This window comes from Desertivirga xinjiangensis (genome assembly GCF_024436435.1).
GTDB classification, from domain to species: domain Bacteria; phylum Bacteroidota; class Bacteroidia; order Sphingobacteriales; family Sphingobacteriaceae; genus Desertivirga; species Desertivirga xinjiangensis.
In genome coordinates this window covers 461372-519042 of the sequence record NZ_JAFMZP010000002.1, presented here as the reverse complement: position 1 = coordinate 519042, position 57671 = coordinate 461372, and the positions used below count along the sequence as shown (strand labels likewise).

Genomic DNA, 57671 nt, shown 5'->3' with positions numbered 1-57671 from the left:
GCTTAAACTTTGAGGGGTTGAACGTTTCGGGTAAAGTCCTAAAAAACTTCTCCCGATAATCCCTGGAAGCACCGGCGAGTGAATGGCTGATCACTGCGCCAAGCTGAGAATCGATGCTCCAATGAATGAACATTCCGAATCCAAGACCTGAAAACCATTTTTCACGTTCCGGGAGGTTAGCTCCTTGCTGGGCAAAGGACCTCAGCCCGGTAAACAGAAAGAAAATAACGAATAGAAAATATGAAAAATATAAATGCCTTAGCTTGCTCATACTATCTCAATAATTTACCTACCAGCATGATGTATCCTGCATAACATGAATTGTTTTCATATCTCGCTTGATTGTCCATTACCTGGCTATTTCTTTGCAGGAGGATCGCCTTTTTATCCAGCTGCTTACCCGAAACCTTCAATTCCACCAGGTGTGGCTTGTTTTCTAAATCCTGTTTCAGGAAGTATTGGGGCCTGTAATAAGTGGAATAACTGTCAAACCGGGAAACGATGTCGGCCTCCTGCATATCTACGGTCACTTCATACTGACCGCATCCCGGCCCCACCACGTCATAGAGGCCTGCAATCTGCCCCCTAAACCGGAAAGAAAGGCTTGCACCTGGCTGATCAGACTTAATAAATTCGGTGAAAGGCTTTTTGAATACTTTGAGTAATTCCTGATCATTTGCGGGAACCTTCTCCCACAGGCCATCTTGAACCGCTTCTGAAACACTTATCATTTGCGCTTTTTCCCAATTATCCCGAGTATAAGGCTTCACAAGCCTTTTGCTTTTTCTAAAAACCGATCGGTTGAATATCGTATCCAGTGCAGATAAGAGAGCCTCCGCATACAATCTCTGCCCGGTTTCCGGAAAAGGGTGTACATTGTCTCCTGAAAACACAATCTTATCCGGGTATTGCTCTTTTGTACCTTTATACACAAGCTTTCCCTGGCTGGCGAGCTCTACCACTTTAAGGCCCATACTCACACTGGCTATGCCGTAATGCTCAGCAATGACCTCCATTGCTAAAGTTGAAGCTGGGATCTTTCCATTCTGAAGACCGGTTCCCATATCCCCTGTTATGGTGTACACAAAACAAATATCTGTTTCACTGCTTTCCCTCCAGATCTGTCTCACAATACCCTCCATCGTTTTGTAAATGAGAGAAGCCGGCTTTGCGATATCGTTCACCGCAAACTCGACAAAGATCAGATCAGGTTTTTGACTAAGTACCTGTGAACGCAAACGAAACACTCCCAGATCTGATCCTGTCCCTCCTATACCTGCATTGATGGTATTAATCTTGGCAGCCGGAAATTTTTGCCTGAGTTTATCGGCCGATTGATCTCTCCAGCCCCTGGCTGCTTCAGTGATGCTGCCTCCCAGGTATGCTATGGTTACTTCCTTACCTGTACTCAGCTTCTTGTAAATGTTAGGCAAGCCTTTCCTTGCCGAATAAAGGGGCATTGGCAGCCCTTGACGGTCAGTCAAATCATAATCATTCCCAGCAAAGGCATTGATTGAAAACATGCATAACATACCGATGGCTAATACGCTTAATTTGAATGACATATTTATTGATTTTGATATTTTAAATAAGGTTAAAGGGGCATGGTTAATGTCATTGCTTAACGAATGGGATGGAAGTACCTGTCTTGCCTCCGTCAATCACAGAAAGAACATAGTAACCTGCCGCAAGAGTCGAGGTGTCAAGATCTAACATATTTTTTCCCTTTTGTACCGGGATGCTCCTGCGCAGGATAGCTTGCCCGCTGGCACTGAAAATAGTATAACTTATCATCCCCGGATCGCTTGTGTTGTAATGCAGCACCCCGGTACCTTTAACCGGATTGGGATAAAACATTGGCTTATCCTGGTTGCAAATTGTGGCTACATGGTAACATTGCTGTATACGCTGCTGCCATCTTCATCCACTATCTTCAAGCGGTAGTATACATCCTTCTGCATCTGGCCGGTTGTATATTTATAAGATCCAGATTTGTTACCGGAAATGAGATGTATCTGCTGAAATCTCTTCCCGTCAATACTACTTTCCACTTCGAAACCTTTAACGGCTTTCGCATCACGAATATTCCACTGCAGGCTGGCCTTGCATCCCTCTGCAAACCCATAGAAATTAATGAGTTTCAAAGGAAGTACACCATCATTTTTCATCAGTATAACTGAAGAATACGCTGGCAACGTAAAAGAGCCGCTATAGATGTTCCCTTTAACGTCTTTGTAAACTCCTGGACCCGGATCAAAAGACTTGCTTGTACTATTGTCGTTCACAGCAAAAAACAAGTAATCGTCAGGATTTGTATTTGTTGTGGTTAACGGTTTAAACTGCACATTATCTATCCAGACCTGGTTTCCGGGATCATTCAGCGTCAACTGAAGAGAGATATTGTTTATGCTGGCCACAGGACTAAAGATCAGGCTTACTTCCTTCCTCTGGGTGCTTGTCTTCACGTAACGGTACTTGGCTACAGGATGACCGCCAAAAAGAACGACTTTTAACCTGGCCGTGTCTGTCATGCCTTTCATGGAGAATGTAACCTGGTAAAATTTGCCAAACTGGAGGCTTCCTACAGTTGCAGCAGCCCTTGATGTTGTGGCGCCCGTAGCAGTCAGGGTCGAGAGTTTAATGGTCCCCCCATCCAAAACCCCTGTGTTATCCCAGATCGCTGCCATGCTGCCGCTTGCCGGTGTAAGGGTCCAACCTGATATTCCTGTATTGAATGTTCCGTTAGTAATGGAGTTCGCCCCTTCCGCAGTAAGGATATACGGGGCAACTTTATAACCTGATAATAAAGAGTTGTGATCGTAACCCAGTCTGCTCCAGTCGTAAAGCGAATAAACTTTATTGATACGAGTTGAATAATTCTCATTAGTTTGTATCAAGGCACTGTCCGGTTCAAAAGGCTGTGCAAAATAATTGCTGTCCACCGATCCGAAGTTCTTCATGTAGTTTAAATTAGTTGCCTGAGACATTCCGGCTATCTGGGATGGATGCTTACTAAACCAAATGTTGTTCTTCACCGTAAAATTCTTAGCTCCTGTAACCGTCGGAAAGTAAGCGAAACCGAACATGTTGTTGTAAAACACATTGTCCCTGACGATATGACTGTTTGCGCCTTCGTTGATCATAAACCCAGCACTGTTGCAGTTATAGACCGTATTTTTGCTGATGGTGTTATTCACCGTATTCTGATCCATGTAGATACCTACAGCATAATTAGTATTTACCGGGATTGCCCTTGTACCGAAAAGGTTTGGAACGCCATTACTGATGATGTTTCCGATTATGTGGTTGTTTCCATAGCCATAGCTTGCGGGTGCAAAACCTTTAAAAGAATAAATACCACCCACATCAGACTTTGTCAATGCAAATTCATTGATCACATTGTTCTTCACATTCAGCCTGCTGCCTTCAAAGCGGATCCCGCAATACCCCACTTTGTTAATCCGGTTACCCATCACCGTTGCGTCAGCGCCTACCATATTTATTGCGTTATACTGATTATTATTTGGTTCTCCCATTCCTGGGCGAAGCGCTGTATTATTAATAATATTGTAATTGCAATTGTAAAAGGTACCGGCCAGCCAGATAGCGTTATTGTTTGTATTATTAATCGTATTGTGATTTACCTCTGCATTGTGGATAAGATTAAGATAGATCGCATTATGCGAGTTATCAAAGTCACAGTTCTCAATCTTAATGCTATTTGAGTTCTCAATCCTCAAGCCATAGCTATTGGCATTAATGAATTTAAGATCGGTGATGCTGATGTTACTGATATTGCTGGCGCTTAATGTATTGCTTTTAAAAGGGGCTTCAATTTGTAAAGAATTCGGGTTGGTTTCAGAATAAAGATAGATCTTTTTTGTAACGGCATCGTAGCACCATTCACCTTGCTGGTCGAGCGTGGAAACATGGTTTTGAATAAAGTATCCATCACCTACAGTCATATCGTAATTTGTACCATTAGGTGCGAAAGAGAGCGTACTTCCCGAATGAGCGGTAATGATTGGTTTATTGAGAATAAACAGCCTTACCCTTACAATTGCGGTTCCCCCGGTAAAATTGCGGTCCGAAAGTGCGGCATCGGTGAGCTGAGAATTACCCGTAAATGCATCCACAGAGTTATAACCTGTAGCGGCAGCATTAAAGTTGGGCCAGCGGCCTATCTGTTGACTTTCTGTACCGACGAAAAAGTTGTTCAAGCTGCTCATCTCTCCGGTATAATCTGCCGCCCAAATATTTACAGATTCCTGCTTCCAGGACTCAACTACCATGGCACCATTGATAACGGGCTTGTTTCCCGCGCCGTAGCACGCGAAATTAAGAGTACTACCTGCACTTCCTGAAGCTGTGATGTTCAACTCCCCCCTGAACTCTTCTCCCCTTTTGAAAAGGATAGAGTCTCCTGGATGGAAATTGCCCATCATACTATTTACCTTACCGATACTTTTCCATGGTGAATTAACAGAAGTACCGTTGTTGTTTTCGTCATCTCCCGAGGAGGATATGTAGTAGTTAGTCTGAGCATGCCCCGAAAGGATATATAGAAAAGACGTGAGCAAAAAGCAGTATTTCATAATGGTTTAAAATGATTTATATTGGTTTACAGTAAGTAAAAACAGAAGCTTAAGATTACAACCCGGATTTTAATAATCCGGGTTTTGTTCCAGTTTCGGAGAGCGGTTCAATTCATTTTGCGAAATAGGATACAGATAATTCTTAGGTTCAAACACCCGGTTTTCAACAGTGATCCTCTGATAGGTATATGAGTTGTTAGCCACTTTCTTGATCTTCATGCCGCTTACCGGTTTATTAAAAACCTGTTCAGCTAACTTCCATCTTCGTACGTCAAAAAACCGGTGTTCTTCAAAGCATAATTCTACCTGGCGCTCTTTCCTTATTCTGGTTGTTCTTTCCAGTTTACCCAGGCCTGCCAGTAACGGAAAGGAAGGATTTGCTCTTCTACGAACGGCATTAATGGCTGAATATATTGCTGTAACATCTCCATCCGACTCGTTTAAAGCTTCAGCATAATTCAGAAGTATTTCGGCATAACGGAATAAGACCCAGGGACGTCGTTGAGATACAAGACCTGTCGAACCTGCAAATGTCACGGCATCACTGGTAAATTTACGGAGATAATACCCCGTTTTAGTAGCAAATATCTTATCGGTAGGTTTGTCAATTTTATCCAGCCCCCCTTCGAAAGTCTCCACCGTACGTGTTAAACTGCCTGTTTTATACTGGGATCCGTTAGTCACAATAAAAAGTGCAAGTCTGGCGTCACGGTTGGCATAGGGATTATTGTCTGAATAATTCGAAGTGAGATCCAGTCTTTCCTTTCCATTGCTCATGTCAAATGCATCGACGAGTTCCTGAGTCGGATTTGTGCGACCTTTCCCTCCATTGAACCCAACCGGTGCATTATTACTTTCAATGGCATTCGTGTTGACAGCAGTTGTTGCAAAGATCACTTCCGAATTATATAAGGTGGCAGCATTACTATAATTGAACAGCCGGGGGTAATTTGCAGTGCTAACCAGCGAATGTTTATTCAAGTCTATCACAGCTTTTGCCGCCTCGGCAGCGTCTTTCCATCTCTGAACATCCTGAAGTGGATTATATTGCGGACTGGCGTAATATAGCAGGACCCTCGATTTTAAAGCCAGGGCAGCAGCTTTCGTTGCCCTGCCCCTGTTTCCGGTATCCCAGTTTTCACCGTTAGAAGTGGTAGTTCCGGTACCGTTCCAGATCGCCGGAATATAAGCAGCTGCTGAATCACAGTCATTTTTGATGAGACTGACAACCTCATCCACAGAATTCCTTGGCAGGTCAAGGTCTTCATCTTTGTCAAAAACCTTTGTTGCCAGAACAATTCGTCCATACCGTTTCATTAACTCAAAATGATAAAAAGCTCGCAGAAAAAAGGCCTGCCCTCTAAGAGGATTAATATCAGACACCGGTAAAATGGCACTCTTAGGTGCCTTTTCTAGGAAGAGGTTTGTTGTACGTAAAGCTGTATATAGCGCGGTATACCGGTCATCAAACACATTTCCAGCACCCCATGTGCCATTGGTCATGGTGAGTACAGGGTTGTTAGGCTGGGATATCACTGCTTCATCGGTAGCATCGGCCAGCAATGCTCCCTCACCAAGATCATAACGGTACTGCAAGCCATTGTAGGCAACATTTAATACAGATCTTGCAAAACGATCATTTTCCCAAATATCATCTTCATCCACTACACCTTCGTAGACATCAAACGTAAGATAATCTTTTTTGCAAGCCGAAAAGCAGGTCAGTACCATGCAAGCACAGGCCGCATATTTGTATATTTTATTGTTTAGTATCCTTTTCATAATTTCTATTATCTTATGCTCTGTTTCAATTAAAACTGCACGTTTAACCCTAAAGAATAAGTTCTCAGGTTTGGATAATCATTACCATACCCAGCATAATTCATTTCCGGATCTATGTCGAAATCTTTTTGAATTTTAGAGAATGACAACACATTAAATCCGCTTACAAATACCCTGGCACGCTGAAGCCTTACCCTCCTTAGAACATCTTTCGGCAAGGACACACCCAACTCGACCGTTTTAAGTTTTAAAAAGTCCGCAGATCTTAGCCAGAAATCAGAGGCAGCCTCATTGTTTCCCCTGTCAGCAGCAGCCAGACGCGGCCATCTCGCCGAGGAGGCAGTTTCCGGTGTCCAACGATCAAGGCTATACGTATTCAAACGGTCTGGACCTGAATTAATCAATGAGTATACGCTCATCGTGCGACCCTGAATTCCCTGGAACTGGGCGTTAAGGGCAAATATGCCGTAACCCAGATTAAAGCCGAAACCGTAATAACTGTGAGGGATGTCGGTATAGTTGGTTTCTACCCGGTCATTTACATCTATCACTCCGTCCATATTTATATCGCGGTATTTGATGTCACCCGGATAGACGTTTTCTGAAAGCGTTTGTCGGGGACTGTTATCAATTTCATCCTGGTTTTTGAAGAGCCCATCAGAAAGGTAAAACCGCTTTCCTCCTCCTGTCCCTGTTACTCCTCCAACATTATGTCCTACGGTTGATTGGTAAGGCAGCGTTCCCGAAAGCTCGTTCCGGGCGATAATCTTATTAGAAGCGTAAGTATAATTACCGTTCAGGGCAAGATCTAACTTACCAAGGGTTTTAGTAAACATCAAAGAAGTTTCAAATCCCTTGTTACTTACTACCCCGCCGTTTACACTTACTAAGGAAATGCCCAAAATCCCTGGCCTGAAATCCTCAGTTAATATATCCGATCGCCTTTCGTTAAAATAATCTGCACTTAGGCTGAGCGCGTTGTTCAGGAACCTTATATCCGAGCCGATATTAAACCTTCTGATTCTTTCGGCATGGATATCAGCATTGCCCATAGGATTTTGTTCTCCGGCGCTGGTTGTAGCAGTGAACGAGGTACCAAAAGCATAACCGCCACCTCCACCGTTCCTGTTATACAAGGTCCTGAAAGGTAAACGGGTCCCACCTATTCCGCCATTCGCTGTGAGCCCGTAAGAGGTTCTCAACTTTAAATAATTAACACTTTTACTTGCTTTTAAGAAGCCTTCATCAGAAACGATCCAACCAATAGCAGCTGCAGGATAGAAATCATAGCGTTGTTCGGGTGCAAAGTTCTCAGAACCGGCATAACTACCAGTCAGGTCGATGAAGTAGCGGCTTTTGTATCCGTAACTAAGTCTTGCGGCAAGTTGCTGGTCGCGATACTCCAGGCGTGAAGCGTCATTATCGACAGAGCGCTGTCCCCTGAAACCCGCGTCAATGGAATGCAGACCAAAGCTTCGGTCATAATCCAGACCTATCCAGATCTCATTTTTCCTGTTATTTCCGCTGAAAGATGAAGCCCTGTAACCTACGTTCGGATTTGTAACCGGGCTGATTATACGAACCGGGCTCTGAGAAAAATCATATAGTTCATAATCTTGAACAAAACCAGAGGTATAAGTTCCGCTGGCATCGTAGCCAAAAAGCACATTAGCCGAAAGCCCCTTGGTAACAAAGTCCAGTTTTTGTTTAGCCGTTATAGTAGCAAAAGAACCTCTGAGTATATCTCTCCGGCTCCCCGACCTCGTTAACCTTGCTAATGGATTGTTATCATAAGTATTGGTTCCGCCAAAAGTACCATCTTCATTAAGCAAAGGAAATGCATTCGGTGGCAGATTGTAAATGTCGTTAATTAACGCATCGGTTTCGTTGTCTCCCGGATTGTTACGGTTTTCAACCCTGACTGCTGCATATAAGCCAAAACTTAAAGTTTTAGTCACGTTCACATCCAGATTTGTTCTGAAATTAAGACGATTAAAGCGTACTTGCGAATTAAAACCGTCTCCTTTAGCATTTTTAAAAAGACCATCCTGGTCAAAATAACTGGTATGAACAAAATACCGGATAGCTTCCGTTCCCCCGGATGCCGACAACACATAGCGCTGTACGGGAGCTGAACTGCGCATCAGCTCGTTTTTATAGTCATTATTTGGATAGAGAAACGGGTTCGATCCGGAACGATAAGCATCCAGTTGTTCCTGTGAGAAACCTCCGGCCTGCCCGCTATTGGAAAGCGCTTCGTTATAAAGCGTAGCATACGTGTAGGAATCGAGTGATGGAATATGCCTATCCATCTGCTGAAATCCATACTGTGAGCTAAAATTGATTAAATTGCGTGATGGTTTACCCGATTTAGTCTTTACGAGTATAACCCCATTTCCTCCATTAAGACCATACCAGCTTAAAGAAGCCGCATCCTTCAACACTGTAAAACTCTCAATTTCATTCAGATCAATATTTTGCAGGCTTCTGGAGATACCATCAACCAAAACAAGAGGGTTGTTTCCCGAGTTGTAGGTTGAAGTTCCGCGGATGCGGAAGGTCGCAGATTCAGCACCAGGTTTGGTTCCTGTCTGTTGTACATACAAGCCGGGAACCCTGCCGGCTAAGATATTATTCAAACCGCCTAATGGTATCTGGGGAAGGTCTTTTGTTGCCAGGGTTGAGACCGCCGCCCCGGTTTCTTTGTTTTTCTTTGAGTAAAAAGGTGAATAAATGATCTCCTCTTCAGACAAAAATATTGTACGCCCAATGGAATCAGGATCTTGTGCGTCGGCCCGGGTCCAGGAAAACGCCAGCATTACCAAAAAGGCTGTCCTATAGTATTTTAAAAAATTCATTTTAATGCTTTTTAGAATTAGAAACTAAACCAATATTCTATTTCCATTCAGGACTTTGCTCTAAAGCTCCTGTAGACTTTCGTATTTCGGCCAGCGGAATGGGATACCAATGCCAGCGTTCCTGGAATCCAGGGCGTTGATGAGCTGACTCCAAAGGCACTTCCTGGTAAGTAAGAGTGTTTCCCACCTTATCTATCTTCATGCCGTAAAGCGTTTGGTCGACAATTTCAGCCCCTGCTTTCCAGCGAAGCACATCCCACCAGCGCATTTCTTCAAAGGCGAATTCGACTGCGCGTTCATCCCGGATCCTTTCACGCATCTTATCTTTGTCGAGGTTCTCCAGATCGGGCATACCCGCCCTGTTTCTTACCTCATTGATTGCGTCATATACTTCCTGGTCGGGGGCTGAAAGCTGTTCGTTCCTGGCTTCTGCAAGGTTTAAAAGTATCTCAGCGTACCTGAAGAAAATAAAGTTGACCCGTCCCTGCGAATTTGACACTGTACTCCGCACAGACTCAGGCCAAAGTCTCTTTACGTAATAACTTGTTTTGGTAACGTTATCTCCGCGAACATCGCGGCCGCCAATAAAAGTTTCCACGGCACGCCCCTGCCAGGACGATCCGTTATAAAGTATATTCACATAAAATCTCGGATCCCTGCCCACATAAGGATTGTTTTCGTCGTACCCCGAAAGAGGATCACCTATTGGCAAACCTGTGGCCTGCATACCATATAAGTTGACATGGTTTTGGGTAGGAGAAATGGTACTTTGTGCCCCCCCGTAACTTGCAGGCATAATGAAGTCCTTAAGATACCCTTGCAATACGCGCGGAGCCCTGGGTTTTATCATAATGTATTCTTCGGAGGCCGGCAGAACAAGGACGTCGGCGTAACTGTCTTCCAGTTTGTATTTGTTGATTAATTTAACAGCAGCAGCAGCTTCAGCAGCAACACGCCATTTGTCAGTGTTATTCTCCGGATTCCTCAGGGGACTGGCATCAAGTAACAACAATCGTGATTTCAGTGCCATGGCCGCTCCCTTGGTTGCCCTCCCACTATACCGTTTGTCAAGATATTCATCAGGCAGAAGCTCAATGGCATTATTCAGATCCTTTAAAATGAATGCTACTGTCTCTTCATAGCTGTTCCTGGGAAGGTCTGTCGTAGCTTCGCTAACAGGCTGAGGTTTATCGATGATCACCACACCTCCAAATCGCTTTACTAACTCGAAATAATAGAAGGCCCGCAAAAATAGCTGCTCGCCTCTTATTCTTGATCGTTTCCACCAGTTACCCTCGTAGTCGTCCAGCCGGGCTAAAGTAGTATTGGCATTTCTGATCCCTTTGTACATCTGACCGTAAATCGTAACGATCTCCGTAGCCTGGGTGCTCAGATAATTTCCTGCGGTCATCGAGGATACGAAAGACTCGTTATTATTTGAGATGCTTTCGTCAGTAAACTGGCCGGTCATTCCCTTGTTACTTCCGTTCAGTCTTGCGTAATCGTCAATTAAAAACGCATAGCTGTTGGTTGCGAAATTTTCCGCAAGCAAGGTGTCCTGAAAAACAGCGTTCTCATCCACTACAACGGAAAGATCGCGCTGCAGGAAGTCTTTTTTGCATGAGAAAGACAAAAAGGTCAAACCACCTGTTAAAAGGTATAAGTATTTATTTAGTAATCTCATAATTGTATGTTTAAGCCGAAGTTCAACACCCGGGTACTTGGGTATATGGTCATTTTGTTACCGTACGTGCCGGAAAGGGAATAAGCGTTTTCCGGATCATAGCCATAGAATTTAGTCCATGTTTTTAAGTTTTGGCCCGTTACAAAAACGCTGAGACCATTCACATGAAGTTTTTTGGTTACTGATTTACCAAACTGATAGCGAACCTGAACGTTTCTAAGTTTCAGATAACTGGCATCGGTTTGATAGAAGTCGCTTACCTGTTCATTGGGGTTTCCCTGCTTAACACCTTCACGGATCACCGGCCAGGTAGCGTTGTTTTTGGTATCAGGAGTCCATCTTCCCATCATGGGCTCGTAATATTGGTTACGGGCATTGCTGAAGAACAGGGCATCAGAGCTTACATTTTCTGCTCCCTGTAATAGAGCTGATATGCTGAATCCCCTGTAATTAAATCCCAGGTCTATTCCAAAGGTATACTCAGGGATGGTAGAAAATCCAAAAGGCGAGCGGTCGTCAGTATTAATGATACCATCTCCGTTGAGATCCGCATACTTCAGATCTCCCGGAATAAACGGGATGTTGGTTATCCCATTTTTGGCCCATGTATCCACCTCAGCCTGGTCATTGAAGAAGCCTAAAGTCCGGTAGCCTCTCATCTGGCCTATAGGAAGGCCGGTATTTTTAAGGTTATCCGGAGTACCAGGCGCTTCATCAGCAATTACAACTTTGTTCTTTGAATAAGTAAGCTGTCCTCCAATATTGTATCCAAAATCTCCGATCGTACTCCGGTATTTCAACTCCAGCTCATAGCCTCTGTTGTAGTTCTCACCATAATTCACTTTCGGAAGCGTTTCACCATAGGTTGCAAAGCTGCTGTTGTTTCTTTCGAGAAGAATGTCGTACCGTTTATCGTCGAAGAGGTCCGCATTGAACGCAATCTTTCCTCTTAGAAAGGAACTCTCAAGACCGATGTTACGTTTCACCGATTTCTCCCAGGTTACTTCAGGATTTCCAACAAGGTTGTGAATTATAGTAGGAGCATTGATCAGGGGATCCTCGCCAAATGGCATGGAGGTTCCCGGGCCATAATTGTTATTATAGTAAAACCTTCCCGTTCCGGCACTCGGTATACCCACTAAGCCCCATGAGCCTCTGAATTTAATCTGCTGAATCCAGGAAATATCTTTTAAGAAAGGCTCATTTGAGACCGTATAACCTAGTGAGAAAGAAGGAAAAAGGCCGTATCTTTCAGACTTGGCATAATTTTCAGAGCCCATGTAAGATCCGTTGGCCTGTAGAAAATACTTCTCGTCGAAATTATAAGATAAATTATAAATAACACCCTGGTTAGTAAAGGGAGCAGGTGCCGTAGAGTAATTAGCTCCCGTACCTGAAGCCCTGAATTCACGCTGACCCAGTAAAAGAGCTGAAACGCTATGTTTGTCGAACTTGTTATTATAATTTAGGGAAAGCTGAAGGTTGGTTTTGAAGTAACCACTCCTTGAAGACGTAATGGTGCTAAGCGGATCGTTGTTTCCACTTACATATACAATATCTTTCAGGGTACGGTCTACCCTGTAAACAGCTCTGTTACCATACTGTCTTTTGCCGCTCGACACATAGGCATCATATCCTAATAAAGCTTTGCCCGACAGACCTTTCAGTACGCTGTTTAAGCTTTGATTTAAAGTAAAAATTGTCTCAATAGCATTATTATCAGTTTGAAGATATCCACCACGTACTAGCAAAGAGTACGGGTTATGGGTGTTAACTCCTAAATTATCATCCTGAACATGATTATAGCGGTCAGAAAGTCTTATGAGACTCGGGTCGGTCGTATTCGTATACTCGGGGAAGTAAGGTAATCCCCATGAAGGAATAGCGATCACGCGGCTCAAAAACCCTTCCAGGCCGTTTGCATAAATATCATCCGGCTCAGCAGAAGGAGAAAATCCCTGAATAGAGTATCGATTTTCAAGACGTCCGCCAATATTTACACCTACCGTAGTCCCTTTGGTAAGCTTAAGATCTATATTCGACCGAAAGTTAGTTCTATTATAGTCAGGCGTAGTTTTATAATTTAGCGGGCTTTTAAAGTCCTCTAACATGCCGTCTTCAAAAGTGTGCCCGATCGAGACAAAGTAATTTGCAATCTTACCTCCACCAGAGATATTGAGGTTCTGCTGATTTTGCGACCACTGGTCCCTGGTAACTGTTTCAAACCAGTTAACATTCGGATAAAGTAAAGGATCACCTGTCCCATTTCTGAAAATTTCCAGATCCTCATCTGAAAACGTCCGGGCAGAGCCACTGTTGATCTGACCTTCAGTATGGAGGAGTGCAGATTCGTAAGCATCCAGAACCTTTGGAACACCTGTATAGCCAACGATGCCATAATTTGCTGACAACGAAATTCTTGCTTTGCCATCCCGGCCCTTTTTGGTGGTTACCACAATCACGCCGTTCGCCCCTTTAATACCGTACATGGCTGCAGAGGATGCATCCTTAAGGATATTAATACTCTCAATTTCTGAAGGGTCAATATCACCGAAGGACTGGCGTTCCACTCCGTCAACTATGATGAGAGCGGTAGAATTATTGGAAACCCTTCCCCGAATGTATAAGTTGGCTGCATTTGCTCCCGGTTTCCCGCTTGTTTGCTGAGCCACAACGCCTGGTACCTTTCCAACAAGGGCATTGGTAACATTCGTAACAGGAGATTTCAGTATCTCCTGACCGGAGATAGTACTTATTGCTCCGGTGACGTCCGACCTTTTCTGCTGGGTATATCCAGTTATAACAACCTCGTTAAGATCGTTAGCCGCAGGTTTCAGCCGGACGGTCACATTTTCATTATTATCGATCTTTATGCGCTGCTCGGTATAGCCGAGAAACTTAAAGATCACCCTCGCCCCAGGTGTAATACTGAGCCGGAAATTACCGTTCTGATCCGTAGATGTTCCTGTAGCTGCACCCTCCTGAATAACGGAAGCACCAGGAATTGCCAAACCGTCATCCGAAGAAACCACGGTTCCAGTGACAATTTGCTTTTGCTGGGCCGCTACGTATTGCGGATCTAGTATCAATATACTTATGAGACCGAACAGCTTAAAGAAGGAAAATCTGAGTAATAATCCTCTATCCATAAAAATTTAGATTTTAATAATTGAACTGTAATTAAAATTCTTCTTAACCTTAATTAAGGACCGCAAATAAAGCGATTTTAAAATGGGATGTTAATACCGGAGACTGCCCCGAAGAGTTTTGCTTAAACATGGTTATTCTAATTAGTTGGTTAGTAACATGAAAAGGTTTCTCCTTTTCGACCGCTAAATTGGAGCATTTTGGCCTTAGGGTGTTTATGCATACGTTGCATAAGTAGCATGAGATGTTACAAAAAGCAGCATTTCAACGGAGATAAAGCTGCCTGCTGAGCAGGTGTTCCATATAAAAGGCTTTGGCGATCAGCAACTGGGGGGAAGCAGGTGATATTCCCCTTCCTGCCGAATACACAGGGGAAGGCATTGCTGATTTAGCTTTTTGGAGACCGTCAAACGCTACCTGGTACATCAAAGTTCAGGAACCCCGAAAAACATGGGTGGGCGGAATCTGTTCCGTACCGGCAGGTAGAAAACTGGGACAAGCAGGTGACATCCCTGTTCCTGGCGATTACACTGGCAGCGGGAAAGTTGAACCAGCTGTACAGGCCTTCCACGGCTTTAATTGTCTTCTAGTGGGAGACAACTTAAATTCTCTGCAAAAGGGTGCGATAATTAACCTGCCTTATCGTATAAAGAGTAATTTGCTTAAAGACAGGCAGGCCTGCAAACTTAAACTTGCTCGTATTTATAAGCTTGTAAGAATAAATACCTGGCCCGATGCTTATAGGCGGTGTACAGCAACTCAATATCGTAAACAATATAAGCTGTCAACTTGTACCAAATAAAGATTTTAAGCTCATCCCTGATGAGCCCAAAATCTTTATCCATTTAACCAGGAGCCAAAGATTTCAGTACCTCTGTATTATTTTCTCAATGAAGCCATATCTATCACAAAGCGATACTTAACATCTCCCTTTAGTAATCTTTCATAAGCCTCATTTATCTGCTGGATATCAATTATCTCAATATCAGAAACTATTCTATGCTCTGCACAGAAATCAAGCATTTCCTGTGTTTCAGCAATGCCGCCGATCATTGAACCCGCAAAGCTCCTGCGCGATGGTATCAGACTAAATGCAGCCACGGGAAGAGGCAATTCGGGAGCTCCCACCAGGGCTAAAGAACCATCTACCCTAAGCAAATTCAAATAAGCGTTAATGTCGTGCTGAGCTGAAACAGCATCCAACACAAAATGCAGCTTTCCGGCATATCGGCTCATCTGCTCCTCGTCTTTTGACAACACCACATCATCAGCACCCAGGCGTTTCGCATCTTCAAACTTCGACGGCGAAGTTGTAAATACAATTACCTCGGCACCCATAGCTTTGGCAATTTTAACAGCCATATGTCCGAGGCCTCCAATGCCAACAACACCAACTTTCTGACCTGGAAGGACGTTCCAGTGTTTCAGAGGCGAATAGGTAGTGATCCCTGCGCATAATAATGGCGCGGCAGCTGCCAGATCCAGACTTTCAGGTATTCGCAACACGAAGGCTTCATCAACCACCACACGTTCTGAATAGCCTCCAAAGGTCTGGATACCCGAGTGTTTATCAATCGAATTATACGTTTGTGTTGCACCGGGCTCGCAATACTGTTCCAATCCCTCCTTGCAGTACTCGCATTCGCGGCAGCTATCTACCATACAACCCACCCCGGCAATATCACCAACCTGGAATTTGCTGACATGACTACCGATGCGAACAATCTTACCAATTATTTCATGCCCGGGAACGCAGGGATACATTGTTCCATGCCATTCATTTCTTGCGGTATGGAGGTCCGAATGACAAACGCCACAAAACAATATTTCGATCTCAACGTCGTGAGGTGTTGGGTTTCTGCGATGGATGTTTAACTGATCTAAGGGTGCATCAGAAGCCTCAGTTCCGAATGCTTTAATATTTTTCTCTTCCATAATATATTATAATCGTTATTTTTTTCGATCAACAGCCTGTTGAATCAATGAGTCTCATTATCAAGCCATGTCTCACAAGCCTCTTTATCTTCACCATCTAAATAACATCCTTCCTATCGATTGTTTGCCTTGCCTGCACTTTTATCACTGAAATCTAAATTTATCTGTAAGAAACCATGCCCTGCCTTAATTGTTATATTAATAAATACACAAAAAGCCCCGAAAGGGGCTTTGTCGTCTCCGGGGAAAAATGAAAATAGCAACTTATAATATCAACGGAATCAATGGCCGGCTTGAAATTCTGCTTCGCTGGCTGAAAGAAGCGCAGCCTGATATTGTTTGTTTGCAGGAGCTGAAATCGGAAAACAATAAATTTCCGGAATACTCTATCCGCGGTGCGGGCTATCATGCCATATGGCACGGCCAGAAAAGCTGGAATGGCGTTGCCATTTTATCTAAAACGGAGATCCGGGAACTTCGTAATGACTTGCCCGGTCAGGACGATGAATTTACACATAGCCGGTACATCGAAGCTTTCATCAACGACATCGTAATCGGCTGTATCTACCTTCCCAACGGCAACCCCTACCCAGGGCCGAAATTTGATTATAAGATGCGCTGGATGGAACGCCTGGCCCTCCATGCCCAAAACTTGGTTGATCTCGACCTGCCCGTGATCTTGCTTGGTGATTATAATGTGATGCCCACAGAAATGGATACCTACAAACCGGAAAAGTATCTTAAGAACGCCCTTTTTAGAATTGAACCGCGTGAAGCATATAAAGAACTTGAAGACCAGGGCTGGACTGATGCGATCAGGGCACTTTACCCGCATGAACGTATCTACACTTTTTGGGACTACCTTCGTGACGCTTATGGCAGAAATGCAGGGTTAAGGCTGGATCACTTTCTCCTCAACAAAAAAATTGCCGGCCGACTTAAAACCGCTCAAGTTGATAAACATGTACGCGGCTGGAAAGGAGCCAGCGATCATGCACCTGTATGGATCGAACTTGCCGAGGAAAATTTCCCGGAATCGAAAGCATCAACCACAATAGCAGGCACTTTGGAAGAAAAAATAGAGATCGCTGAAACGGGAAAAGAGCTAGGCAAAGCCGCAAGCTCCTCCCCTGCTGCCTACCTGGAGACCTTGTTAAAAGATGCCCCTGTAGCAAAGATCCCGTCCCAAATCAAACCCATGAAAGCCACATTGGTCGACACTCCCTTTGACGACCCGGGATGGATCTATGAGATTAAATGGGATGGTTATCGCGCTGTAGCGCTCGTAACAAATGGACGCGCAGAACTTATCTCCCGGAACAACCTGCCTTTCGATCAGTTCAAACCAATTAATGAGCTATTGGAGAACTGGAAAGCAAATGCTGTTCTTGACGGCGAGATCGTGACACTAGATGAAGAAGGCAACGCAGATTTCGGAGCATTACAAAACTGGCGTAATACTAAAACTACAAACCTGGTTTATTTCGTTTTTGATATTCTTTGGTACGAAGGCAAATCATTAACAGAATTACCTTTGTACCAACGCAGGGAAATACTTAAAGCCGTTTTGCCTTCAGACAATAAACAGATCCGTCTGAGCCAGGCATTCGAAGTAAATGGCATTGAGTTCTTCGAAGCTGCCAGGAAGATGAAACTGGAAGGTATCATTGCCAAACGCGCTGACAGTTTGTATACTTCTGATGCTCGTTCACGCGAATGGCTAAAGATTAAGGTGAAACGCAGGCAGGAAGTGGTTATAGCCGGATTTACAAAAAATGAAGGAACCGTTAAGTACTTCAGCGCACTCGCTATCGGCGTGTACGATAACAAAGGCATACTTCGCTATATCGGCAAAGTGGGTACCGGTTTCAATACGGCAAAGCAAAAAGAAATGATGGCGCTGTTCAAACCTTTGATCACCAATGAAAGCGCGTTCGACGTAGAACCCGACGTGGATGAACCATCGCAATTCCGGCCAAGAAGATTAGGCGCAAAAGCTACCTGGTTAAAACCAGAACTTGTTTGCGAAATAGAGTTTGCGGAAATCACCAGTGATGGTAAAGTCCGGCAGGCCTCATTCAAAGGCTTGCGAACCGATAAAAATCCAAAGGAGGTGGTGCTGGAGTTAGAAGCGGATACAGAAACCATCGTTGAAGAAGTTGAGCAGGATGCAGAAACTAACCCTTCAAAGAACAGTAATAGTATTAATAGTAATTTATTACTCTCTTCCCAAAAAGATACAGAAGCAAAAGAAGTTGACGGTCACATCCTAAAATTCACTCACCTGAACAAGCTCTACTGGCCGGAAGATCGAATAAGCAAACGCGAAATGTTCAACTACTATCACCAGGTAGCGCCTTTCATGCTCCCTTATCTCAAAGACCGCCCGATGTCTTTAAACCGCTTTCCCGGTGGCATTCACGGTGAAAGTTTTTATCAAAAAAACGTGCGTGATAAGGCTCCCGATTGGGCCAGGACCATGCCGCACACCAACGGCGAAGGAATTGAAAAGGACTACTTACTTGGAAATGATGAAGCTACCTTACTCTGGATGGCATCGCTGGGCTGCATCGAGATGAATCCCTGGTTTAGCCGTTCCCAGTTTCCAGACAACCCGGACTATTGTGTGATCGACCTCGACCCCGACAAACAGACCTTCGACCAGGTGATACAGGCAGCCCGGGAGGTAAAGCAAGTTCTGGACGCCATAGATGTGCCTAGCTTTCCAAAAACATCGGGCTCTACCGGCATTCATATCTATATCCCACTCGGCGCGAAGTACAGCTATGATCAGAGCCAGATATTCGCCAACATTATTGCCAAACTGGTACATAAGCAGATCCCTGACTTTACTACCCTCGAAAGGATGATCGCCAACCGCAAAGGAAAAATGTATCTCGACTACTTGCAGAACCGTCCGGGAGCTACCATTGCCGGGGTATATTCCCTCAGGCCAAAGCCCGGAGCTACGGTTTCCATGCCGGTAACATGGGACGAGGTAAAACCAGGATTAACTATGCGTGATTTTACGATCCACAATGCCATTGACCGGCTGAAAGAGACCGGAGATCTGTTTACAGGTATTCTTGGTGAGGGAATTGACCTGTCAACTACCGTTAGAAAAGCCCAAAGTGTTTTTGGGTGATGTAGCCTCATTTATCGTCGCTGCGATTTACCTATGGATTATCTTTCGCGAGAATCTAATGCTTCTGGCATTCTATCAATACAATCCATTTACGCAAAAAGGCGGCAATTTGAGCCATCCTTTTTGCGTGTCGTTCCATCATTATCAGTTGCCTCGAGTTGGAAATAGAGCTCGACGGATGGTTACAACCAGCTCATTTAGTTTTCCAGGTCATTCATCCACCAAAGTGTTACTTTCGTCGATTTACAAGATCCATCGGCTATGGATTTTTATATTTGACGGAAAAATCCATCGTTCTCTCCTATGAAAGAATCCTTCCTCCGGCATTTTGGCTTCTGGTTACTGGCCATTCTTGTGCTGACCTGGATCTATGGTACTGCATTCGATAATTTTGCGCTAGGATTCTTGGTAATCCTGATGCTCATTCCGGTGCACATGCTTTACTTTTATACTGTAGCGTACTGGGTGGTCCCTCGTATCCTTTTCAGGCAAAAGTATCTCCTAACCTTCTTTGCCTGCCTGCTAAGTGCAGTCCTTGCCGCTGTCCTTTACCGGCTCAATGAAATTCTGGTTTCAGATCCTTATATCTACAACGTCTTAAGTGCAACCGAACCCAACTTTACCTGGTCAAAGCTCGACGGAAGTTTCAGCGAACAATTCCTGAATCCTCATGACTTTGTTAATGCGGTAGAAAGGAGCAATGTTATCGTTTGGGCTGGCGTGTCCCTTAAGTTCATAAAAATGTGGTACGAAAGAAGGCAGGCGGCCATGCAGGCTGAACTTAATTTTCTGAAAGCTCAGATACATCCGCATTTCCTCTTCAATACCTTAAATAACCTCTACGCGCTCTCGCTTAATCAATCCACGCAAGTTCCCGAGATTGTTATGGGACTATCTAATATCTTACGGTATATTCTCTATGAAGGCAATATGGAAGAAGTGTTGCTGAAGCGGGATATCGAAATCCTGGAAAATTACATTGCATTGGAAAAGATCCGGTATGAAGAGCGATTGGAGCTTAATTTTAATCTTATCGGCAGCGTTGACGGGCAGAAGATAGTCCCTCTGCTAATGTTGCCGTTGGTTGAAAATGCGTTTAAACATGGCGTCAGTGAAACCGTAGAGGCGCCCTGGATAAATATCGAATTACTGATAGACGGGAAAGATCTATCTTTTAAAGTCAGCAACAGTAAGCCGGCTGGAAACAGCAATGCAGTAAACAGAGACTTTGAAAAAGTGGGACTTAGCAATGTTAAGAAGCGACTTGAGTTGTTATACCCCGGTAGATATTCCCTGGAGCTGCTTGATGAAGAAGAGGTGTATATTGCGATTCTTAAACTTGAGCTTGATAAGCCTGCCTATATCGTGTGATCTATGCCGTTACGAACTTTAATTGTAGATGATGAACCTCACGCCATTGAGGTAATTGAGAAGTACCTAACGAACTTCCCTGAGGTGGAAATTTCCGGCAGATGTCATAATGCCATTCGGGCTGCAGAAATTATACGGTCTGCAAAAATTGATCTTCTATTTCTCGATATCAAGATGCCTGCACTGATGGGGACAGATTTCATTAAAGGTCTCACTAATCCTCCCAAAGTGATCTTTACCACAGCCTACCAGGAATATGCTTTGGATGGGTTTGATCTTGGTGCTGTAGACTATCTTTTAAAGCCAATTCCTTACTCACGTTTTTCAAAAGCGATGGACCGGGTGCGGGAGATCTTTGACCCGCGCTTTCGACCATCAGCAGAGAAAAGTCCTGATCTGGAAGTAGTTGTAAACAAAGAGCAGTTTTTATATCTGCGGATCAAGCGGGAAAACACGAAAGTAAAAACTTCAGATATTTTATGGATCGAAAGTGTGAAAGACTATATTAAAGTTGTGCTGAAAGACCGGGTGCTGACGACTAAATACAAAATTAGCGTGGTTGAAAAACTGCTTCCAAGCAAAGACTTCATCCGTATTCACAGGTCTTTTATTGTTTCGCTGGATAATATAGAATCCTTTCACCCAAACTATGTTAAGATAGCGGGAAAAGAACTACCGATTGGCCGAAATTACAAACAGGATTGCTATAAACGTTTCCTACAATCCTGAGCCTGCCACGGCAACCCGGTTAAAGTACATCCTTTCGGATATCTATCTAATATTTTTTTGATATCTTTTTCTAAGCGTTTCTCAACCCTTGCTAACCAGCTTTGAACCTTGTCTTCTATCGACAAATCCTGCCCTTTGTCGACAGAACTTGATTGCTATTTGCAGTGATCTAAATTCGCATCCCATAATTATCCATCTTAATTCCTGATCAAAATCTCAATACGTGAACACAACCGAAGTCTACCTGCCCCAAGCTTCTCTGGCTCAATACATCGATCATTACATGATCGTTGATATAGACTGGAAAACGAATTCTTTCATGTCTGATGTTTGGAGACTTATTCCTTTCGGACAAATTTCTATGTTATTCCTTTACGGAGACCTACATGAATACAGTCTGAAAAATGCTGAGGAAGAGATGAAGACCACCCCGCGCTCCTTTATTGTCGGACAACTGAGAAACCCTATCTGGTTAAAATTCCATGGTCATACGCGTCTGACAAAGGTGCAGTTTAAACCTGCCGGTATCCAGCGTATAATGGCTTACCAGATGGATGAATTTACTGATCTGCCATGCATCGCTTTGGAAAATATCTGGGGAAACCAGGCCAATGAAGTACTCGAAAGCCTGTTTGAAGCCAGGGATGATCTGTCGCGGGTAGAGGTACTCAACAAATTTTTCAGCCAGAAACTATTGCCAGAGACGGCTCAGGAAGCTTATGTAGAACATACCTTGTCGCAGCTTTACCAAAGTACCGGCAGTTACCGTCTTGCCCACCTTGAGCAGCAGCTTGGAATTACCGGGCGACAACTGGAACGTATCTTTCGGGCAAAAGTAGGGCTCTCGCCAAAAGAGCTCGGCCGCTTTATTCGTCTGAATGCTGCCTTTACTCGTCTTAACAAGAACCCGGATCAGTCGCTCTCAAACCTTGCCTATGAATTGGGATACTTTGACCCGGCTCATTTCTCCAGGGATTTTACCCGTCTCACCGGCCTCCGCGCTTCGCGTCTTAAAAAGAACGCAACAGGTGAGTTCTATGTCACTCATGGTAAATGCTTCACTAACCTCTATGGATGATTGTAGCTTGCCTCACATCTGAGCATGTCGGTTTTTTACAAAACATTGTCCCTCCGGCAAGCCATTTTTGCAGGAAAAATACAGCAGAAATATTTATGAAAGAGAGCATTGAGACAGCTTTAGAAGCAAACAGTATTTACAGGAATTATCAGGGAGGCTATTTCAAAACCCTTATTTCACCGGAAGAAAGCTCGGGTGAAATGGCCGTAATTGAAATGGTTTTACCGGAGGGTGCAGAACCACCCCTTCACTTACATGAAAACGAAGATGAGACGTTTTATGTGTTGGAAGGTGAAATGGCTTTTAACATAGATGGGGAACAACGAACAGCAAAGCCAGGAGATGCAGTATTTGCTCCGCGAAAGGTTCCTCATACATTCAAGATAATGAGCAAGCAGGCTACTTTTATCACCGTAATAACACCGGGCGCCTTGTGGAATTACTTTATCGAGTTTAGTACCCCCGCAACCGGCGAGCTGCAGGTTTTCCCTCCTATGGGACCTCCGCCCTTAGAGCTTGTTGCCCAGCTTACATCGCGGCTGTCAGAGGCTTATGGCGTCACATTCTTATAAGATCGGAAAAACTACTATTATGAAAATGAAATACTTATCTGCGCCGGTACTTGCGCTTACACTATTGGTGTCTTGTCAGAAAGATGAGGAAAGAACAAGCACCTACATTGTTAAGGCGGACGCTTCTAAGGTTGAATGGAAAGGAAGTGCAACCGATCACTTTCATGAAGGTTCATTTGACGTAGAGGGAGAACTGAAGATGAACAGTAAAGGAGTGATCAGCGGGGGCGAATTTAATATTCCTATAAGCAGCATTAAAAACTATGACTTGCCTGAGGGCCCGAGAGAAGACCTGCTTGCCCATTTGAAAAGCCCTGATTTTTTTAACCTTGCACTGCATCCTGATGCTAAATTTCATATTACTTCAGTATCACCATACTTGAGAGGAACAAGTTCGGCAGTTGAAGGTGCAAATTATGTAGTGACGGGGGATTTCTCCATGATTGGTCAAACCCATCAAATAAGTTTCCCGGCAAAAATTACCAGCGAGGGAACCACAGTGCATACAGATGCCTATTTCAAAATAAACAGGTTGAATTGGGGAATGAACAGTTATAACGATCCGGAGGAGTCCCTGTATCTGTTACCTGAGGTTGAAATAACGCTGAACATTACTTCCATCCGTGACTAAACACGTAGCCGGCCGATCCGGCCGGTTTTTTTAAACTATAAGTAGACTATAAAAAGATATCTTAGCATGACTTTTTTAGTCGCTTTAAAGGCGCCGATAGAATCTATTCGCTTATCACACCTTCTACCTCGAAGGATCCGTTATGCTGTCTCTAACTTTCATGCGATTTCTGATTTGAGTGGCTTAATACCTCCTGCAGAAGCGCCAATGCCTACTTTATAAGAGGGCGGGGTGAAACTCATTCGTTGATTAGGGAGAAAAGTACTAACCCTTGCTAATAATAACGTTGTGGTCGATTTCTAAAGAACGTACAACGGGAAAAATCTTCGATTTTCATTCCGACGATATCTCCATTGTCTACCTTTATGTATACTTTGTTATTTTCGATATCCACAGAGGAAACAACAGAAAGGTTGTCGCTATAATGCATCATGTCTCCTTCCTGAACAAGTTGAATGTCTTTTATCCTTTCCATAAGTGTTCTCAAATATATAACATCTGTTACAATTCGCCAAAGTGAATGGTTTCTTCTCTACGACACTTTGTACAACAGCCTCGAGTTTTTTAAGGGATAAAGAAATAAGAATGATGTTTCTTATCTTTTCAGTATCTCTTTGCATTATAATTGCTAGCTTGTCCAATAACTATCTTACATGTACCGTATCTCAAACGAAATTCAGCAATCACTGCTCTCGGCGCCTCCTACTATAGTTCTCAAGCCAGATACGCCGTCTTTTACCATTATATATGGTAATCCCGCATATTTAAAAGTAACCGGCACTAACCCTGGGGATATTGTTGGCCTAGGCCTCTTTGAAGCTTTTCCAGAAAATCCCGATGATTTGGAAACGGGAAGTGTTCAGGCTTTAAAAAACAGCCTGATCGAATGTGTACTAAAAAAATCTGAAACATCTCTGCCTACGCAGCGATATGATATCCCGGTCAGAGGAACAAATTCCTTTGAGACCAGGTACTGGAGGGCATTCAATAACCCGGTAATAGATGCCGATGGAAATATAAAGTATATTATCCACACAACAGTTGACATTACCGATGCATTTGAGCTGGCAAGAAAAGAGCGGATTGCAACTGAAGTGGCAGAATTGAAAACGAAAGAATTGCACTCTCTTTTTATGGAGGCACCCGGAGCGATTTGTATTGTTAAGGGTGCTGATTTCGTTTTTGAACTTGTTAATCCTACCTATCAAATTATATTTCCGGGCCGTTCTCTTCTTGGAAAATCTATTCTGGAAGCCTTACCGGAGATGGACGGGCACCCTCTTATGGATATCCTTTCCAAGGTTTATCTTAAGGGAGAGACATTCGAGGGGAAAGAGGTATTAACCGTACTGGCAAGACATGAAGGCAGTGAGCCTGAAGATATTTATTGGAATTTTATTTATAAACCCAGGTATAACGGAGATGGCGTAATTGATGGCATTCTGGTTTTTGCCTATGAGGTAACTGAACAGGTTAAAGCACGAAAACGTGCAGAAGAAGACGTTGATAAATTCAATGCTATTCTGGAGGCTATGCCTCAAATTTCATGGACAATTACGGATGAAGGATTAGCCACCTTTTTCAATAAGCAGTGGTATTCATACACGGGGCTCGATTTCAAGCAATCCAGTGGATATGGATGGCAGCAGGTGCTCCATCGAGATGACTTGCAATCTGCACTGGAAATCTGTCAAAAAATAAGGGAAACCGGAATTGAGGAAGACATAGAAACCCGTTATAAGCAGGCTGATGGAAATTTCAGGTGGCATTTAACTCGCATCAGACCTATCTTAAAAAGAAATGGAAAAGTCGATTTCTGGATAGGCACTTCCACAGATATTCATGAACTTAAAATGCTGCAACAGCAAAAGGATGATTTTATAAGTATTGCCAGCCACGAACTAAAAACACCAATAACCAGCTTAAAGGCTTCCCTCCAATTACTTGGTAGAATGAAAGGTCGGTTGCCCGATAACACAACGGTTAAATTAGTTGAACAAAGCAATATTAGCATCGCAAAGGTAACTGCACTCATAGATGACCTGTTAAATGCCAGCAAATCAAACCAAGGACAGATTCATCTTCGCAGGGCATGGTTTAGACCGGGCGAACTTGTGAACAATTGTTGCCATCATATTCGTGAGGCAGGTGAATATTCAATAATACTTCGGGGGGACAAAGAACTGGAAGTATATGCAGATCCCGATCGAATTGAGCAGGTATTGTTAAATTTTATTAATAACGCAATAAAATATGCGGCTCGATCAAAAGAAATTTTCGTTGACCTGGCTAAAGAAGAGCAATCAGTAAAAATCTCTGTCACAGATAATGGTCCTGGTGTCTCGAAGGACAAGATCCCGTACCTTTTCGACAGATATTACAGGGCAGACAGCAGTGGAATGCAATATTCAGGTCTAGGGTTAGGACTATACATCTGCGCAGAGATCATTAAAAAACATGGCGGTAAAATAGGAGTAAATAGTGATGATGGAAAAGGAAGTTCGTTTTGGTTTACGATTCCAATTAATCCTTTTTCTTAGAGTATAAAAAGAATACATCCTGCTATTATTTGAAACTCAATGGAGAATGCTTCGGCATATTATTTGTATTTTTTCTAAGAACTCCGGCGTCTTGAGCCGGAGATGTAAAGCCCCGAAAAATTCCCCTATGTTTCTGATAGCACGAAAATTGCTTATATTCAGCCGTCATAAATGAATGAAGGAAAGTAGCTCTTTGTTTGTCTTTTCACCTATGTTTTCGGTGGAAAAGAATACCGGTAAGGAAATGAAATTAAGCTTTCCTCTAATCCTCTTATTACTTTTAATTTGTCTAGGCTGTAACAAAAAGTCCGGCGAACAACAGCGTACGGTGCTGGCAATACCGGTTTACGGGCAAAGTCTGGCATTAGGTGAAGAGGCTGTCAGGGTTACGGATTTTGATTCTTTATCGAAAAAGACCTTAAATCATGTAGTAACCGAGAACCTTGATGGAGAGTTTGGATATCTGTCTGACACCCATTTTAAACAACGGATGAAAAAGATTCTGGGTGATAAAAGGCGCGCTTTTGAGCTCTCGATATATGGGATGTCAGAAGTTGTAGCTGCCTATTTGCAGAAAAAAGGAGCTCTCGATAGTATAATGATCTGTACATTTCCCGGCGGGCAGGGCGCAACAAGTATTGTCGATCTTGGCAGGGGAAGCAAGCCATATGTGAAATTTCTTGATGAAATAAAAAAGGCGCATAATAAAGCCAGGGAAAAAGGCTGGAAATTTATCGTTCCTGCTTTTTGCTGGATGCAGGGAGAAAATGATATTGTGTGGAAAAAGTCGACCAACTATAAGAAAGACCTGAAAATGTTCCAGCTGAACCTGTCTGAAGACATTAAAGCAATTACCGGACAGCCCCAGGACGTTGCCTGCATCTCCTACCAGACCAATTGCCTCACATTGTCTAAAAGCTTCAACGAGGCGACTTTTAATGCTAAGGAAGTTTTCGTACCGCAGGGGCAATTAGAGTTGATACAGGAAGATTCTTTATTTTTTGGAAGTGGCCCCACCTATCCCTACAGCTTCGTCGATGAACGTGTGCACCTTGATGGAATATCACAAAAAAGACTCGGTTACATGGCCGGGCTCTCAGTCGTCAGGATGCTTGAGTCGAAGCCAATCGGGGGGTTGTTTCCCCGAAATACCACTATTTCCGGCGACACTGTTTTAATTGATTTTGCCGTACCCCATTCACCACTTGTCCTGGATACTGTGGCTGTATTGAAAGCTGCTAACTATGGATTTAGTGTAGTATCCCCTAAAAACGTCAACATCCTTCGAAATGTACTCCTGAAGGATAATACAATAAAGCTTTTTTGTAAGAGATCCCCCGCAGGCTGTAAAGTGAGGTATGCCGTCAATGGTCTGCGTGGGAAAAACGGTTATAAACATGGTCCAAGAGGAAATCTAAGAGACTCGCAGGGAAATGAGTTGAAAATGAAAATACTTAATAAGGTCTACCCTTTGCACAATTGGTGCTATCAGTTTAGTTACCAGTTGTGAGAACCGATATACATGAACTTGAAAATGATGATTAACTTGAACAAAACAGTATGAGAAAGATCATTGCAGCAATCAATATGACCCTTGATGGGTTTTGTAACCATACCTCAATTGTCCCTGACGAAGAAATACATCAGCATTACGCTGACCTGGTGAGAAGTGCTGATGCCCTCTTGTATGGCAGGATAACTTACCAGCTAATGGAATTTTGGCGAACCGTGCTGGAAAAGCCTACAGGCGATAAGGCCATGGACGATTTTGCAGTCGCAATGGACAACGCTCCAAAGATTGTTTTTTCCCGCACAATGAAAAGTGTGGATTGGAAAAGTGCGAAATTAGCAAGTCAAGACCTTGAGAAAGAAGTTCTGGACCTCAAACAACAATCGGGTAATGACGTCTTTGTTTGCAGTCCGGGCTTGATTGTAGCTTTGACGAAACTTAAGTTAATAGACGAATATCAAATTTGTGTTCATCCTGTTATCGCAGGAAGTGGTTTGCCCCTATTTAAAAACATCAGCGAAAAAATTCTTCTCAAACTCATAAAGACCAAAACCTTTAGCGGCGGTGCTGTGACTCTTTACTATGAACCGGTAAACTAATTTATCAGCGAAAGCATTAATTTCGACATTCTCTTGCTCCACATCTTTTACCCAGGTCAGGTTTTAACATAAATCGACATGCTTGGTTTACTGCTATGCAGACAGGCCTATATCTGTTTGTCCCTGGTAATCAGTTAAACGCCTGTCGAAATTCCAGCGGCGATAAATTCGTCTTTTTTTTGAAGAGCGTGCTGAAGGATTGCGCGTGCTCAAAGCCCAGGGCATAGGCGATCTCGCTGACCGAAAGACTTGTTGTGGAGAGCTTTTCTTTGGCTTTCGCAATTAGTTTTTCATGAATATGCTGCTGTGTGTTCTGCCCGGTATGAACCCGAAGCAGGTCACTCAGGTAGTTCGGCGACAGGTTCATCTGCCCGGCAATATATTGTACCGTGAGCAAGCCCCGTACCTCACTTTTAAAGTAATCATCGATCAACTGCTCGAACCTGGTGAGGAGATCTAAACTATTATTTTTGCGGGTTAAAAACTGCCGCTCATAAAAGCGGTTGGAGTATTTTAGCAGGCTCTCAATTTGCGTCAGAATGATCTCCTGGGTATGCTTATCGATATGCTGGCACTCCTTATCAATTTTATGGAGGATGGTGATCAGGTCATCTTCTTCCTCGGCCGACAGGTGCAGCGCTTCATTAACGGCATAATCGAAAAAACCGTAGTGATGAATGCTGGTCGCCAGAGCATGCTGTAACAGGAAGTCCGGGTGAAAGATCAGGAGATAACCGGACCCGCATTCCATATTTTGCAGGTCCAGTTGCTGCACCTGGTTAGGCGCGGTAAAACTTAATACTCCTTTATCGTAATCATAATGCTGCTGTCCGTACCTGATCTTGCCTTTGGCTTCGCGTTTGAGCGCCACGCAATAAAAGCGGTTAACAAAACCTTTCCAGACCTCGTCTTCCAGAAAAACACTTTCCGCCAGATTGATCACGCTCACCAGCGGGTGGCGAGGCTCTGGCAATGACAGCAAGCGGTGAAATTCCGAGATAGAGTTAATTGAATTAATGGAGTGCATACTCAAAATTAATCAATTAAGCCCATACTGAACTCATCATAAGGTGCGCCCGTGTCAGTACCCAAAGGCACAATGCTCTCCAGTTGTGAAAGATCTGCTTGCGTCAACTCGATGGTAGTCGCGGCAAGGTTTTGCTCCAGGTACTTTCTGCGTTTCGTCCCCGGGATCGGTACAATCCCCTTGCTCATGATCCAGGCCAAAGCCAGCTGCGAAGAAGTGACGTTCTTTGCTTCGGCCATGGCTTCAATTGCCTTAACCAATTCAATATTCTTATTAAACATTTCTCCCTGGAAACGCGGGATTGCTCTGCGGAAATCATTCTCCGGCAGGTCATCGATGCTTTTGATCTGTCCCGATAAAAAACCACGGCCCAAGGGTGAGTAAGCTACAAACCCAATACCCAGTTCCTTTAAGGTCGTCAAAACCCCGCGTTCTTCCACGGTCCGCTCAAACAAAGAGTACTCGCTTTGTACAGCAGTAATTGGATGCACGGCATGCGCCCGCTTAACCGTTTCAGACGAAACTTCGGACAAACCGATATAACCTACTTTACCTTCCTTAACCAGCTCCGCCATCGCTCCAATCGTTTCCTCGACCGGCGTATTTTTATCCAGACGGTGCAAATAATACAGATCGATGTAATCGGTATTGAGATTCTTTAGCGAACGCTCTATAGACTTCTTTACATAGTCCCTTTTACCATTAATGGCCCAGGTTACTTTATTGTTGTCATCGATCTCCCAGCCAAACTTAGTGGCCAAAATAAACTGATCACGTTTACCACTGATTGCTTTAGCGATCAACTGCTCATTTTTCAGCGGCCCATACAGATCGGCAGTATCCAAAAAATTGCCGCCCAACTCCAGCGAACGATTGATGGTTGCGACGGCTTCCTGCTCATCCGCAGGACCATACATATTCCCTTCTTCAAAACCTGTCATGCCCATACAGCCCAGGCCGATCACTGGTACAACCAAGCCCTGGCTGCCCAATGCTATTTGTTTTATTTCCATGATTCAAAGATCAGTAAGCCAAATGGAACGCATGTATGCAAACCCCTGAAGCTTGTAAGCAAATTACCTATTATTGATTCTGTTCCTCTTACGTCTACTGCCGTCCCTTCCTGCCCAATGTCGTTATTTAAGCTTTTGTCTGTCCTTAGGAGTTCCGGAGGAGCTTCAAGGATTAAAAAGGAGTAATTATGTAAGAAAAGCATAAGCGCAGTGTATGCGGTCATCCTCCAGAAGGAGGGCCGAAATTAATTTTGCAAAGCGGTAACTTTATGTTCCGCAAGGTTTTAACAAATTAATAACTGCACTTATGCCTAGTACAAATTTGCAAAATTTCATTGACTTTAAGGGTCAGAATTTTTATGTTGGACTGGACGTCCACAAAAAATCGTGGGCTGTAACCATCCGTAGCCTTGGTATTGAGGTAGCTCGTTTTACTCAACCGCCAGGAGGGGAATCGCTAAACAACTATCTACAAAGGAATTTTCCGGGAGGCCGTTATCATTCAGCGTATGAAGCTGGCTTTTGCGGCACAGGCATTCATGAAGAATTATGTAAACAGGGAATAGACAATATCCTGGTACATGCCGCTGATATACCTTCTACGGATAAACAGAAGAAGAATAAAACAGACCTGCACGACAGTCGTTCCATTGCCGAACACCTTGAAAGAGGCAACCTGCATGGAATTCACGTTTTAACGCAGGAGCAACAAGAATTGCGGAGCTTATTTCGCTTTAGGGAAGCAAAAGTTAAGGACGTGACCCGGGTCAATAACAGACTAAAAAGCTTCCTGATATATTATAGCATACACCTGCCTGAATCAGTCTCTAAAAAGGAATACCTGTCCAAAAGAGCATTGAATTGGTTAAACCTTGAACTGGAGTCTCCTGCAGGTACCATTGCTTTACAGCAGTATATTGCATAATCTAAAAATGTATCTATTTCCTTTAAAGCAACTAAGGCATTTTTTTACCGAATATGAAAAGTCAAAGAACATTTTTATTGAAATACCGTATAATTTTACACAAAAGAACAACAATTTGTAAAAGATGAAAAAACAATTTAACAAGACCTTAGCACTATTTACACTGTTACTGACAGCTACTTTCGCAGCGAAATCACAGACGAGTACCGAACCGTTCGAGACAGAGTCCCACGGTTCCACAAGTTTTACGGACAATGGCGTAATTTTTAACATTCTATCTCACAATGGATTATTTGACATTCAGGCCAATTATCCAGGCGCGGGCTGGAATGGTATAGCAAACGACAATCGCTTCATAGACAATACTGGCACAGCCAATCAACCTGAAAACCCTTCGTTCAGCATCAAGACGACCTCCAACCTTTTTAAAGTACCCAGATTTTGGGTTTATGCGTCTGCGGCAAATTTGAATCTCAACGTAACTGGCACATTGACCGTTACAGGTAAGCTAAGTGGTGTCACCAAGTTCACCCAAACTAAAACCACAGGCTTTGCGACGAGCCTTGGAACAACAAATGGTTATACATTGATTGATCTAACCAACCTTAATGGACAAAACTACTCGAATATCATAATCGACCAATTGCAGATTACTGGGGGTGGTAATTACAGGTATCTTGGACTAGACGCATTTACCTGGGTTAAGGATAGCAATGTATTACCTGTTTCGCTGACCAATTTTTCCGCGAGCCTTTCTAACTCAGGCATTTTAAATGCAAAGTGGAAAACTGCATCGGAAAGCAACAATAGTCACTTTATCTTGCAAAGTTCAAAAGACGGAAAGTCATGGAAAGACCTTGTGCGCCAGGATGCTGCAATCAACGGTGCCTCCGGAGCATCTTACGAGGTAGAGATTAACATAGCAAATATGAGCCTTGCCGGCTTTACGTTATTAGGGTTCCTCCTGCTTCCTTTCTCCAGAAGACGTTACCGCTTGGCGGCTTTACTGGCAGTGATGACCATAATTGCTGGCTCTTGCGCGAAAGAAAAAGACCTCAACTGGATTGACCAACAAGGCGATAAATCTACTAGTGTCAATACCATTTACTTAAGATTGGCGCAGGTAGATCACGACGGGACTACCACTTACAGCGAACCAGTGGCCGTAAAAGCCAAGTAGTTCTTCCTTTAAACTTCGAAAGGGCGACTTGACGATCATCAACTCGCCCTTTCTCTTACTTTCTCCTGGTTGTTTCCCCAACAGGGAACGCTTGAAAGCCTTCTCACTGCTTCAAATCTTCGTTCATACTTTCACTTCTGTCAGAATTGATTTTCTTAACTTTGCCGAAATGGTAAACCAAGAGAGCACGGAAATACCGGGACTAAACCTGGCCGACCTAAGACTAAAGGGCTTTAAAGTTCACGCCATTCCCGCGCAAGAGCCATTACCGGTGATCTGCGTGAACCGGCCACCTTGCCACCCGTAACCGGTATGGATGCCGTGATCCACCTTGCCGCACTGTTCCGTACTTTTACCGATAACGAAGGTATTGTCAAAACCAACCGCGAAGGGAGTACAGCATTAGCGCAGGCTGCATACGAAGCCGGCGTCAAACGCTTCGTTTTTACTAGCACCTCCAATGTATACGGTTCAGGATACCACCGCCCTGCAAGAGAAGATGAACAAGTAGATATCAACGATCCCCGTGCCTACTCTTCCAGCAAGATTGCTGCAGAAATGGAATTGATCAACATGCAGCAAAACAGGGATTCGACGTCCGTATATTGCGCCTTGGCTCGTTTATGGTGACAAAGACCCGCACATCGCCGAAGTTATTCCATATATTAAAGCGTTGAATATGCACTCAGGCTCGCGTATGCATATGGTGCATCACCTCGATGTCGCCCAGGCACTGATACTGCTGCTCACAACCGAGGGGTTGGGCGGAGAGATCTTTAACGTGGCCGACGATTCCCCGATCACATTGTATGAACTCGCTAATTCTGTCGGAAAAGCGGCAGAAACTTTTGACGAAACAGAAGGCCCGCCGAACGATCCTTTCAAGGGCGTGCAGTATATTTCCAAACTGCGCAGCAAAACTGGCTTCCGGCCCTTGGTGCCAAGCTACTATGTAGCAAGCGATCTTGACAATTTGTAACTACGGGTACAGCCTGTTGAGCTTTAACGAGCATTCAACCGCTGGTCAGTCTAAATGATTAAGTGGTTAGAAATCGCGGAACACCCTCCTACCTAACCTGTTTTCACACAAGTGACAACAGGTTAGGATTGACAGGAATCCTTATTATCAAGACCGGAGTGAATAATACTAACAAGGACCAATTAAAGAGTCACCGACCCCCGTTTTTTGTAAACGAGATTGTAAACAATTTTTCAAAAGCACTTTAATAACTTAGTTAAAAAACTATGAAAACGCTATTTACTATCTTGGTTGGAGTCGCGGCCCTTACTCAATTGTCTTCCTGCAACAAGAAAGATGATCCTGAATCGCCAGCCACCACACTTGAAATCACGGTTAAAGATGGCAACAGCTGGAGTCCATCAAACACCGCATTAAGTAACTCAAGTGGTGTAACCATTAACCTCTATGCAACGCAAACTGATGTGACAAACAAAACACCCCAATATACTGCAACTACAAATCAGGCAGGAGTAGCTTCAATTCCGGTTGAGTTCAAAAACCAGTATTTATTGACTGCGCAAAAAGGTAATGCCAAAAACACGATCAATGGTTTATTAATTATCGGCATCTTCCAAACGCAAACAGAAATAAACTCTGCTCCCTTCCAAACACCTGTTCCCTCTGTAGGGTCACCAAAATTTTTAGACACTAACCAGGATGGTAGAATTGATGCCGGAGATAGAGTAATTGCAGATATAGTCAACCCTATCCTGAATCAAAATGTGGCAAAAACTATAATTATCTACCAATAAAGCCAGACAGCCCAAGTTAAATTATGCACCTGCAAAGATGAGTAGACTGAGCCCTGCGATAAAGAAAAAGAACATTGCAATTAACAAGCCATGCGTACGTGTCTGCGAATCTCGGAATTCTTTCCAGATAAAAACGCCCCACAAGGCTGCTACCAGCGTGGCACCCTGACCTAATCCATACGAAATAGCTGGCCCCGCCTTTCCAGCGGCGATCAAATTCAGTGAATTTCCCAAGCCCCAGATCAGACCACCTAATACACCGGTAAGATGAGTGCCCAAACCTCCATTGAAATAGGCCTTATAACTCGTTCGTTCACCAACAATAGGCCTTCTTATAAGGATCGTATTGAAAACAAAATTGCTTAACAAGATACCTGTCGAGAAAATAAATACAGCAGTATAAGGGGTCATCTTTCCGGCTGCTGGCGAAACAAAGTTTTCCAGGTCCATAGATGCTGCAATAAAACGATAAAAGAAAGCCATGAGTACACCTGCAGTTATGCAGATTGCGATACCTTTAGCTGATACCTTTTCTTGCAGCCCTATGCTTTTCCTTTTATAAGCTATTGCATTTAGCACTATGGCCACAACAATTAATGCCACACCTGAGAATAACATAAAAGGATCTCCTATTTGTGCTCCGTTATAGTTGATCAGGACTCCTAAAACCAGGGCCAATCCTATAGCTAAAGGAAAGGCAACAGACATCCCTGCTATGGCGATTGCGGCAGACAATAAAATATTCGCAGCGTTAAAAATTACACCGCCCAAAATCGCGCTTAAGATATTTGCACCCTCCGCCTGTTTTATATCTGTCAGAAAATCACGTCCCTGGTTGCCAACACTACCCATAGTAAATGCAGAAACTATTGAAAAAAGTAAGATCCCGATAACGTAATCCCAATAGAACAATTCAAAACGCCAGGTTTTGCCAGCCATTTTCTGTGTGTTAGCCCATGAGCCCCAGCATAACATAGTGATTATGCAGAATATTACTGCAAGAGAATAACTTTCAATGATAAACATATCTTTCGTTCAATTTGGTTCGTAATAATGGTTAGTATTAACTCTGTTTTGAAATCAGGCTTTCTGCGATTTCGGTTCTGAGTGGGGCTGATGATTGAGCCCCTAGCCTGGTTACCGAAATGGCAGAGGCTTGACAGGCGAAGTTCACTGCGTCCTGAAGACTTCTGTCTTCAGCCAGGGCAACCGCAAGAGCTCCGTTAAAAACGTCACCCGCAGCAGTAGTATCCACAGCATCTACTTTGGATGCTGCTACATGAGTAAATTCATTCTCTTGTAATAGCAAAGCTCCTTCCTTTCCCAAAGTAATGATCACAGTTTTCACTCCCCTGCCCTGGATAACCATGGCAGCTTCTTTTGCACCATGTATATCCTTTATGACAACACCAGATAACATTTCAGCCTCTGTTCTATTGGGTGTTATAATCGACACATTACCTAATAATGTCTCCGTCAACTTAGCCGCGGGCGCAGGGTTCAAAATAACTTCTACGCCATTTGACGCAGCTACCTCTGCTACATGAGCTACGGTTTCCAGCGGTATTTCCAATTGCATCAGCACTATCCTCGCCTGCCCGATTAACTCCTCCGATTTTTTGAGATCATCTACGCTCAGTGTAGCGTTCGCTCCCGACGCAACAACGATACAATTTTCCGCATTTTGATCCACCGTAATTAACGCGACACCAGAAGGATGATCAGGATCGGATAAGAGATGAGCGGTATTAATTCCCTCATTTTCAAAGATCTTTACCGACTGCTCGCCAAAGATGTCCTTTCCTGTTTTACATATTAAAGTGACATCCCCGCCTAGCCTCGCAGCTGCAACGGCCTGATTGGCCCCTTTTCCGCCCGGGTTCATAAAAAAAACGCCGCCAAGAGTCGTTTCACCCGCCGCAGGCAGATGCTCTGTTTTAACAACCATATCCGTGTTGGAACTACCAACCACTAAAATTTTATTACTGTTCTTTATCATTTAATTGCAGGTTTAGCAATGGTTAAATATTCTGTTCGATGTTTAAATTATTAATAGCGAATCTTCATCAGAGTTACCGGGCCCGTTAAACCTGACACCTCGTAATTACTATCTGTAGAAAAATTTGTTATCTCAGTATGGCTGAGCCTCTCTTTCGCATTAAGTTTGCTGTCTTTCAACAAGCGGTTTGTCCATGTATTTACTACCTCTACTTCTACAATATTGCTCCCCTTTTTTATAGCCTTTGAAACATCAAGCTGCCAGGGTGCAGTCCATACTGTTCCGGTTTCCTGCCCGTTAACTTTGATCTTAGCCATTCCGTTTATTCGACCTGTATTGAGAAGTATGGTTTCGTTGGGATACGTATTCTCCAGGTAAAAGCTTGTCCTATATACTGCAGAGCCTGAAAATCCCTTAATACGCTCATCGGGATGGTCAGACCAGCTAATCAGCTGATTGAACACAACAGGTTTTTCCGGACCTCCGGGTAATGGGGAATTGACAAAGTTTACCTCCCACGGTGCGGTTAATGTAAGCAAGTGATCAGCAGCTTTAAAGTTTTCTCGTCTACTACCATCGGTCTTCAATACGCCTTTATTAAAAACAACAAAACCGCTTTGATCCGTATCAAGTTTAAAGGGAATGGATGTTTTACCTTCATCATTTTTAAAGCCTGGCAGATCCCTTATGACTCCAGTAACCGGATCCCACCAATAAGGTGATGCATTTGTCACTCTGAATACAGCTGAAAATTCAATTGGGCTTCCAGACTGATTGGTAACAAAATACAGCTCCTTCTCATTCGTGGTCCGGTGTGTATACAATACCTTGTTGCCCACATTCGTTTTCAGATCCGGGGCCAGGTTGATATAATCCAAAGCATCCTGCATGGAAATACCCTCCATCACTAAGCCGTTACCATATTTTCTTACGCCTTTCTTCATAATCGCCCCTCCCCATAAAGCCGCCGCAAGTGCTCTGACACGTTTGTCGGCCTGAGGATAATCCTGTAAACTAGGAGAACTTTCCGGAGCGCTGCCCAAGATCACGGCACCTTCGCGTACGAGTGACTCAATTTTTTCCAGCAAGGCAGGCCGCATGGTTTTGAGAGGAGGAAGAACCAGTATCCTGTACTGTACTCCATCCGGCAGCAAAAGTCTGCCGTCCTTAACACTCAGTCTATTTAAAATTACTTCTGCATTTATATAATCATACGAGTAGCCTTCCGCCAATTCAGGACTTCTTATCCCGGTCATTTTGGGCGCATCTTCTCCAATGAAATAAGCGACGTCATTCACAGGTGTACCTTGCTGAAGCATATAATTACATCTTCTCAGGTAGTCAATAAACGCCTTACCCTGATAAAACCACGTATTTTTCCTATTAAACTCTGTACTAAACCATGTATTTAAACCAGGGTAATCCGACTCATCCGGCTGGTGAACATACAGGTGCAGTAAGGTTTGGTTCACCCCTTCCGTGAACGACCAGTCACCTCTTCGTTTTAGTAAAGCTGGATACCTTGTGTACGCCCCGCCCCCCGCAGTGAATGATTCTGACCACACCCTGCGCTTTCCATAGATATGTGCAGCCGATGAGGCAGATTTGTTTTCGATATTGCCGAGCTCACCTTCATTCCAAAATTCACCGGCTACCTCGTCTGATGCACCGCCGTATTTCAAAAATTCCGAAGGAAAGCCCCAGTGTCCATAATTCTCCAACCAAAGTTTAAGCCCTTGCTTGTTACCAAGCCTCTTCAAACCTCCCACATATTCCGTAGCAACCAGGTCGGCAACCAGTCTTCTGAGATCCCATAAAAACCTGTCCGACTGACCGGCACTTCCTACAATATTGCCGGCCAGCACCGGCAGCCAGGGTAAGGGGTCGTAACCATAAACCCGTTCAAAAGTATACTGCAAACTGTCAGTCCAGTTTTGCGAGCCCATTTCGTAACTATCTGCTACCAAATACTTGAAAGTTGTTCGTTTCTCCGCGGGTATCCGTTCAAGCACTTTTCCAATGAAGGAATCAAAATGGGAGTTCAACTTCTTATGATCCATCTTATCCACTTCCAAACCCCTGCCCTCAGCTGAGGCCGGACTGTTTGTTACCCCAGTGGTGCTCAGACCATAATTTAGAATGAGCCATTTTCCTGGAGGCACATTCCACTTCAGCACGCCCTGCGGATTTACAAACGACTTTAAATTAACTACCTTTTTCGGGTCGATCACCAGTCGTGAATCTGGGATTTCACTTTGTGTCTGCCACTGATACTCACTCCACAGCGGTAAAGGTGTTGCATACATTTTTGCAAGTTGCTTTTCCATGTAACGCTCCAGGTATACTGCCGGAGACAAATTAATCTCTTTAAAGCCAGGGGTTCCTTCAATGTGGCGTAACACAATCCGGAATTCCTTCGAACTAACCGCATCAAAAGCAATCGATACAGGTGCATAAGGGACAAAACCTACCTGTTTACTGGGGTTAATCCTGTTTATGTTAAATGTTCGAATCGTCTCCATTCTCCCGTTACGTAATACCTGCAGCTCTGCGTCGGCAGAGAAGGGAACTTCTGCCGGATACAAAATCAGGCTCCTGACCGTTAAAGACTTAGAAAGCCTCACATGAATAGTACAGCTCTTATCAACTGGCTTAAGGATACAAACTGTTGAAAGATTGGCGTCCGCCAGATTAGACAGCTTGCTAGCAGCTGCGTCTGTCGAGAAATCCGGAGCATAAGTGCTCAATTGAAAACTACTATGTTCGGGAGCAGGCATCGCTAGCGTATATAGATAAGTGGTATCAGTAGTTCGGGGCATTACGTTCATAAGAACCTGCTGCCCGCCTTTTACCAGTAAACTGCTGCTTGTTACGTAACGCATAGAAGACGCAGGCTCTACCCACGGACCACCACTTTGGCTCCATCCCGGGCTGTTAAACATGCCTAAAGTAATTCCATTCTTTGCTGCCGTTTCCATAGCAGTCCCGGTCGCCTTCCACCATCCCTCAGAAAACAGTTTAATATCTCCAAAAGAAGTACCTTCCTCTTTACTAAGTCCAATATTGCCGATAAAAGCCCCGCCGATGCCTACTTTTTTCATGGCATCCAGATCCTTTATAATGCCGGAAGGAGAAATATGATCATTGATCCAATACCAGTACACATAAGGTCTCACAGAGTCTGGCGGACTTAAAAAGCCCTGTGAAAGCACTGAACTTTCTGCTTTAAACTGTGCTTTAACATCGACAAAGCCGGTCATCAAAGCCCATAAAGCCAATGCTGTACGCATATAATTTTTTATGTTATTCATTTAAATATCAGGTTGTTTATAAAAGCCTGCCCACAAGGCAAATCTTCAGGATGTCAAGGCGTCACAGCCCTGATTAATTCTACATAACGGTCTTTGATTTTAGCTCCTTCAGGTCTGCTTGGAGTATGTAAAAAATAGTGCCTGCCATTAATGTCCTCATTAAACTGAGTATAGCCGTCCTCATCAACCACCAATTTGCCCGGTTTACTTACTTGAAAATAATGCACTTCCGGCTCTACAGCAAACAAAACAGAACTGAGGTCCCAGGTTTCCCTATTATAGGGCATGGGAATATACTCCTTATAAGCAGTTACCAGGGGATGGTGCCCCTTATAGCCCAGATTAGCCTCAATAACGGTAGCAGGGAAATGTATACTTGCGCCTACCTCAAAAGGACTAATGTAAATAGGCCCTGGCCAGTCTCTGAATACCTTCCTGGAAGCCGGCAGATCACTGATTATGTTAAATTCCTTTTGTTTCGAACTGCTAAAATTCCCAGCCATGGTACTCAGAAACTTCACCTTTCGTGCTATCAATTCACGCCCATTTAATATCGAATACCGATCTGGCTTAGATTCAAGAACAGCGGCGAGGTTTGATGAGAATCCTACCGAAATAATCACGACAGAGGTATCTTTTGCATTGGCAAGCATACGGCGATAAAAATGAACAGCACTTTCTACATGCTTATAGTTTTTTACCCTACTGGAATATACCAGACGGCCATCTTCCTTATAATCCATTACCTTCCTTGCAAAACTTTTAGCTTCATTTTCCCCCTGCACACCATTCTGCACGGTTGCTATGGGCAACTGCGGGTAACCATACTTGCGCCGCATTAAATCTATAAATTGCAGGGAACTCAAACTTTGCTTATTGTTACTGATACCCAGCAAATTGATTACACCATCGTCCGCATACCTGAAAAGCATCGCCAGCGCCAGTCCATCGTCGACATCATTCCCCATATCTGTCTCAAAGATCACCGGAACATGACTTTCTTTTTGCGCAGAGGCAGGGATGGCATTGGCCATCCCCAGCGCAAGAAGCAAGCAGATTATATTTACTGACTTAAAATTTAAAATCTCCATAAAAAGCCTTCTCAAGATCTTAACTAACTACCCGACTAACTTTACATACTGAATCTGGAAATATCCGTTAACGGGCGTTCCAGGGGTAGCATTGGAAGGATCGATACGTAATTGCTTTAATGTACCCGTCCATCCGGGAACGGTACTCATGTCAATAGTATAGGTGGTAAAATCAGAATACGGGTTCAGGGCGAAAGACACCTGTTTTGCATTATTCCATGCCAGATCAGTGCTTGTTGTGAAATAAATTTGACCAATGGTCTGAGGCGAGGAATTCTTGATCCGAAGCACCACATACCGACAGTTAGAAAGCCCAACATTCAGGTTATTGTCAGACAGCATAAACGCATCAGCCCCTGTAATCTTTCCCGCAATAGAATTTCCCGGGGAGGCAGACCAGCCAAAACTATTGACCTGTTGTCCGGCTGTCCAACCTTCCGGATCAGACATAAAGTTCCAGCCCTGGCTACCGACATGGATATAGTCCATGCTAAAGTTACCTGCAGTCGTGCTGCCGGGAACCGCATTAGAGGGATCTATTCTCAACTGTTTAAGCGTTCCCTGCCATGTTGGAATATCAGCCATGTTTACCGTATAATTGGAAAGCGAGCTGTTTGGAAGTATCGTAAAATCCTTCCTCTTATCCTCAGACCAGCCGGGACTTGCTGTGGTTGTAAAATAAACCTGCCCTACCGTGTTGGCTGAAGCGTTTGTCATACCAATCCGGATCAGCTTTTCTGCACCCATATTGTATCCAACTGAGTTTGCAGAAAGTAAAAAAGCGTCATTTCCCGTCAGTGTACCACGTATTTTGCCTGCATTGTTCCATCCAAAACCAGTGATATCATTGCCTGGCGTCCAGCCTTCGGCACCTGCCGTAAATGACCAGACTTTTACCTCGTTGCTCAGCCATTTTTTAGCGGCCTGAACAAAGGGGCTTGTTACACTATGAGACACTGCAAATGCAGAACTGGCGGGCTCTCTTCCCCAGCCAAATACGGCAACCATAGAGGCCCCATGACCAAACATGTCACCAAAATAGGCGTCCGCTTGTGCGAAAGAACCGTCCGCCCCTATGCTGTATCCTTCGGCATTGGCAAAGTTAGTCTGCTGAGGATCCGCCAGATTGATCTCCGCTTTTAAAGTATTCAGGTTATAGGGGCAACTTACCGGCGACAGCGTGAAACCGGGTATTGAATAATCGTTGACAGCAGTCCAGATCGGTGGAGCGAAGGTAGTTGACAATCCCGGTTGGCTTGATTTTACACCAACAATATGAGAGAAGATCTTTTCCCTTGGAATACCAGAGTCGTAAGCAGTTTTTGCTAAAAATTCTGAATAATCATGGATAACCTGGTACAAGTGGTCCTTGTTGTAAGAGGTAAGCCCTAAGGTGTGCAGGGCGGCATATCCAAATTTATTCGCTTCCCAGCTCTGCATCTGGTCACCTAATACTGCATTTATCGGTAAAGACGAGGGATTCACATTATACAGCGTATTATCAGCCGAGTAGTCTGGAATGTGCGTTTCCCAACCAATAGCCATTCCCGCAAACAAGTATCCTTTCCCGGCTGCCTTTAATTGGTTGTAGCGGGTATTCAGCACAGACAACACGCCGTTTTCCAGCTGATTTTTTACAAATGCTCTGAAGCCGGGAGATTGTAGGTTAGGGAACGCCTGGGCATGCATCCAGGCGCCCCAGTTAAACCAAAAATAAGGCAGGCGTCCATTAGATTGCCCGCCCCAGGTCTCAGCGCCTGAGGGGAACGATACCCATTCACACCACGAGGGATCATTATAAAACTTTGGCGTTGCGCCCCCGCCGAACTCAGTGGTATAATTGTTAATATCATCCAACTGGAAATAAACCGGAACATTGTATTTTTCCGCAATATCGAAGGCTTTGTTAACCTGGTACTGCATTTGCTGAACAGATTGGGTAAGCAGCATCGGCCCGGGTAAACCAAACGCATACTTATAAGGAGACTGCGGGTTCACTGCTCCAAAGATCTGCGGCAGTTCCCCTACAAACGTAAAGGCCGAATTGGCATCTTTACCCGTGTTTTCGCTGTCCGCCTGATCAACACTGGTATTTGTTAGAAAAAAAACAATATAACGTTCCTGTGCAGCGGTCAGGGATGTTGTGCTGTTATTGGGAATATCAATCGCTCTTCCGTCATTCTTTTCCGCTTCAGGTTTTTTACAGGCAAAAACAGTGGCAACTAAGAGTGTTAAGTTGAGATATATTTTTAGGGCTAGCATAGCTTTCTAAATTAGGTTTGCATTCTGTCAGATGATGTTTACCAACCCGGATTTTGATTGAGGTCAAAATCCGGAATAATAGCAGTTTCCCTGATCGGTATAGGCATAATCAGGAACTTATCACTCCAGGCACTTCTCCGCTCTGTTACAAAGCGAGCATAGGAGAAGCTGTTGTTTGGCTGCTTTGTAATTTCCATACCAGTTACCAGTTTGTCCGTCTCATCCAATATTTTCCATCTTCGGACATCCCAGAACCTGTGTTCTTCAAAAGCGAGTTCTACCCTGCGTTCTTTGCGGATACGATCGCGAAAATCCTTTTCCGACAGATCATCCGGAAAGTCAGGCATATTTGCTCTGAACCGTACTTTATTCACCGCATTATGAGCAATGGAGGTGGGCCCATGTGCCTCGTTTTCCGCCTCCGCCAAGTTAAGGTATAGTTCCGCCAGGCGATATTTTTTCCAGCGTGCATCCTCCGGTTGCCCCGATTGTAAGCGAGGATCGATGAACTTACGTAAATAATAACCTGTCCTGGTAAATGCCCAACCTATCGGCGCCTTTAACAGCTGATCTGCCCCGCCAACGTAGGTTTCCATGATATGGGTACTTCCGGCGATGTTATCATATACAGCTCCATTATGCCAAACGGTTGCGTAGAATCTTGGATCGCGTCCCTGGTAAGGTTCCAAGGGATTGTATCCCGATCCAGGATTATAGATTGGCTGGGTATGATCGGCGTCCTGGTATCCGGTAATTACCGGTTCTCCTGTTGCCTGCATATCATAACTATCCACCAGTTCCTGACTTGGAGTTGCCCCCACTTTAAACATTCCGGGCTTGCTTGGTATGCTGTTAATGATACTGAACACAGGATCTGTTTGTGGCTCAAATATTTCGTAAATGGTCTCCTTATCCCTTGGCGAGCTGCTGATATCTGTTTTGCTCAAAAAGTAATCACCATAATTGTCAACCAATGTATATCCTTGGCTAGTTAATGCATTTATGGCCTCCTGTGCCGCCAGGGACGCTGCTTCCCATTTACTTTTGTCGTTACCAGTATTCCATAAGGGGCTTGCATTGTACAACAAAGCCTGAGATTTTACGGCATAAGCCACAGCCTTAGTAAATCTTCCGCGCTCTGCTTCAGTGCTTATCCGCATGGGCATACTGCTGTTCGCAATAACCTCGTCACACTCCTTTGCAATAAAATTAACGCAATCCTGGAAAGCCGGACGTTTGAGGGTAGTATAGTCAAAATCATTAGCGAAAGGTTCTGTCACCACAGGCATCGGACCATATTCCTTAATGAGTTCCCAGAAATAAAAAGCCCGTAACATTTGTGCTTCTCCGCGAAAACGTTCCCTGTTGGCTGCACTTGGGATATTGGCAGTTTCGATATTTTGCAGGAACACGTTGGCATCCCTGATACCCGCCCAAAAAGTTCCAAAATGATAAGAACCCTTACCTCTTTCCTGGTGAATGTGCAAAGGATTTCCACTGGCATTCAGACTGCCTGCCGACCATGCCATTACAGCACCACTGTAAGCGTAAGCTTCATCCGAATAAGGTGCCAGGAAATCAAAAAAGCCATACTTCCAAAAAAAGCTCGGTATGTGTCCGTAAACCCGGTTCAGGTAAGCCTCTGTTCGTTTTTCATCCTTAAATATATCATCAAGTGTGGTTCTGCCATCCGGTGTGATGTTCAGATAATCTTTCGTGCAACCTGTTGCCACTAAAGAAAGCAAGAGGAAAATTCTTAAAATATTTTTCATCTTAAACAGATTAAAAAGTAAAGTTTACACCTAAATTGTATAGCCTTGTGATAGGATAATCCCGGCTGTTCGTCAACTCCGGATCGAACTCCGTAGTAGGTAATTTATCCCATGTAAAGAGGTTCAAACCGTTAGCATAAATCCGCAAACGCTTTGTCCCAATCACGCTGGTCCATTTGGAAGGCAGGGTATAGCCGATTTCCATATTTTTCAATCTCAGATAACTTGCGTCGAGTATAAAAAAGGAATTTGGCCTTTCGTTGGGATTTGACTGCGTAGATAGTCGAGGATAGTTAATGGGCATCCCGCCTGCTGCACGTTCTTCCGTCCAGCTTTCCAGGTGCCTGGCTATATAATTCTTATCACCAAAAACGCCCTGGTCACTATAGTAGTTAGAAACATTTGATATCCCCTGAAACAACACACTGAAATCCAGGTTTTTATAAGTTACGTTAAATGCCGCCCCATACTGGTACTCCGGAACTGTTGAATAACCAATTGGAGCTATATCTCGTTCATTAACCAGGTTATCGTTGTTCAGATCTCTATATTTGAAATCTCCAGGTCTTGATTCATGCCCGCCTACAATTTGCACGGGAGAATTTGCAATATCATTCTGATCAGTAAAATACCCATCAACCACATATCCGAACATCTGACCTATCCGGTAACCTGTTTCCCTGTAACGGTATGCATAATCTACCGGCAACAGTGGTTCGTCGGCATAAATCTGCCTGTTGGTTGCATAATTTACATTAACACGGGCAAGCATCGAAAGATCCCTGTTGAAAGACTTCTTATAGTTCAGCTCAACTTCAAACCCTTTGTTTTCAACCACACCAATGTTTACTGGTGGTAATACAGAGATGGGAAGCCCGTTGAGATCGGGAATTGTCCCCCTGTTACGCAGGATGTTGTCTCTTTCTTCATAAAACACATCTGCTACCAGATTAAACTGGTTGAATAAACCTATTTCCAATCCCAGGTTGTATTTTTTTGCGACCTCCCATTGTAACTGCGAATTTTTCAACAGGTTATAATTAATGGTTTGCGCATTGCCGAGGCTCCCGGAAAAGCCACCGCCGACAACCTGTATATCGTCCAGGTATAAAAATCGTCTGCTGCCGATGCGATCATTACCTACTTTACCTACCGAACCTCTCAGTTTCAGCAAATTGACGACAGTATTATTTTGTAAGAAGGATTCATTAGAGATAACCCAGCTGGCAGAAACTGCCGGAAAAAAACCAAACCTCTGCCCCTCAGCAAACTGTTCGGAGCCGTTGTATCCTGCATTAAATTCCAGGAAGTACCGTGAGCCGTAACCATAAGTGAACCTGGAAGCCAGCCCCATTAACTTGAATGGCAGCTCGTTATTGATCACATTGTTTTGTTGCTGATAAAGCAACATGCCTGAGAAGTCATGTTTCCCAAGATTTCTTGCATAATTTATAAAGCCCTGAAAATTCGACAAAGTCTCAAAATTGCGGCCTCCCCCAATGGCTAAAGGTGTATTCTGATCACTGTTAAACGGCCTGTAGTACACACTGTCGCGCCCATCTGCCCCCTTTAAATTAGGATTTATGATCTGTACATATTTTTCATACTTCCTTGTGGCCTCCAGATTATTGATAGTTCGGGCGTCGAAGGAAACGACAGCCCTCGCTGACAAACCTTTGGAGATAAAGTCAAGATTTTGCTCCATCCCATAGGTTGCTAATACATTACTTCGTTTCTGCTGTGTATAACCCGAGCGGTTAATCAGTCCGTAGGCAGGGTGGTCAATGTCTGAATAAGTAATCACCTGGCCATCGGGAGTGAGCGGTCCCGGTACCACTGCAGGCATCCGGTTCATAAAGTAGATGATCCAGTCTGTTGGGTTGTCGCCACCCAAAGCATAGGGACTATTACGCTGCTCCAGGTAACCCGCTACGTTCAAAAATGCCTTTAAGTTCTTATTGAGGCGGATATCAATATTTGATCTGAAATTATACCGGTTAAGCTTAAAAGCAGGATCATAGCTCAGATCTTCTTCAGTATTGAACTGCCCGCCCTGACTTAAGTAACCGGCATTTACAAAGTACTTGGTCGATTTACTAGCGCCCGAAACATTCAGGTTATACCGTTGCTGAAAAGAATAGTCTTTCACCAGCAGGTTGCGCCAGTCAGTATTGGCGAAACGCAAAGGGTCTTCCTGACTTTTATAATAATCCAGCGATTGGGCAGAATATTCTGCAGGTAATCCGTCGTTAGTAAGCGCCAGGTTTTTTAAGGTTGCGAAATCATAGGCATTAACAGGGCTGATAAAACGAGGAAAGTCCTGCGCGCCGATCTCGGTTACGAAATTGATCTCCGGTGTTTCAGAGGTTCCTCTTTTGGTGGTCACCAAAATGACACCATTGGCTCCTCTCACTCCGAAAATAGCCGTAGATGAGGCATCCTTTAAAATTGTCACCGATTCCACCTCGTTAGGATCAATATAAGTCAAGTCACGTTCTATACCGTCCACCAGGACTATCGGACTTTGTGCATTTACGGTTCCCTGTCCCCGGATAAACAGCTGTGTAATGTCCCTTCCTGGCTGACCGCTGCGCTGAATAGCCGTTAAACCCGGCAACCTTCCAGCTAGCGTAACCGCCAGGTTTGCTGCAGGACTCTGTTTAATTTCCGTGGTCTTAATAGAAGCAATTGCCCCCGTAACCGTTTCCTTTTTCCTCGTACCGTAGGCAACGACAACCACCTCATCCAGGCCACCCGCCACAGCCTTCAGCGACACATCAATACTAAGATTCGTTCCTACCGTAACCTCCTGTGTCTGGTAACCGATATAACTGAAAACCAATACTGATCCAGGCTCGGCCTGAATGGTATAAACCCCTTCGGAATTGGTAACAGTGGCCGTTTTAGTGCCCTTTATCAATACAGACACCCCAATGAGTGTTTCTCCGTTTTCATCTCGGACCGTTCCGGTGACAGGAATTTTCTGGACCTCGGCTGCAGGCTTATCCGGCCTAGGTTTGATGATTACCGTTTTATCCTTAATTTGATAGATCAAGGGCTGTGCGGTAAATATCTTATTCAGTGCCTCTTCAATGCTAAGATCCTTGAATTGTACAGTAACAGGTTTCGCCCTGCTGATTATATCTTTGATATACAAAAAATTGTAGCCGCTTTGTTTTCTCAGCTGCTCTATCACCTCCTGCAAATCTGCATTCTTCGACGAAAGATTTATTTTCTGAGCGAAGCTTGACGCGCTTACCTGCATCAAGCCCATGAGTAATATGATAACAGTTATTCTGATAACTAATAGTGTTTTTCTATACCGGAAAGCTATAGACATAGCAGTCCCGATAAAAGCATTAAAATTCATACTTTCGGTTGTTTGGGTTTATTCAAGATTTCTTTTCGATTATTTATCCGTTTGGTCCAGATATTGAATAGCCCAGGCGTCAACCTAAAAGTGGTGAGACACTTTCAGGTTTTTTCGCTCTAAGCTTCCCTAACAAGAATTCAGGTTGGTCTTATTTTCATATCTTGTTTGTTACTTGGTTAATATTTGGTTAATTCTAGCTAATACTAGCTAACTGCTTAAATAACACATTCAATATCACATTACTATCCTGCGCTATTGTCAGATCAGGTAACACGGCACGGAGCCTTGATAAAAGCATTAAAATTCATACTTTTGATTGTTTGGGTTTATTCAAGATTTCTTTTCGATTATTTATCCGGACATGGTCCAGGTATTGAATAGCCCATGCATGTAACGTGGAAGTGGTGAGACACTTTCACGTTTTTTATTACTCCGGACTTCCTTTACCCATTTTAGGTTGGTCTAATTTTCATAGATTTATTATTTTGGTTAAATACTTGGTTATTTGCTCACTATGATCTTGTTATTCCTGATCTTAAATTTAACCAGGCCCGTAGATTCTAACAGATCCAGCAGCTGATTGATATCGTCATAACGGGACACAGATCCCTCTATACCGCTGGTCGGGATTTCTCCAACGTATACCACCTCCACATTATACCAGCGCGAGACCTTGCGCATAATGCTCTGTATGTTTTCATCTCTGAATTTAAAGAATCCCATTTTCCAGGCAACCGACTCTTCTATATCAGCTTGCCTTACTTTAATCCCCTGTTCAGACAAAAGCGACTGTTCTCCAGGTTTTAATATTTGGGGCTCGGTTTCTATGGTCGATTTTCCGGTATTTACGCGTTGTACACGAACACTTCCTTCCACCAAAGTTGTTTTTATGTAGTGTTCGTTTTCATAAGCGTTTACGTTAAAATGTGTTCCCAGAACATGAACTACCTGATCTTTCGTGTGTACAATAAAAGGACGACTTTTATCTTTTGCGACCTCAAAATAGGCTTCTCCGGTCAGTTCCACCTTTCGTGTTGCCTGCTTTGCAAAGTTTACCGGATATTTGATTGACGAAGCGGCATTAAGCCAGATCTCACTATGATCAGGCAAACGGACCCGGTACGTTTCTCCATTTGTCGTCGAAAGTGTATTCCAGTTATCCGAACCTGAGCCAGAATCATTATCAGGATTGCCTCCTACAATTTCATAAGTAATTTCCCCATCCTCAGACTTTGTAATTTTCACTCCGGCCTCATTCGCCAGTTCGCCGTTGGCAGCATCAGATAGTTTTATCTTTTTACCATTAGCCAGGGTAAGTGTGGCCGTATTTCTTCCCGGAACAATATTAACAATCTTAGACTGCTTCGGTGATGCCGTACGTTCCTGATTGAGGAAAAACAAGCCAGCCGCCATTACGATTAATATACTGGCAGCAGCGGCCATAAATCTGTAATTAAGCGATTTTTTCGACTTACTATTTCTATGGGATAGAATACGGTTCAGGATCTCCTGTTCTTTCGGGATTTGCCATGAGGATTTATCCTCAGCAAGGACTTCCCTCCACTGCTGATCCCAATACGTTTTCAAAGCCTGCTCCGCCAGCTTATCCTGTAAAAGCTCATCAAACTCCTGTTGTTCTTCGGCAGTAGCTGCTTTTTGCTGAATCTTATTGAATAGAATTATGATTCTATGATCTTCCATTAACGTAAAGACACCGCTCGAGCAATGGCCGGGGGTATGGAAGATAAAAAAAATTTTATAAGGTTATTTATAAATTAAAGCAAGCAGTATCACCACCGCTCCGGTATGATTAAGAAATATAAATTTTTTTTATAATTTATCTATAAATTAACGTAAGCAGTATTACCACCGCGCCAGTATGATTACGCATATTTGCCCTAATGGAGCGCAAAGCTATTTTCATATAAGATTGAACGGTTAGAACAGAAATATCAAGCTGCCTGGCAGCCTCTTCATATTTAAGGCCCTGAACCTGGCACAAATTATAAACTTTACGCTGTTGGGCAGGTAACTTTGCGATAGCCTCTTCAAGAAGGCCTTTTGCTTCATTTAACAATATCGTCTCTTCGGTCACATTGCTTTCATCTTTCCAGTCGTCTGTAGCAGCCCTGTTTTTAGAAGCCTCTCTTCTCAATTGCCGTAGTTTGTTGTAACAACGATTGCGACACATAGTCCTCAAGTAATCTTCCAGATGATTCACTCCCAGTAATTCATCCCCCAACATCCAGATCTTTAGCATAACTTCCTGCATCAATTCCTCGGCATGTAAGTCAGAGTCAAGGATGCGGTATGCATAAAGGTAAACGGTCTTATTATACTTATAATAGAATAATTTGAAGGCATGTTCATCTCCTGCTGCTATCTTTTGCAACAGCTCAAAATCACTATATAGCGGTTTTAGAACCATACAGGATAATGTTTAAAATCAATAAGCAGAAAGCCATATTAATCCCCTTCCGAGTGTTAGTCTGCATCTTACAGTATAAATGGTTATTGCGTCAGATATCGCTGAAAAACAAATCTAATATTTTTAAACAATGATACGTAAAGTAAAATATTTTGACAGAAACTCTAATTAATAATCTCTCCCTGGTTATCAGCGAGTTTTTTCCGCCATTGTTGTAATTGCTCAGGCGTTAGCCTTGACCATTCCGTTGCCTCACCAATGACCTTCAAAGGTTCCCGGGTTCGATAAGAACGGGTTGGATTGCCCGGAAATTTTTTGTTGGTCACATTGGGATCATCCTCAAAATCGCCTGTGGGCTCAACTGTATAAACTCGCTCCGCCCCTTCGCCCTTTGCTAAGGCAGCGGCCAGACCTGCTCCGTTAACGAGGGCGGTAAAATAAATATGGTTCATCGTGAGTTCCGTTTGGTAGTTTGAATTGCGACCGGCGGTCAGCAGATCACCCACCTGGAGGTCTGCTCTGGTCCCATGATAAAAGGGACCTTTGTCGGAGGGTTGGCTCGCCGGTGCTGAGGCTAAATGGTGATACTTTTTTGCGCTATCGAAGTCGCCGAGCTCCTCGTAACTTTTTGCCAAATTGGAATACAGCGCAGGAAACGCCCCCTTAACAGCGTCATTATTAACCTCCAGGATTAATTCTAATGTGGTTTCGTACCACTTCGCCCTGTCAGAAACATCTGGCTGAACCCTGGCCACATACCAAGCGGCAATAAACTTTTCAAAGTCGTTTTTCGCTTCGTTCCAGGCCCGAAGGAAAAGACCGGCTGCTTCTACCGGTTGCCCTTTGTCTTCCAGGGCCATTCCCTGCATGCAAAGTTGAATAACTAGGTTGTGGGGGTTAAATTCCATGCTTATTCTCCTGAAAAATGTTGTTCTTTTTCCAAAAATAAACGACGGAATCGGTAAAAAAACAGCTTTTAAAGTATATTTTTTTTAACGTACCAAGCGATAAATTTTAACGTTATGTTAACAACGCACAACTAATGCCGCAACAACCAAAGCCGAACTATCGAGTGTAAGATCCAAGTCTTAAAAACACTACCGGTACAGGCACAGGTACAACTAAAAGATTTACGGCCGTTTCCTCCGCTTTTTGGCCCTTGAACTGCTCCTCGGTCTTCTTCCTGAAGCTTTCCCAACTGCCTCTGAAGCTTATCGATCTGGGATTCCAGTACGCCGATTTTATTAAGTATTGCGGATTTCTGATTGATGATCAGCACGATCACCAGCAGGATAAGGATGATACTAATGAATTCCATTGTCGTGAACTCAACTAATACCCTGCAGCCTTGACCGGCAAGTAACTGCGGGGGTTGCAACCGCTACGTTACAGTTCTTTATCCTCTAACATTTTAGCGTCGCGGGTATTCTTCTGTACTGCAATGGCCGAAAACATATTCAGACAGAATGCCATTGCGTAAAATCCTTTTTCACTTCGGGCGAGGTCTGCATTCCAGAGGCCCACAGTCAGGAGTACCATGGCGGCGATAGTGACAAACCAACTTATACCATAATAAAGATCTGTAACGGCAATTCCTTCTGCCCTGCCGCGCACGCTTTTTTGTACCGAGATCACGGCGAACAAGCCAAATAATAAAATCGTAAAATAATATCCTTTTTCGTTCAACAGCATACCGGCATTCCACAAGGCGATGCAATATCCCAGCTCACCTGCAAGTAAGGCAAACCAGGAGGCCCTGACTATGTTTCTGGCGCTGCGAAATGACAAGCGAAGTTTGAAAGAGTTAAGCCTGCTGACCTGCAGTGATGCCTGGTATGAAAAGAGGATGGGCATGTTATGGACCATCCGAAAGAATGTCATGGAAATTTTAATCCAGGCACAGTTCTCTAATATTGAGCTTGCCATGTCCCGGCTGAACAGCTTCCGGCGCAGGTATAAGAAGTATTTACTGAAAACATCGGAAGACCGTGTATTAGTGTTTCTGAAATTGGTTGAAAAGCACCTGCTCAAACCTGATCTGCAGTTCGATCCTGCGTACAGGAATGAGGTTCTAGAACTACTAAAATTAACAGGAAACAACGACATCTTTAGCCTGAGCTTTATTGCATGGTTAATAGCAAAATGGGAGAAGAAAACACCGTATGAAGTTGTTTTGAGAGTGATTGGATAAGGATGTCACGAATTAAAGAGTCGATAGAAGAATTGAAGCAATATTTACTTGATACGAATATTTGCATTTACCTTTTTAAGGGGCCAATTTAGCTTAGCAGACCGTATAGAGGCTGTTGGCATTGATAAAAACAGAAAATGAAGACCGGCTAGTAAGCGTTATCGACTGTACTCCTTACTCTATCAGGTCTTATAATAAAATGATAAGATCTGAAAGGATTTTCTGTAATCTTAAAATTTTCATTCCCTTTTCCCGTTCATTAATGTTACAAAGGTAGTGTTCTGATACTTAGCTGTTTCGAAATCGCTCCCCTTGGATTTTATTTTTTATTTTCTGTCTCGTCAGCGCTTGCTGGCTTCAATTTTGTTCAATGTATTTATATGAAAAGCGTGATTTTATCCCTTTTGACCTTCCTGCTGATGAAGAGCACGATACAGGCACAACAAAACAAGCACAGGCTGGATATACAACTGAATAAGAACGTATTACAGCCTGGCGATTCGTTAATAGTAAAGGTGGATTATAAAGATAGTAGCGGTCGGATAATAAATCAGTCACTGGCAACACTGGAGTTGATTATTGAAAACGAACAAGGACTGCGTACGCAGCTCCGCTGGCCCATGATCAACGGACAGGCCTCTGGTGCCTTGTATCTACCTGATTCGCTGGCAAGAGGCAAATACACGTTGCTGGCAGGTTTGCAACAACGCTTCTTCGAAGTGAGAGGCAAAATACAGGATGCAAAGAACATTGGTAGTATACAAGCTATGCTACTCACCAAAACGGGCGATTGGGCCGACCAGGAAGTTCCCGTATCACAGAACGGCACGTTTTCCATCAATAACTGGCTATTTGAAGACAATGCACTGATGGCCTTTTCCGATGCAGGAAACACTAAGCGGCCGCTCAACATCCGTATCAGTACTCTACTCGATTCCACTTATAAACCCTTAGCGGTGGCGGGCAAGGTATTTTATCTCGGCAAGCCTTCATCAGCTATGCGGTTAAGCCTGGACCAGCCCGTCAAAGCCCCGGAAGCTAGTTTTGCAGGCCAGGGTATTGAACTGCAGGCAGTAGTAGTAACGGGTACCACCAAAAGTCCTGCCCAGCAGTTTGATGAAGAATATGTTAGCGGATTATTTCAGTCGGGCAACGAACGACTGATCAGTATTATGGATGACCCTCATGCATTAGGCTTTTCAGATATTTTCACTTTCTGCAGGGTAGAATTGCAGGTCTGCAAATAGCACCTGGAGGCTTTAATGGTGGGACTGCCAGGTGGCGGGGTTCACCTATGACGTTTTTTATAAATGAAATGAGGGTGTCCGCACAGGATGTCGCCAATATACCGGTAAGTGATATAGCAATCGTAAAAGCATATCCCCCACCCTTCATGGGCGCTCCCGGAAGTGGAGGCGGTCTGGCAATTTATACCCGGCGCGGCGGCGAAGTTAATCCACAGGCTGAACAAGCTTTATTGAGTTGGTATGAAGAAACTTCGGCAGCATTCTGGCACAGCCCGAACGAACTAAAGGCGCAGTATCGAAACGCGTCCATTCTTACGAACAAGAGAGTTGTCTTCTATATTCATGGTAATTTTATCGCTTAATTGTTGACATTGAGTATAGACTAAAAATCGTATTTGTCGTTTGGTTCGGTACGCACGAACAGTATGATCAAATAGATGCAAAAACAATAGGTTATGTTAAAGCCAATTAAAACAGAAGAACAATATAATAACGCTTTGGCCCGTGTTTATGAGTTGATGCAAGCTGACATAAAAGAAGGGTCTACTGCTTCAGATGAGTTAGAGATTTTGAGTATTTTGATCAAAGAATATGAATTGATACATTTTCCTATACCTTCTCCAAATCCATTAGAAGCTATTAAGTTTAGACTTGATCAGATGGGGATTTCCGAAAAAGAACTGGGTGACATCCTGGGTTATCGTTCCCGGAAGTCTGAAATACTTTCCGGAAAAAGAAAATTGAGTCTGGCCATGATTCGTAAACTCAATGAAATTTTGCATATTCCTGCAAAAGTGTTGATTAAAGAGTACTGATTAGCCAATTACAAAATATTTTGAGGACACGACAAAGAGGATGGGCATGTTATGGACCATCCGAAAGAATGTCATGGAAATTTTGACTCAGGCACAATTTTCCAATATTGAGCTTGCCATGTCCCGGCTGAACAGCTTCGGCGAAGGTATAAGAAGTATTTACTGAAAACATCGGAAGACCGTGTATTAGTGTTTCTGAAATTGGTTGAGAAGCACCTGCTCAAACCTGATCTGCAGTTCGAGCCTGCGTACAGGAACGAGGTTTTAGAACTACTAAAATTAGCAGGAAACAGCGACATCTTTAGCCTGAGCTTTATTGCATGGTTAATAGCAAAATGGGAGAAGAAAACGCCGTATGAGGTTGTTTTGAGGCTTATTGAGGATAAGGATGTCACAAATTGAAGAGTCTATAGAATAATATAACTGCAGGTTTGTGCCTTCTTAAAACGGAAGTCAAAGTAATCCAAAAATTCAAATGTAAATTGAGAGTTAAACAAAACGACATTTGAATAAATCCCTGCATGGTTATTGTATACGAATTATTGTATTTTTGCTAAGATAGAAAGGAAGATTATGCAAACGGTTGATATTAATAAAAGATTAGTAGATAGTTATCTTGAACTTCTTAAAACATTAAGCCCTAATAGTAAACTTGATTTAATATCGGGATTATCTGCCTCATTGAAGACTTCAAAAAAGACTAAAAACCTCTCTCTTAAAGCCTTAGAAGGTGATTTCATAAATGAGAAATCGGCAGATGAGATTATTTCAGATTTAAAACAGGCACGTTCTTTTACACGCTCTATTGAATCGTTTTGAAGCAATATTTACTTGATACAAATATTTGCATTTACCTTTTTAAGGGCCAATTTGGCTTAGCAGACCGTATAGAGGCTGTTGGCATTAATAAGTGTTTTCTTTCCGAAATAACTATAGCAGAATTGAAATACGGTGCAGCAAATAGTAATACTCCAGAAAAAAACATGTTAAAGATCTTTGAGCTTCAGCAAAGATTTACCGTAGTACCCATTTTTAATTCTCTAGATGTTTATGCTTCTGAGAAAGCAAGATTGAGAAAAACTGGAAATATACTCGATGATTTTGATTTATTAATTGGTGCTACAGCCATATCCAACAATTTAGTACTCGTTACAAGAAATGTCTCAGATTTTGAACGACTTAATGATATTCAAATTGAAAATTGGGTTGAGTAACATTTAAGACTTAAGTTCTCCTTCGCTTCGTTCCAGGCCTGAAATGATAAGATCCGAAAGGTTTTTTCTGTAATTCTTAAAATTTCCATTCACTTTTCCCGTTCATCAATGTAACAAAGGTAGTGTTCTGATACTTAACCGTTTCGAAATCGCTCCCCTTGCATTTTATTTTTTCTTTTCTGTCTCGTCAGCAATTGCTGGCTTCAATTTTGTTCAATTTATTTATATGAAAAGCGTGGTTTTATCCCTTTTTGCCTGCCTGCTGATGACGAGCACCGTACAGGCACAACAAAACAAGCACAGGCTGGATATACAACTGAATAAGAACATATTACAACCTGGTGATTCGTTAATTGTAAAGGTGGATTACAAAGATAGTAGCGGTCGGATAATAAATCAGTCCCTGGCGACGCTGGAGCTGACCATTGAAAACGAACAAGGACTGCGTACGCAGCTCCGCTGGCCCATGATCAACGGACAGGCCTCCGGTGCGTTGTATCTACCTGATTCGCTGGCAAGAGGCAAATACACGTTGCTGGCAGGTTTGCAACAACGCTTCTTCGAAGTGAGAGGTAAAATACAGGATGCAAAGAACATTGGCAGTATACAAGCTATGCTACTCACAAAAACGGGCGATTGGGCCGACCAGGAAGTTCCCGTATCACAGAACGGCACTTTTTCCATCAATAACTGGCTATTTGAAGACAATGCACTGATGGCCTTTTCCGATGCAGGAAACACTAAGCAGCCGCTCAACATCCGTATCAGTACTCTACTCGATTCCACTTATAAACCCTTAGCGGTGGCGGGCAAGGTATTTTATCTCGGCAAGCCTTCATCAGCTATGCGATTAAGCCTGGACCAGCCCGTCAAAGCCGCGGAAGCTAGTTTTGCAGGCCCGGGGATTGAACTGCAGGCAGTAGTAGTAACGGGTACCACCAAAAGTCCTGCCCAGCAGTTTGATGAAGAATATGTTAGCGGATTATTTCAGTCGGGCAACGAACGACTGATCAGTATTATGGATGACCCTCATGCATTAGGGTTTTCAGATATTTTCACTTTTCTGCAAGGCAGGATTGCAGGTCTGCAAATAGCACCGGGAGGCTTTTATGGGGGGACTGCAAGGTGGCGGGGTTCACCTGTAACGTTTTTCATAAATGAAATGAGGGTATCCGCACAGGATGTCGCCAATATACCGGTAAGTGATATAGCAATCGTAAAAGCATATCCCCCACCCTTCTTGGGCGCTCCCGGAAGTGGAGGCGGTCTGGCAATTTATACCCGGCGCGGCGGCGAAGTTAATTACCTTCCTGCTAACAGGCAGGTATTTAAAGTAAGAGGTTACACGCCATCTGCTACAACTTTGGACATGGATAAGCTTAATATGTAAAAAATATCAGGCGAGCAAAAGGAAAGAATCACATACAAGATTTGTATAAATGTTGTAAAGGCCTATAGAAAGGCCTTACTGCCTGCAGCCACAACAGCATCCAATAGTTGCTAATTTAGAATAGCCTAGCGTCATTTGGACATCATCATTGACAATCTAACTTTTCCAGAGCATTAATCTCATTCGGCTGAAACCATTTTCGATTATAGGCAAATTCAATATCCTGCATCCCCCTATAGCCCCACTTTCCAGCAATTAAGTCTTGTATATTAAAATAACGCTCACTTCCATTTGAGTCAGTAGATAAGACGATTTCTGACACCGGATTCAAAACAAACAACATTGAATTACTAAACACAGTTAGTTTCTTTCTAATCATCTATAGTATTGATAAAAATATAGTTTTTATCCCACTGATCATACAAACGAATTGATTTATCGAGCATCAAATCAATATTTTGTTCGTAATAAGCTAAACTTGTAC

49 protein-coding genes and 1 pseudogene (1 of these 50 cut by a window edge) are annotated in these 57671 nt (G+C 43.5%); 25 read left to right on the top strand and 25 right to left on the bottom strand.

Going from position 1 to position 57671, the window contains the following annotated elements:
• The 8 genes from J3P37_RS07075 to J3P37_RS07040 all read right to left on the bottom strand — a co-directional run.
• Positions 1-271: the 5' end (the start) of an alpha-L-fucosidase gene (locus tag J3P37_RS07075; protein ID WP_256010376.1), read on the bottom strand. It extends 1094 nt beyond the left edge of the window; only the first 271 of its 1365 coding nucleotides appear in the window; its start codon is at positions 269-271; the stop codon falls past the left edge of the window.
• Between the two features lies 1 nt (position 272).
• Entirely contained in the window at positions 273-1565 is a 1293-nt protein-coding gene (locus tag J3P37_RS07070) for an SGNH/GDSL hydrolase family protein (protein ID WP_256010375.1), read from the bottom strand.
• 49 nt (positions 1566-1614) lie between these two features.
• Complete coding sequence (locus tag J3P37_RS07065) at positions 1615-1857, bottom strand: T9SS type A sorting domain-containing protein (RefSeq protein ID WP_256010374.1); 243 nt, start codon at positions 1855-1857, stop codon at positions 1615-1617.
• A gap of 26 nt (positions 1858-1883) precedes the next feature.
• Positions 1884-4595, bottom strand: coding sequence for a right-handed parallel beta-helix repeat-containing protein (locus tag J3P37_RS07060; protein ID WP_256010373.1), 2712 nt, complete (start codon positions 4593-4595; stop codon positions 1884-1886).
• A gap of 69 nt (positions 4596-4664) precedes the next feature.
• On the bottom strand, positions 4665-6377 hold the full coding sequence (locus J3P37_RS07055) for a RagB/SusD family nutrient uptake outer membrane protein (protein WP_256010372.1): 1713 nt from the start codon (positions 6375-6377) through the stop codon (positions 4665-4667).
• A gap of 29 nt (positions 6378-6406) precedes the next feature.
• On the bottom strand, positions 6407-9235 hold the full coding sequence (locus J3P37_RS07050; protein WP_256010371.1) for a SusC/RagA family TonB-linked outer membrane protein: 2829 nt from the start codon (positions 9233-9235) through the stop codon (positions 6407-6409).
• A gap of 37 nt (positions 9236-9272) precedes the next feature.
• A complete protein-coding gene (locus J3P37_RS07045; RefSeq protein WP_256010370.1) occupies positions 9273-10919 on the bottom strand; it encodes a RagB/SusD family nutrient uptake outer membrane protein in 1647 nt (548 codons plus the stop codon).
• Positions 10916-14068 carry a SusC/RagA family TonB-linked outer membrane protein gene (locus tag J3P37_RS07040; protein ID WP_256010369.1) on the bottom strand — a complete coding sequence of 1051 codons (3153 nt, stop codon included), beginning with the start codon at positions 14066-14068 and terminating at the stop codon, positions 10916-10918. The genes J3P37_RS07045 and J3P37_RS07040 overlap by 4 nt, the downstream gene beginning before the upstream one ends.
• 311 nt (positions 14069-14379) lie before the next feature.
• Here J3P37_RS07040 and J3P37_RS07035 point away from each other — a divergent pair, with 311 nt between their 5' ends.
• A complete protein-coding gene (locus tag J3P37_RS07035) occupies positions 14380-14868 on the top strand; it encodes a hypothetical protein (protein ID WP_256010368.1) in 489 nt (162 codons plus the stop codon).
• Between the two features lie 77 nt (positions 14869-14945).
• Here the strand turns inward: J3P37_RS07035 and J3P37_RS07030 are convergent, their stop codons facing one another.
• Positions 14946-16001, bottom strand: coding sequence for an NAD(P)-dependent alcohol dehydrogenase (locus J3P37_RS07030; protein WP_256010367.1), 1056 nt, complete (start codon positions 15999-16001; stop codon positions 14946-14948).
• A 250-nt stretch (positions 16002-16251) separates the two neighbouring features.
• Here J3P37_RS07030 and ligD point away from each other — a divergent pair, with 250 nt between their 5' ends.
• The 6 genes from ligD to J3P37_RS07000 all read left to right on the top strand — a co-directional run bounded on the left by ligD (position 16252) and on the right by J3P37_RS07000 (position 23527).
• Positions 16252-19146 carry a DNA ligase D gene (gene ligD, locus J3P37_RS07025; protein WP_256010366.1) on the top strand — a complete coding sequence of 965 codons (2895 nt, stop codon included), beginning with the start codon at positions 16252-16254 and terminating at the stop codon, positions 19144-19146.
• A 303-nt stretch (positions 19147-19449) separates the two neighbouring features.
• Positions 19450-20517, top strand: coding sequence for a sensor histidine kinase (locus J3P37_RS07020; protein ID WP_256010364.1), 1068 nt, complete (start codon positions 19450-19452; stop codon positions 20515-20517).
• Between the two features lie 3 nt (positions 20518-20520).
• Positions 20521-21246, top strand: a complete 726-nt coding sequence (locus tag J3P37_RS07015) for a LytR/AlgR family response regulator transcription factor (protein WP_256010363.1) — start codon at positions 20521-20523, stop codon at positions 21244-21246.
• Positions 21247-21469: 223 nt separating this feature from the next.
• Positions 21470-22324 (top strand): AraC family transcriptional regulator, encoded by an 855-nt coding sequence (locus tag J3P37_RS23085; protein WP_256010362.1) that lies wholly within the window; start codon positions 21470-21472, stop codon positions 22322-22324.
• 95 nt (positions 22325-22419) lie between these two features.
• Positions 22420-22896 (top strand): cupin domain-containing protein, encoded by a 477-nt coding sequence (locus J3P37_RS07005; RefSeq protein ID WP_256010361.1) that lies wholly within the window; start codon positions 22420-22422, stop codon positions 22894-22896.
• 25 nt (positions 22897-22921) lie between these two features.
• Positions 22922-23527 carry a YceI family protein gene (locus J3P37_RS07000; protein ID WP_256010360.1) on the top strand — a complete coding sequence of 202 codons (606 nt, stop codon included), beginning with the start codon at positions 22922-22924 and terminating at the stop codon, positions 23525-23527.
• Between the two features lie 274 nt (positions 23528-23801).
• On the opposite strand, the gene J3P37_RS06995 is transcribed toward J3P37_RS07000, so the two are convergent.
• Positions 23802-24014 (bottom strand): hypothetical protein, encoded by a 213-nt coding sequence (locus J3P37_RS06995; protein WP_256010359.1) that lies wholly within the window; start codon positions 24012-24014, stop codon positions 23802-23804.
• A 166-nt stretch (positions 24015-24180) separates the two neighbouring features.
• Here J3P37_RS06995 and J3P37_RS06990 point away from each other — a divergent pair, with 166 nt between their 5' ends.
• The 3 genes from J3P37_RS06990 to J3P37_RS06980 all read left to right on the top strand — a co-directional run bounded on the left by J3P37_RS06990 (position 24181) and on the right by J3P37_RS06980 (position 28176).
• Positions 24181-26067 (top strand): ATP-binding protein, encoded by a 1887-nt coding sequence (locus tag J3P37_RS06990; RefSeq protein WP_256010358.1) that lies wholly within the window; start codon positions 24181-24183, stop codon positions 26065-26067.
• A 175-nt stretch (positions 26068-26242) separates the two neighbouring features.
• Positions 26243-27577 carry a sialate O-acetylesterase gene (locus J3P37_RS06985; RefSeq protein WP_256010357.1) on the top strand — a complete coding sequence of 445 codons (1335 nt, stop codon included), beginning with the start codon at positions 26243-26245 and terminating at the stop codon, positions 27575-27577.
• Between the two features lie 50 nt (positions 27578-27627).
• Positions 27628-28176 carry a dihydrofolate reductase family protein gene (locus tag J3P37_RS06980; protein ID WP_256010356.1) on the top strand — a complete coding sequence of 183 codons (549 nt, stop codon included), beginning with the start codon at positions 27628-27630 and terminating at the stop codon, positions 28174-28176.
• A gap of 130 nt (positions 28177-28306) precedes the next feature.
• Here J3P37_RS06980 and J3P37_RS06975 read toward each other — a convergent pair whose 3' ends face one another.
• Both J3P37_RS06975 and J3P37_RS06970 read right to left on the bottom strand, forming a co-directional pair.
• Complete coding sequence (locus tag J3P37_RS06975) at positions 28307-29194, bottom strand: helix-turn-helix domain-containing protein (protein WP_256010626.1); 888 nt, start codon at positions 29192-29194, stop codon at positions 28307-28309.
• Positions 29195-29211: 17 nt separating this feature from the next.
• The gene (locus J3P37_RS06970; RefSeq protein ID WP_256010355.1) at positions 29212-30216 is read right to left on the bottom strand and encodes an aldo/keto reductase; all 1005 of its coding nucleotides are present in this window, start codon (positions 30214-30216) and stop codon (positions 29212-29214) included.
• Between the two features lie 307 nt (positions 30217-30523).
• On the opposite strand from J3P37_RS06970, the gene J3P37_RS06965 reads away from it, so the two are divergent.
• The 6 genes from J3P37_RS06965 to J3P37_RS06940 all read left to right on the top strand — a co-directional run bounded on the left by J3P37_RS06965 (position 30524) and on the right by J3P37_RS06940 (position 34094).
• Positions 30524-31141: an IS110 family transposase gene (locus tag J3P37_RS06965; protein ID WP_256010354.1), complete on the top strand. Its 618-nt coding sequence runs from the start codon at positions 30524-30526 to the stop codon at positions 31139-31141.
• A gap of 124 nt (positions 31142-31265) precedes the next feature.
• Positions 31266-32321, top strand: coding sequence for a hypothetical protein (locus J3P37_RS06960; RefSeq protein ID WP_256010353.1), 1056 nt, complete (start codon positions 31266-31268; stop codon positions 32319-32321).
• Positions 32322-32490: 169 nt separating this feature from the next.
• Complete coding sequence (locus J3P37_RS06955) at positions 32491-32628, top strand: hypothetical protein (RefSeq protein ID WP_256010352.1); 138 nt, start codon at positions 32491-32493, stop codon at positions 32626-32628.
• Entirely contained in the window at positions 32616-32951 is a 336-nt protein-coding gene (locus J3P37_RS06950) for an NAD-dependent epimerase/dehydratase family protein (protein WP_256010350.1), read from the top strand. Before J3P37_RS06955 ends, J3P37_RS06950 begins: the two co-directional genes overlap by 13 nt.
• A gap of 49 nt (positions 32952-33000) precedes the next feature.
• The gene (locus tag J3P37_RS06945; RefSeq protein WP_256010349.1) at positions 33001-33300 is read left to right on the top strand and encodes an NAD-dependent epimerase/dehydratase family protein; all 300 of its coding nucleotides are present in this window, start codon (positions 33001-33003) and stop codon (positions 33298-33300) included.
• Between the two features lie 266 nt (positions 33301-33566).
• Positions 33567-34094, top strand: coding sequence for a hypothetical protein (locus J3P37_RS06940; protein ID WP_256010348.1), 528 nt, complete (start codon positions 33567-33569; stop codon positions 34092-34094).
• Positions 34095-34115: 21 nt separating this feature from the next.
• Here the strand turns inward: J3P37_RS06940 and J3P37_RS06935 are convergent, their stop codons facing one another.
• The 12 genes and pseudogenes from J3P37_RS06935 to yiaA all read right to left on the bottom strand — a co-directional run bounded on the left by J3P37_RS06935 (position 34116) and on the right by yiaA (position 52211).
• Entirely contained in the window at positions 34116-35120 is a 1005-nt protein-coding gene (locus J3P37_RS06935) for a GRP family sugar transporter (protein ID WP_256010347.1), read from the bottom strand.
• Positions 35121-35157: 37 nt separating this feature from the next.
• Positions 35158-36093, bottom strand: coding sequence for a ribokinase (gene rbsK / locus J3P37_RS06930; RefSeq protein WP_256010346.1), 936 nt, complete (start codon positions 36091-36093; stop codon positions 35158-35160).
• A gap of 50 nt (positions 36094-36143) precedes the next feature.
• A complete protein-coding gene (locus tag J3P37_RS06925) occupies positions 36144-39404 on the bottom strand; it encodes a glycosyl hydrolase (protein WP_256010345.1) in 3261 nt (1086 codons plus the stop codon).
• A gap of 53 nt (positions 39405-39457) precedes the next feature.
• Positions 39458-40495 (bottom strand): nucleoside hydrolase, encoded by a 1038-nt coding sequence (locus J3P37_RS06920; protein WP_256010344.1) that lies wholly within the window; start codon positions 40493-40495, stop codon positions 39458-39460.
• A 27-nt stretch (positions 40496-40522) separates the two neighbouring features.
• The gene (locus tag J3P37_RS06915; protein ID WP_256010343.1) at positions 40523-42757 is read right to left on the bottom strand and encodes a hypothetical protein; all 2235 of its coding nucleotides are present in this window, start codon (positions 42755-42757) and stop codon (positions 40523-40525) included.
• Positions 42758-42795: 38 nt separating this feature from the next.
• Positions 42796-44529: a RagB/SusD family nutrient uptake outer membrane protein gene (locus J3P37_RS06910; protein ID WP_256010342.1), complete on the bottom strand. Its 1734-nt coding sequence runs from the start codon at positions 44527-44529 to the stop codon at positions 42796-42798.
• Between the two features lie 10 nt (positions 44530-44539).
• Positions 44540-47899, bottom strand: coding sequence for a TonB-dependent receptor (locus J3P37_RS06905; protein ID WP_256010341.1), 3360 nt, complete (start codon positions 47897-47899; stop codon positions 44540-44542).
• Positions 47900-48403: 504 nt separating this feature from the next.
• A complete protein-coding gene (locus J3P37_RS06900; RefSeq protein ID WP_256010338.1) occupies positions 48404-49603 on the bottom strand; it encodes a FecR family protein in 1200 nt (399 codons plus the stop codon).
• A 136-nt stretch (positions 49604-49739) separates the two neighbouring features.
• Positions 49740-50330 carry an RNA polymerase sigma factor gene (locus tag J3P37_RS06895; RefSeq protein ID WP_256010337.1) on the bottom strand — a complete coding sequence of 197 codons (591 nt, stop codon included), beginning with the start codon at positions 50328-50330 and terminating at the stop codon, positions 49740-49742.
• A gap of 164 nt (positions 50331-50494) precedes the next feature.
• Positions 50495-50875 (bottom strand): annotated as a pseudogene (gene arr, locus J3P37_RS23080) (NAD(+)--rifampin ADP-ribosyltransferase); the annotation flags it as partial.
• A gap of 494 nt (positions 50876-51369) precedes the next feature.
• Positions 51370-51648 carry a hypothetical protein gene (locus tag J3P37_RS06885; protein ID WP_256010335.1) on the bottom strand — a complete coding sequence of 93 codons (279 nt, stop codon included), beginning with the start codon at positions 51646-51648 and terminating at the stop codon, positions 51370-51372.
• A 68-nt stretch (positions 51649-51716) separates the two neighbouring features.
• The gene (gene yiaA / locus J3P37_RS06880; protein ID WP_256010334.1) at positions 51717-52211 is read right to left on the bottom strand and encodes an inner membrane protein YiaA; all 495 of its coding nucleotides are present in this window, start codon (positions 52209-52211) and stop codon (positions 51717-51719) included.
• On the opposite strand from yiaA, the gene J3P37_RS06875 reads away from it, so the two are divergent.
• The 9 genes from J3P37_RS06875 (at position 52210) to J3P37_RS06835 (ending at position 57187) form a co-directional block, all read left to right on the top strand.
• Positions 52210-52521, top strand: coding sequence for a hypothetical protein (locus J3P37_RS06875; protein WP_256010333.1), 312 nt, complete (start codon positions 52210-52212; stop codon positions 52519-52521). The two genes, yiaA and J3P37_RS06875, sit on opposite strands and share 2 nt — an antisense overlap.
• A 419-nt stretch (positions 52522-52940) precedes the next feature.
• Positions 52941-53768, top strand: a complete 828-nt coding sequence (locus J3P37_RS06870) for a hypothetical protein (RefSeq protein ID WP_256010332.1) — start codon at positions 52941-52943, stop codon at positions 53766-53768.
• Positions 53769-53815: 47 nt separating this feature from the next.
• Complete coding sequence (locus J3P37_RS06865; RefSeq protein ID WP_256010331.1) at positions 53816-54130, top strand: type II toxin-antitoxin system HigB family toxin; 315 nt, start codon at positions 53816-53818, stop codon at positions 54128-54130.
• Positions 54130-54240: a type II toxin-antitoxin system HigB family toxin gene (locus J3P37_RS06860; protein ID WP_369414061.1), complete on the top strand. Its 111-nt coding sequence runs from the start codon at positions 54130-54132 to the stop codon at positions 54238-54240. Before J3P37_RS06865 ends, J3P37_RS06860 begins: the two co-directional genes overlap by 1 nt.
• Positions 54224-54583 carry a helix-turn-helix domain-containing protein gene (locus J3P37_RS06855; protein WP_256010330.1) on the top strand — a complete coding sequence of 120 codons (360 nt, stop codon included), beginning with the start codon at positions 54224-54226 and terminating at the stop codon, positions 54581-54583. The genes J3P37_RS06860 and J3P37_RS06855 overlap by 17 nt, the downstream gene beginning before the upstream one ends.
• 189 nt (positions 54584-54772) lie before the next feature.
• Positions 54773-54985 carry a hypothetical protein gene (locus J3P37_RS06850; protein WP_256010329.1) on the top strand — a complete coding sequence of 71 codons (213 nt, stop codon included), beginning with the start codon at positions 54773-54775 and terminating at the stop codon, positions 54983-54985.
• 171 nt (positions 54986-55156) lie between these two features.
• Complete coding sequence (locus J3P37_RS06845; protein ID WP_256010328.1) at positions 55157-55402, top strand: hypothetical protein; 246 nt, start codon at positions 55157-55159, stop codon at positions 55400-55402.
• A complete protein-coding gene (locus tag J3P37_RS06840; protein ID WP_256010326.1) occupies positions 55399-55797 on the top strand; it encodes a type II toxin-antitoxin system VapC family toxin in 399 nt (132 codons plus the stop codon). Before J3P37_RS06845 ends, J3P37_RS06840 begins: the two co-directional genes overlap by 4 nt.
• A gap of 226 nt (positions 55798-56023) precedes the next feature.
• A complete protein-coding gene (locus tag J3P37_RS06835) occupies positions 56024-57187 on the top strand; it encodes a hypothetical protein (protein WP_256010325.1) in 1164 nt (387 codons plus the stop codon).
• 145 nt (positions 57188-57332) lie between these two features.
• On the opposite strand, the gene J3P37_RS06830 is transcribed toward J3P37_RS06835, so the two are convergent.
• Positions 57333-57566, bottom strand: coding sequence for a hypothetical protein (locus J3P37_RS06830; RefSeq protein WP_256010324.1), 234 nt, complete (start codon positions 57564-57566; stop codon positions 57333-57335).
• Between the last annotated feature and the right edge of the window lie 105 nt (positions 57567-57671).

Coding starts and splice junctions, on each gene's coding strand:
- J3P37_RS07070 (WP_256010375.1), bottom strand. CDS start 1,565: ATGTCATTCAAATTAAGCGTATTAGCCATCGGTATGTTATGCATGTTT.
- J3P37_RS07065 (WP_256010374.1), bottom strand. CDS start 1,857: ATGTTTTATCCCAATCCGGTTAAAGGTACCGGGGTGCTGCATTACAAC.
- J3P37_RS07060 (WP_256010373.1), bottom strand. CDS start 4,595: ATGAAATACTGCTTTTTGCTCACGTCTTTTCTATATATCCTTTCGGGG.
- J3P37_RS07055 (WP_256010372.1), bottom strand. CDS start 6,377: ATGAAAAGGATACTAAACAATAAAATATACAAATATGCGGCCTGTGCT.
- J3P37_RS07050 (WP_256010371.1), bottom strand. CDS start 9,235: ATGAATTTTTTAAAATACTATAGGACAGCCTTTTTGGTAATGCTGGCG.
- J3P37_RS07045 (WP_256010370.1), bottom strand. CDS start 10,919: ATGAGATTACTAAATAAATACTTATACCTTTTAACAGGTGGTTTGACC.
- J3P37_RS07040 (WP_256010369.1), bottom strand. CDS start 14,068: ATGGATAGAGGATTATTACTCAGATTTTCCTTCTTTAAGCTGTTCGGT.
- J3P37_RS07030 (WP_256010367.1), bottom strand. CDS start 16,001: ATGGAAGAGAAAAATATTAAAGCATTCGGAACTGAGGCTTCTGATGCA.
- ligD (WP_256010366.1), top strand. CDS start 16,252: ATGAAAATAGCAACTTATAATATCAACGGAATCAATGGCCGGCTTGAA.
- J3P37_RS07020 (WP_256010364.1), top strand. CDS start 19,450: ATGAAAGAATCCTTCCTCCGGCATTTTGGCTTCTGGTTACTGGCCATT.
- J3P37_RS07015 (WP_256010363.1), top strand. CDS start 20,521: ATGCCGTTACGAACTTTAATTGTAGATGATGAACCTCACGCCATTGAG.
- J3P37_RS07005 (WP_256010361.1), top strand. CDS start 22,420: ATGAAAGAGAGCATTGAGACAGCTTTAGAAGCAAACAGTATTTACAGG.
- J3P37_RS07000 (WP_256010360.1), top strand. CDS start 22,922: ATGAAATACTTATCTGCGCCGGTACTTGCGCTTACACTATTGGTGTCT.
- J3P37_RS06990 (WP_256010358.1), top strand. CDS start 24,181: ATGTACCGTATCTCAAACGAAATTCAGCAATCACTGCTCTCGGCGCCT.
- J3P37_RS06985 (WP_256010357.1), top strand. CDS start 26,243: ATGAAGGAAAGTAGCTCTTTGTTTGTCTTTTCACCTATGTTTTCGGTG.
- J3P37_RS06980 (WP_256010356.1), top strand. CDS start 27,628: ATGAGAAAGATCATTGCAGCAATCAATATGACCCTTGATGGGTTTTGT.
- J3P37_RS06970 (WP_256010355.1), bottom strand. CDS start 30,216: ATGGAAATAAAACAAATAGCATTGGGCAGCCAGGGCTTGGTTGTACCA.
- J3P37_RS06965 (WP_256010354.1), top strand. CDS start 30,524: ATGCCTAGTACAAATTTGCAAAATTTCATTGACTTTAAGGGTCAGAAT.
- J3P37_RS06960 (WP_256010353.1), top strand. CDS start 31,266: ATGAAAAAACAATTTAACAAGACCTTAGCACTATTTACACTGTTACTG.
- J3P37_RS06955 (WP_256010352.1), top strand. CDS start 32,491: ATGGTAAACCAAGAGAGCACGGAAATACCGGGACTAAACCTGGCCGAC.
- J3P37_RS06945 (WP_256010349.1), top strand. CDS start 33,001: ATGCACTCAGGCTCGCGTATGCATATGGTGCATCACCTCGATGTCGCC.
- J3P37_RS06940 (WP_256010348.1), top strand. CDS start 33,567: ATGAAAACGCTATTTACTATCTTGGTTGGAGTCGCGGCCCTTACTCAA.
- J3P37_RS06935 (WP_256010347.1), bottom strand. CDS start 35,120: ATGTTTATCATTGAAAGTTATTCTCTTGCAGTAATATTCTGCATAATC.
- rbsK (WP_256010346.1), bottom strand. CDS start 36,093: ATGATAAAGAACAGTAATAAAATTTTAGTGGTTGGTAGTTCCAACACG.
- J3P37_RS06925 (WP_256010345.1), bottom strand. CDS start 39,404: ATGAATAACATAAAAAATTATATGCGTACAGCATTGGCTTTATGGGCT.
- J3P37_RS06920 (WP_256010344.1), bottom strand. CDS start 40,495: ATGGAGATTTTAAATTTTAAGTCAGTAAATATAATCTGCTTGCTTCTT.
- J3P37_RS06915 (WP_256010343.1), bottom strand. CDS start 42,757: ATGCTAGCCCTAAAAATATATCTCAACTTAACACTCTTAGTTGCCACT.
- J3P37_RS06910 (WP_256010342.1), bottom strand. CDS start 44,529: ATGAAAAATATTTTAAGAATTTTCCTCTTGCTTTCTTTAGTGGCAACA.
- J3P37_RS06905 (WP_256010341.1), bottom strand. CDS start 47,899: ATGAATTTTAATGCTTTTATCGGGACTGCTATGTCTATAGCTTTCCGG.
- J3P37_RS06900 (WP_256010338.1), bottom strand. CDS start 49,603: ATGGAAGATCATAGAATCATAATTCTATTCAATAAGATTCAGCAAAAA.
- J3P37_RS06895 (WP_256010337.1), bottom strand. CDS start 50,330: ATGGTTCTAAAACCGCTATATAGTGATTTTGAGCTGTTGCAAAAGATA.
- J3P37_RS06885 (WP_256010335.1), bottom strand. CDS start 51,648: ATGGAATTCATTAGTATCATCCTTATCCTGCTGGTGATCGTGCTGATC.
- J3P37_RS06875 (WP_256010333.1), top strand. CDS start 52,210: ATGGAAATTTTAATCCAGGCACAGTTCTCTAATATTGAGCTTGCCATG.
- yiaA (WP_256010334.1), bottom strand. CDS start 52,211: ATGACATTCTTTCGGATGGTCCATAACATGCCCATCCTCTTTTCATAC.
- J3P37_RS06870 (WP_256010332.1), top strand. CDS start 52,941: ATGAAGAGCACGATACAGGCACAACAAAACAAGCACAGGCTGGATATA.
- J3P37_RS06865 (WP_256010331.1), top strand. CDS start 53,816: ATGACGTTTTTTATAAATGAAATGAGGGTGTCCGCACAGGATGTCGCC.
- J3P37_RS06855 (WP_256010330.1), top strand. CDS start 54,224: ATGTTAAAGCCAATTAAAACAGAAGAACAATATAATAACGCTTTGGCC.
- J3P37_RS06845 (WP_256010328.1), top strand. CDS start 55,157: ATGCAAACGGTTGATATTAATAAAAGATTAGTAGATAGTTATCTTGAA.
- J3P37_RS06835 (WP_256010325.1), top strand. CDS start 56,024: ATGAAAAGCGTGGTTTTATCCCTTTTTGCCTGCCTGCTGATGACGAGC.
- J3P37_RS06830 (WP_256010324.1), bottom strand. CDS start 57,566: ATGATTAGAAAGAAACTAACTGTGTTTAGTAATTCAATGTTGTTTGTT.